The organism is Reinekea sp. (genome assembly GCF_046710285.1).
In the GTDB taxonomy this organism is placed as follows: Bacteria; Pseudomonadota; Gammaproteobacteria; order Pseudomonadales; family Natronospirillaceae; genus Reinekea.
Genome location: NZ_JBKEGY010000007.1, coordinates 57672 through 113714, shown reverse-complemented (window position 1 = coordinate 113714; position 56043 = coordinate 57672). Strand labels below are relative to the sequence as shown.

The following is a 56043-nucleotide window of genomic DNA, read 5'->3' as shown; positions in this document are numbered from 1 at the left end:
ACGATAACTTTAGGTTGCCCTCGCTAATCACGATGGGTTACTTTTATTTTGGCTTTGAATTCGCTATTAAGCCATTCAACAGCCTCTACTTGGTTAGCAAAGGTTTGATTATTTTGCTCTTTGCGGGCTTTGATTAATGTATTTATAAGTTTGAGCTGTAGTTTCGAGCTTATGATTGTTGCTTTTGCAATCAAAGGTTGGGTATTAAGCCATTGATTAAACTGTTCTAATTCTTCATAGGCCTCTGGAGTCCCGCCTTCAACTTCGAGGGTGTCATTTAACATGGTAAAAGGCGCGCCATTAAGTTCTTCAATGACTTTTCGCACGCTGTCTAAACCGATGGTAATCCCTTCGAGATTCATCTGCCCTATAAAAATAGCATAGACGAGATTGCCTTCTGCCCAAGTATCAATCCGACCATGAGGTAAGTGGTTCATTATTCCAACCTAATTAAAGCATTAATTAACATTACAGATGTTTAGAGTATTAACAAAAGTTAAAAGATTGCAATAAGTTACCATCTTTTTCTAGGTTTAAAAGATTGCCGAGCATGGCCTAGAGTGCGCTCGCCTTTAACTTCGATATCAATAATGAAGGTTTTATCAGCTAAGATCGTATTATCATGCTCAAGGACCATACGCCAATGCCCTAATTTTGTTTTAAGCGGTGTCCATAAGGTGTCACCGAGATAGAAATCCCAATCGTTGTTTTTAACATAGACATCACCTACAAACGGCGGCCTAATTTCGCCATTGTCATCAGGAATATCAGGGTGATATATGGTATAGCTGAACTTAATACCTTTGGCCTTTTTGAATTTAACAATAAAGCCAAATTCTATGTTCTCACGCGCTGGGATATCGGTCGTTACCTCAATAAGCTTAGGCAGTTGTTTACTTGATTCATCCCATTGACTGTAAATGCCATGGTGCAACATAGTCACTGTAAAGTTTGATTTCTTCATTTTAGTAGAATTGTCATTTAACTATAGCCTCGTAACAAACTAGGGTACCCCTAATCTTGATGAGCTATGGTACTTTGTCCAATGTCTAAGTCAAATTAGAGACTAGTAGCAATAATCTCGATCGATTAGTTGCTTGGCTGAAATTGAGGACGAGTTACATTAGCTGCTGCGCAATATTTGGGTAATTGCTTTCCTTAAAGTATTGAATGCACTTTTCTGGCTCTAAATAGTCATACAGTACTTGTGGTAGTCGACCGCTTTGTAGTTCATCTTTTTTATATTGTTCGAATTCAGCGAAGGCGGTGCGCAGTTCTGAGTAATCGGTAGAGTAGAACCTACGTTTAAATTCCATTGCTTTCAAAAAAATATCCATCAGGTATTTTGGTTCATCGTTTCCAAGTTCCTTAAGCTGGTTTAAAACGTTTGAAAATGGAAAAGTAATCCATGTTAATGCCGATTTTAAAAGTTCAGTTGCCTCATCTGGCTGGTTAGCAAGCACATCTTGGATCAAAGCCTCATTTTCATGGTCTTTTTTCGCAATAATAAGCTGAACAAACTTTTCTACTTTTTCTCTGTTTTCAACCTCCTTGCGGGCTTCCGGGCTGTAGGCCAGCTGCCATTCCCAACAGGTTGTATTGTCGGGTAACGGGCGTTGATATAGCGAGTCCGGTTCTTGGTACCGTGCCCACTCTTCAGCTGGCGGTTTGCGCCAATTGAGTCGCCACATGGTCAACTGATGGGTTCTGAATAGCTTAATATCTTTGAGCATTTTTTTGCAAAATGCACCTTGGTTATCTAAGTCCATAAAGGCTTCTATAGCGCCGGCTTCACTGGCAATGTCATTACCGCGACCGCCACCGGTACTCAAGCCGATCGATAACGGCAGCCACTTTCCTTTCGGCCGAAGTTTACTCACAAGGGTTAGGCCTTGCGTTAAGTTACCTGTGCCGGTTAGGTGACTAGTAAAACCGGTTTGGTTAAACGGAACAACAATGGGCTTGCGCCACATACCGCGAAAAAACGTCACCGTTTGTGCATCGCGATCAAAGAGCGCGCCTTTACGGTGGGGAAACCAAGCCAAGCCTAAAATAGGAATAATGAGCCAAAGTAAATGAATGTTTTGGCTTGGGTTATCGAATGCGAGGATAACAATCGTCACCAAGGCAATGATATTGAACACGGAATAGAAAAAACGTTCCCAAAGGTTAGCCAACATCCAAAGGTAATGCCCGTCGCAATCGCCATCTATAGTGGCACTGCTAAAGCAGGGTGACGCGACAAGAAAGTTAGCATCGGGGAGTGGTTTTTCTTTAAACGCATCGCGCGGAGTTGGGTTGCGTGTTATGCGTAGGTCGGGGAGGTGAGTGTGGCCAAACATACCAGTAAAGGCGAATATGGGCATTACGATATAAACCCACATATCAAGAGCCGGTCCAGCCAAGATTCCAAAGACAAAAGTAGTAATTCGGTTGTTATGGCCTAGTTCATAGCGACCTGGTCGCAGTGCAATGTCTGTGATGCCAAAAGTTGAAAAAGTGAGTACTAGCCTATCCCAAATGCTGATAACAGGATGCGGAGACTCAAAGTCGGACTTAAATGATTTTAAAGCCAGTCTATCTATTACGCGCCAATACATTGCTTTGTATCCTATATTAGGTCTATTTGTTTTTCGGCTAAGTACCACCAGGTACTATTACTGTGTTGATAAAAATGCTCTTGATCGACTCGTGATACCTCTAAATCAGAGTTTAGGTTTGATAGATTTGCAAATTTCCTAGGCAAGCCGAAAATTGTTTCTATGCCATTTGATACCTTGGGTATACCGCGCACTAAAACACGGAAATAGAAATCATCACATCGGCTTTGCTCACTCATTTGCTTAAACAATGCAATGGGTATGGATAGGGTTTGAACGCCAGATTGGAGATTGACGGATATGTTTCTTGCCAAACTGTTGTAGTCTACGCCATAGGTTTTTGAATTAGAGGATAGCTTGGTCTCAAGGCTATTATCGGGTTGGGTAGCTCGATCTAGAACCGTTTGTGTATACAGCGATTGCCAAGGTATACCGTCATTTGAAAAATAATTTTCGTCACCTCGAATATAGACTTCGGTATTAGTGTTGTGATTCTGTTCTAAGGCGCTATTTTGTATCGCGATTTTAACTAAACCAATATTGTGATCAGCACTTATTTTAATTTGAGGTTGGGAGAAAAAGGACCGTAAACCTGCGTAGCATTTGGTTGGCTCTTGCCAATCTTCTAAACCTTCAGTTTCAGTGCAGCGATTGTGGTCAATGCCAAAAGTACACATTTTCAATATCTTTGATTCTGTTCTGTTTTGAGCGCTCTTTCGGGCTTTTTCAGCCACTTTGTCAAAAAAATTGCCATCTTCATCTTCATAAAAAAGTACAAATGCTAAGCTAACTAAACCTAATGCTAGCGCTCCAAGCCCGAAACAAAAGCCTAGGGTTGCTAAAAATGCGACCTTAGTTAGCCCAGAAATGGTGATTAAACTTATACTTATAATGGACATTACCCCCGAAGCTATTTCAGTAACCCCACCCCATAGACGGGCGTTGTCACTCAGTGCTTTGGCCGCAATAACATTCTGATAGCCTGAATGGATAGCAATGAAACCACCGGCTATACCTAGGCCACGCCCAACCCATCGGAGAGTTCTTCTAAATGACTTTGAATGTTGATGGTAGTTAGTTTTTGATGTTGGCGAGAAAGATCTAAGTCCACTTTCAAAGGTATCAACAAGAGAACCAGCAAGCTCTATACTAGCGAGACTAGCATCCATCCAAGCCTTATTTGAAGGGTTTTTTACAAGGGCACGCCACTTCAATGCCATATTATATACTTCAAAGGCTGCTACACCGCCTTGAAACTTTACTTGAAACGAATGTATGCGCTGGTCTTTCAGCATCAGTTGGTGGTTTTTTTGCTGGTAACTGGATGCTTGATCAATTACCTTGATTCTCTGTGCCGAAATATGCTCCAGCTTTTGTTTTTGTTGCGCCAAAATCTTCTGCTGTTTTTGAAATTCAGTTTTGGTCAGTTCTAACCCTTTATTTAGATTGAGGTAGTCTAGGTATAAAGCATCCGAGGTGCTTTTACGTTGTAAGGTGCTCCAGTTTTTCTCGCTGAGCGTAATGTCAATGTCTGCTTTCAGGCAATACATATCGACAGTATGAGCTGGAACTTTGTTTTTAGTGTCTAACATTGCCGCGGCTAACTGATTTAAAGCGAGATCTATATTGGTGCGATCCCCATTGAGTGCATTGGCCGATACTGGGAAGTTAATACCCAGCGCATTCACATTATTGGTTTTTCCACCTTGAGTATGCAATTGCTGAAAGCCACTTTTTAAGCGTTGTTGCAACGCCTTAATTGCTGGCTTGTTTAGAGGTGATAGGTGGGCTGGAAAGTTTCCGTCAATAATATCTTGTAGGTCTACCTTCACTTTGGCAATCCGCTTGCCCGCGATAAATTGACTGGCTTCTCCCATAAAAAGGTGGTTTTTGGTACTGCTGCCTTCGGTAAGTTGTCCTGACACTCTTTGACTATAAACAGGAGTGTTTTGATTGGCTTGACGCTGGGTTTGGTATTGCTTTTGAGTACGAATGGTTGTGTTTATTTCTGCAATACTTAACTGGTTCTGTGTAAGTAGACGTTGTTGACTTGCTTTCTCTACTTTTAAACCGGCTATTTTCTGTTCATGGATTGCAATTGAAACCTTTTGCTCCTTTAGCTTATTAAGTTCAGCTTCAGTAGGTTTTGACTTTTGGTATTCAGATAACTTGGTTGAAAGAGACTCCATTTCGATATCTAAATCTATTTTTTCGCCATCTATTTTTGCTGAAAGCTCAGTTATTTTTTTATTCAACGGCTCTCTTTGACCCTCAAGCGTCGTCCTTTCTTTCTCCAAGCTTTCAATTTCTTTTTTCCGCTTTTGAATAACGTCATCATAGCCATCTGTATCTACTAATTTAGCCCTAATATCCTTCGAGCTTGTTTTTACAGCCCAAGAATCTAATTTACTTTCATCAACAGCCACAAAGCCGGCCATAAGCTTAAGTAACTGCTTAATAAGCTGATTGGCGATTGCTACCCCATGTAACTCTTCTAGCTGGTCACCTATGCCGCTTATATTTGGGTTGTAACGTTGGGCGTAGGTCATTTCTTCGATGGGGGTGTTTTGATAGGCTGAATTATTTTTTTGGAACTCTTGCCATAACTCAGGGTACAGTTGGGCAAAATTAAAGGTGACTTCAAATAGCGGATGCGGCGTTTCACTTAGGCCTGTTAATTTCTCCAGAAACTCTGGAATGGGGTTTTGACGTAAGTGCCAGTATTCAGATTGTTCGTACTTATAATAATCAACTAAAAAGGGCTCAACTTGCTGCATAGGGTCAATGGTAAAGCCTTCGAATACTTCGCCAAGTGCGAGTAAACCTTGTATTCGGTCGGCACTTTTTTGTTCTGTACCTAAACTGGCATAATCGCTCAGCATGGCAACGAAACGTGACTCACCAAGCAATGAGATTATCTTATGTTTTGCGTTAAGAGCCTCTTCTACGAGTGCCTCAAAGCGTTGAGTTTGTAGTGTTCGTTCTAATGCTGCTAGGTCTAAGCATTCATGGGCTCTTGCTAGTTTTTCAGTGCTATAGGTACCATCATATTGGGTGAAATTGGATTGCTTGATCGCTTGGGCAAGGGTGTTAAAATTTGCCTTTTGATTGCCATATAAATAGTGTTGGTTCAACAACAATGCAATACGAACCCTATCTACGTGGTCTTTAGGGTAATAGCCAGTATCTTCGGTTTGGACGGTTATGAGGCTTTCGATAGCCCCTAGTGCGGCATCATGTTCGGCTTGTATATCCGCAGCCATGTCTAACCAGCTGGGTATAGAGAATTGAATGTCTTGTTTAGTTTCGGTTGGGGTTTGAAACTCATGTAGTTGTTTTGAGCTTAAGCTAAAAGGGTCTTTTGTATTTTCTTTGTCATTAAAATAGTCGAGTTCGGTGCAGCGTTTATCTCGCAGTTCATTCGCGTCGGGTGTATTTAACCGTGTGGCTTTACTATCTAGTCCACCCAGTTGTTCAATATAATGCCAGCTCCATTGAACCTTAGAGTAGGCAACTTGCACGCTGTAAGGCGTTCCTTCAAATGCTACCGGAATAACAATATGATCCCGAGGCGAGCAGGTTGCTAATCGCTCACCTTCTGGCAACCCTTGAAAGTTAAAAAGGTTTACATCAGCGTATTGGCGTTGGTTTTTAATGTTTATTTCTCGCCATAACTTGCCGTTTAAAAATAGGTATAGCCAACCAGAACTTGGCACTTTCGTTTCGTACTCTTGGTTTACTATTAATTGAAAATTAACCGTGGCTAGCTGTAGTTGTGGCGCCGCAGGGGGTTCATCGACCGCGTAGGTATCGGTTGTCGCAATATACAGCTTATAGGGCTTATTTAGTGCTTCTTTCGTATCAACAAATGATAAAAACAAATCCTTTTCAATAGTTTCTTCTTCATTGAATCCACTTACAAGCTCTCTGGTTGTTGCATCTACCATGTGAAGTTCCTTTTTCCACAGTACATTGTTAAATCCGTTTTATTCTGCATTAGCACTGGCAATGTCTATGTGTAGTGCTAGATGTTGGGCGCCATCTTGCTGAACACTCAATGCTGTTTTAGGCTCTTTCGGTTCTAGCTCATTTGGGGGTGTTACCTGTTTTGCTAGCGGCGGTAAGCCTACGCTCTGCATTAAAGGGGCCGGTGGAGTGTTTTTCGCATTCGAGACCATGAGGTCAAGCGCACGTGCAGCAGGTTCACCTTCAATTTGCACATTGTGACTCGCGCTTAGAAAGTTGGCTTCGGCGCCTTTTTTACGTGACTTGATGCCTTTTCTATTTCCCGGTTCATCACCTTTGCTCTTTGCAAAAACAGAAGACTGGGTGCAAGCGGGTTGCCCGTTAATTAACACAGAACTTGCAGTTTTATCAGCGTCTTTGCTGACTGCGACGTTTGGGTAGGGTATGGGTACAGTAGAGCGACCAATTTTCGTTAAGCAAATATCCATTGTCATGAGTGTGCCGCCAGAGTCGGCATGAACGGCACTCCGGCCGTTGATTAATACATTACTCATCATTTCTTCCTTGATTAGTTGATTCTGTATTTTCTGAATAAACTTTGGGCCATAGCAGCCGAGATTGGTTGTTAAACCACAAGACCCCATGGTGATCGTGCTCAGTCCATTGTGAACGAGAAGCAGCCAGCGCAATTGCCAGTCCTAACTCGTTTAAGCCGCTATCACCTAAGCTTTTGCGAATTTGTATTAGATGGTGTGCTGGAATGGCGCGATACACTTCATGGTTCGCGTTTGTGTCAATACCATGATTGCTAATGAGCGAAGGCGATAAATCTTCAGCTTTGCTAAAAAGTTGAGTTAGTGTTTCGGTAACTTCGGTGTCGGCTTTTTGGTAAAAGGGTTCGTCAGCAATTAACACGGGCTCTTTTACTTCTGGTGCGACTGAACAACGAATGGCGGTAAGCCCTTCGCTGGCAATTAACCCATCGGGGTTTAGATCATGGAACAAAGGGCTTTGCTGTTGCGAGAATTCAGCCAAGTCAACTAAGCTATCGACTGTTATCACTAGGCACATTTGATTAGCTTCTGCATGGCGTATCCAATAATCAATGGCTTGCAAATATGCTACTGACTGGTGGCATATATGTATCTCCTTAGCATTGACGAATATTGATTTAACTAAACTCGTATTGCAGTCAATTGGGCACAACACAAATACCATCGCCAACGCTTCATTTTTATATGCACACTCCGAAAGCCAAAGGCTCAGTAGTTGATTACAGCGCATGCTCGGTGTATTTCCCGTTATTTCAGCCATAGGGTTCAGGGTTACAGGCATCGGGCTATCGCAATGGTAATGGGTAACAATTTCTTTATGTTCAAAGTAGTGTGGATAAGCCAATTCAATATCGGTACAGAGTTGTATCGGAATAGAGCCCGCTGCGTTCAACATTTCAACATGTTGAACTTGCAGCCGAGAAAGGTGGTTAAGTGTATGCTCAGGTGAAAAATTAACCATCAGGCTACTTCGCTTTCGTCGCAAGTTACAGCGTTGCTCAACGTCAGTGTTAGAGACGGTAGTTGAGACAAAGTTATTGGTATACTGACTCGCCAAAGTTGGTACAACCTTTGTTTGTCGGCATCAATAATTAGTGTGTCCCATACCAGTGGTAACAGGGCAGTTTTATACTGCGCTTGTGGAGTGTTCTTAGGTAGCGCAATGGTTTGAACTTCATACTTTGGGTGCAGCCCTTGTAACTGTAATAGGCAGTGTTGATTAGGCGGCTCAGTTAAAATTTGATCTTCAGGTGCCGCATTAAATAAATTAGGGTCTACAGGCCAAGAATATGGACAGGCACCTTGCGCTGCGGCTTCTGCATCTAAAGATTGCAATCGTTCTAACCTTGGGCTCCAATGTGGGGCAAGCGCTGCAAACCCAGCAGGCGATCTGCTTTGCTTAGGGTTAAACAACCAGGGTGCTTGCTCAATACGCGGTAGACTTTTTTGCTCACCGCTTATTTTATAGCCGACACCAATAGGGTTTTCACGAAAGGTTTTGTCGGTATTTTTACTGCAGGTACCGCCATAAGCAAACTCATATTGCATGGCTAAGTTTTGGAACAAAGCGGGCTCGCTTGGCTGCCAACCCAATAGACCACGTTGCCAATGGCGCACCCCCGTCACACGGCACTTTTTATGCCATAAAGTTCGAGCAGTTGTATCCTGCAAGGCCATACCCACCATGATCGATTGGGTTGGCGTTAAACTGTGCGCAGTACCCGTCAGAAAAAGTTCAAAACCCTTTTTAAACGGAACCATATCATTGCAAGCAGCAAGGCTCTTGTTTTGGGCATCGTCGTCATAAAAACGATCGACGACTTCAATTTCAATATCAGTTTCTGGTAAGGGGGTTAGTACGCCTTGGTCATCCCATTGGTAGCCTGTTTTAACCACTAGAAGAGGCTTAAGGTTACGGTCTATGGTCCATTGCGGGACTATGCAGTATGCCCATTGGCTTTTATTATCAATGTTCATACGAACTACTCGATGCTAGTTGGTTTTTAACGTGCAATAACATTGTTTGGCGTTCAGCGAATAATAGACTTTGTAGGAGTTGCTGACCTTCGTTGCAGTTAAGCCGCGTTAATAAGGCCAACCAAATGGCATTGTCATGTTGAGATACAGATAAAAATAAAGCATTGAATAGTAAGTTGATTTGGCATTCGCGTTGTAACGGTTGGGTTTGTTTAAACCAGGTTATCGAATCTAAAGCTTCTTTCGCTGTTTTAGCACAAGCATATTCTACATCGCCGACGGTTTGGCCGGTTTTACGATCTTGTAACATGGGCGTTAAAGGTAAAGGTAGTTGTGTTAAGAACAACCAGGCTTTATAAGCTGCCAAGTTTAAACGTGGGTGTTGTAAGGCATACACAATGCGAAGCAGAGCGTCACTACCTCCCCACAGTGCATAAATCTGAAATACGTTCTCGGGCTGGTCTAATTCTAATGCTTGGAGTTCAGCCCAATCTGTGCTGCTTGGCAGTTTACTTGCCCAATTTAAGCTAAAGAGCTGAGTTTCATTTATCCCGTTGGCTAGGGTTTTTTGCTGCAAATTGGAATCTTCGATCTGGCCAGATCTTCGTAGCTGAAGTTGACTCAGTAAATCATTTTTTAGCGGCAACCATTCACGCCTATCGCTTTCATTTACATAAAGCGCAACCTGTTGTTTTAATTCCATCGCCAGGTTTTTATCAATGTTTTGAAAAAATGCATTCCATAAATTTCGATGCTTATAGGCGTTACAAAATACAAATGCATCGACAATAGCTGTATTCATATCGCTATTAGAAAAGTGATTATGCGTTAAGTAAGTATTAACAACATCAATAACCAGCGCTTCCGTTTCGGTTTGCAGAGCAATGCAAAGATAGCTAAAGAGTTGTTCTGGCCTTTTTATGTTGACTGAGCCAGTTAACTTGATTGCCTGTGCAATACTTACTGGAGAAAGAGAAAAACATTGCAAAAGCCAACCCAATTTATGATCAACGCGTTCACATTGCTCAGCACTATAGCCTTGCTCAAAGCAGCGGCGGCGGTTTTTATATTGAGTGATTAAGGCGTGCGTATATCTGCCAAAGGCTGCAGTATCGGCCTGTAAGTTAAAGTGATACATGTCTAGTTAATTTATCGTAATCAACTTACCTTTAACTTCATTAAGCTCACTGGCGACACTCGATATATTCTTAGCATCAATGACAACATCGCCATCTGCATTGACCTCCAAAGAATGATCACTTACGTTCAGAGATAACTTCTGCTCTCCATTTAAACTAAGTTGGCCTTCGCGGTTCTCTAAAAAAGGGCGCTCATGGGGCAAACGTAAACGGTCGAGTACAAAGATTTGCCCGTCAATATTCTGCGCAATAACTTGGTCATCAGAAGCCAACGCAGGCGTATTACTAGCATGACCAGAAACTTCAAGAACTTCATGGTTGGCTAACCTAAGGGAAATGGCTTGACCGTGCTGAACAGCAATGACCGTTGCAATAAAATGTGAGCCAACAAGTGTTGGGAATGGAGCAATCGCGCTCATAGTGAATCAATCCTTGATTAACAATTATTGGAGAATGATAAATTGTATAGGTAACAAACTCACCCTTGTTTTTGTGACTAACCCTGCATTCTGGAACATTGGTTTAACAGAATTATCAAACTTGAGCCGATAATTTGAATAATTGTGAAGCAGTCGAGATTTACCAATATTGGCTGAATTTTAACCATAACAGCTCCAAGAAGAGCGTAACCGCTTGAAAAACATGATTTTTTCACTCAAAATAGTTGCACAAGCGAAATACTTGGGTATTATACGCCCCACTTCAGGACTATAGCTCAGTTGGTTAGAGCGCTGCCTTGACATGGCAGAGGTCTCCAGTTCAAATCTGGATAGTCCTACCAGACAAAAAGAACCCGCCTTATGGCGGGTTTTTGCGTTTTAGGGCTCTAGAATGGGGTTTCTGAACGGTAAGGCTACCCCCGGAAAATCGTTGTTACTTGTCAGCTAATCCATGACAAATTGTTCGAAATTATTTTTGTCCAATTTTTGTCCACAAATTGTCCAGCTTTTAAAACACCAAAATTTTAGGTTAGTTGAAATAGACCTCTACTCTGATATCCATCTAAACCAGAAATTCGCTTTAAATGTCAGTCTTCTAAACCTATTTAGTGTGCCACTACAGTTGGCGATACAAGGCGCTGCACTGGATAGCATTTCCGCTGCGCTCGTGTGCCATGACGAAAGGCGAAAGTCTTTCTTGCTGTATCAAAGATGAGGGGAGGCCCCTCGGTTTCGGTAGCCAGATACTGGGATCAAACTGCCCTATACGGCCCCTGTAAAGAGCACGGGTCGTGAGCGATAGGGAAAAGGCAGAATCGATCTGTCAGGTACGTTCTGAAAAGATGAATGCAAATGAACCATTGATGAGGTGTCGATATGTATAAACACTGTCAAAACCGGGAACCGAGCGTATCTCCGGGGCGAGTTGGCGTCCAGCCTAATACGAAGATTGCGACCCTAATTTTTGGTTTATTCCACGGGTTTGGTTTGTCTTCCAAAATTCTGGATTATGAAATTGCCAGCGATGGTCTGCTGCCAAACTTGCTTGCCTTTAATGTTGGCGTGGAAATCGGGCAGCTCTCCGCGCTTGCCTTAATCATGATCGCTATGGGCTTTTGGCGGCGATCTGCTCGGTTTATGGCGCAGGCTTATACGGTCAATGTCGTCGTGATGAGCGCGGGCTTTATGTTAATTGGTTATCAAGTTACTGGTTATGTGGTACCAGGTTAAGGGGTTAAGTTATGTACAATTCAAATGTTCCAAATAAACACGAGTTGCCTTCGAGTATGCAGTTGGTCAAGTCCACCATTATTGCACTAGTTGTCGCAATGGTAGTGCTAGCCACCATTGTTTTGCCCGCGGAATTCGGCATCGACCCAACTGGCACTGGCCGCCTATTGGGGCTCACACAAATGGGTGAAAATAAGCAGCAGCTAGAAGATGAAGCCGCCGCGGACGAAGCAGATACTCAGCAAAACGCACAAGTGAGTGAAGCGATTGTCTCTGAAGCGTTAACGGAGAAAACCGTTGTTACTGAAGTAGCAGAGTCGGCCGTTCAAGAAGGTGAAGCAGTTGAGGAAGCTATTCCGGTAGAAGAGGTCTGGCGAGATGAAATAGTTTTTACGCTTACGCCAGGCCAGGGCACGGAATACAAACTGACGATGAAGGAAGGGGAGAAAGCCGAATTTTTCTGGGAGTCTGAAGGAGGTCCAATTAATTACGACACTCATGGTAATGGCTCAGGCCAGTCGATCAGTTACGAAAAAGGCCGAGGCGTTCCTTTTCAGGAAGGCGTGTTGGAAGCGGCCTTTACCGGTGACCACGGTTGGTTTTTCCGAAACAGAAATGAAAGCGACATCGTTTTGATTTTAAAAACCCGGGGTGACTACGGTCGATTAAAAAAAGTCATGTAGAGTACTTTGATATGCTGCCAGAAAACCTGGCAGCATTGATCTTTTGACAGGTTGTCGAATTATGAAAACAATTCAAGTAGATGAACATATTACTTTGAAGTTGGTAGACCATGAACGTGATTCGTTGTCTCGGTGGTTTTCATGGCCGGAACGATTGAAAGGTATCGAAAATTATTCAGAGTACATAAAAGTCACTCAGTTCTTATATGAAAGAAAACTCGCGGCTGCCTACGTTATCCACGTTAATAAGAAAGTCGTCGGTTCAATCGGATTTAACCAAATTGACATTGAGGCACAGTCAGCTCAACTGGCATTCTGGTTGTCTGAACGCTTTTATGGGCAAGGAATTATGACTCGTTCTTGCAAAGCACTAATTGAACATGCAGTTTACTATTATTCCATCTACGCTTTTGAAGTGCTTGTAAATTCAGAAAATACGAAAAGATAAAAGTAGATTCTAAAAAATCCATTAGCGGACGTTGGCAGCTCAAATGACGCATATTTTCTAACCTAGGTCCTATTGCACTAGTAGTTAGGTGGCAGATATTCAGTCAAAAAAATGATTTCAATGAAAATGCTAATACTGCTCAAGGAAGTCTGATTTCGTTTGGTATGTTCCGATTTAACTTCTCGCTATGTTTCTTATGATAAAGGTTTACTCTTTCACTGATTCAATTTCCTCTGGTTCTCTATTTGATCTGGGGTCCACCAAGATTTGATGTGCTCTATAATACTCAAGACTTGGTGCTCAGTTAGTAATCCTTCATAAGCTGGCATTGTTAATATTTCTGTTGCGTTGTACGGATCTCTATGACCCATTAACGTCATCTTTACAAGATCATCAGATGAATGCCGCCAAGTATGCCCTTTTTCATTATGTGGTGGTGCAGTCATATCCCCTGTATCGTTTAGTCCTGGCCACCGGTCATCCCCCTGGCCAATCACTCCGTGGCAAACTGAACAATATTGGTTATAGAGCACTTCGCCATTGTTATCAGCCATTGCGCCGTTTGCCAGTGATAACCAGGACAGTGTTAACAGTACGGAGCAAAATTTAAGAAATTTCATCAATAAACCTTTTTCCATTCATTTGAATTTCGATCGAATGACCAAATGGAACCAGACTCAGTTCCTGCAAAAAGATTGTTTAACCCTGCCGCAACCAGCGAGGTTGCATCTGAAAAAGGTACGTTGCTCATCTCTGTCCACGTGCGAGCACCATCTGTTGTTGTGAATAACATTTTTTCTGTAATAGCGTAATACGTACTTGGGCTTTCAGGCTGATAAGCAATTGCCTGGACGTTGTGGCTGAAGTTACGAACATCACGCCAAAAGCAGAAGCAGTCCGCGGTAAATGCAATACCTTTTGTGGAGCTTGCAAAAATCCAACCGGTATCCATGCTGTCCGGCATATTGCTATGCAGGTAATCGGTTATTTCCCCACCTGGCCCGATATCCATATTTACCCAGCCAGAATCATCCGGTGTTAGTTTATAAACTGTATCTTGTGTAGCAGCGTAAAGGACATTTTGAAGCTCAACATTAGTAAATACAAAGCTAATGGCATGTTTCTCCAATCCCTGATTTCTTTCCGCCCAGCTATCCATGGTTAGGTCGTTTACAAATGCACCATTATCCGACCCGACTAATAGTTTAGTATCATTCTCAAACAGAGTTGCATCACGCATAACCTTGTTAGGGCCCGATTTCTCGGAGATAGAGCCATCCTTTAGAATAAGGATTTTTTGCTCTGTTAATGCATATAACGTTTGGCCGGAGTTCGACCAATCGACAGATAAAATTGAATTAGCAGAGGCTATTCCTGAAAGAAATAAGGTGAGAGTGCATAAGAGACATCGGGTCATAAAGTGTGTTCTCGTGTTTATTAATTGATGATTATTCTAAAGCAGGAAGTTAGTACTATAACCAAATTTTACATTCTACTTCAAAACTACGATCAAATACTGCTTTCTTTGGATGAATTTGAGGCTATACTGCTACGTAAGTATGAATAAAACTGAATAAAACTGAATAAAACGAATGCCTTATTGGTCTGCCCTAATGTACGTAGTTCGAACTCTTGTACTGATTCTTGCAGTTTCGCAACCAGTCTTCGCGGGCGCTCATCTATTTCATATATCGACAGTCGACCTGAGTTCTGTTCAGGATCACCACAAAGCCGATGACGTTACCCCACATTCTCACTCACATCAGCAAGTCAGTCACGTTGATTTAACATTGGATATCCCCGAAGTATCGGATGTCAGTGATCAACCAGTAATGACTGAAAAACTTTCTAGCCAGACCGGCAATTTCGATCAACTAGCTTCTTCTCCAGAAAACCCTCCTCCAATAGTTCGTTAGCAAGAGTAAGTCACAAAACATCTATTTTGATTGTCACTATTAATTACTATTAGAGGTAGAACTATGTCTATGAAATATTTCTTTGGATCGCTTGCTGTCGTGTTTTCTTTGTCGTTTTTGTCAACGAATTTATTCGCGCATGGTGGTGCAACCAGTATTGTTAAAGAGAGAATGGATGCCATGTCCGATATGTCAAAAGCAATGAAAACATTAACACCAATAATGCGAGGTAAAACTGAATATGATTCAAGCCTTGTCAGTGAACTGGCATTAAGAATTGCTAATCAATCAGGTCAGCATCTATTAATGATGTTTCCGGAAGGTATGGAGGGTGACCCGAGTGAAGCGAAACCCGCTATTTGGACTCAATGGGACCGTTTTGAAACTTACGCGAATGAGTTGGAAATCATTGCAAAGGCATTATCTCAATCTGCTTTAAAAACATCTCAATTAACTTTAGATAATGCAAACTCAGGTGGCATGGGAATGATGACAGATGATGGAATGTGAATGATGACAGATGATGGAATGTGAATGATGACAGATGATGGAATGTGAATGATGACAGATGATGGAATGGGAATGATGATCGACAGTCAGTCAATTCCTTCTGTTGAAATGCTTTCGGAAATGCCAACTGTTGAGATATTTAAGAAGCTCAGTCAAAACTGTACTGCTTGTCACACTCGTTTTCGAAGTGAGAAAAACTGATGAAGAAATCAGTTTTAGTCAGTTTAGTTTCGGGAATAGTACTTACGTCTGCCATTGTCCTTACTTGGCTTAACAAACCCATGGCTGCTGAATCGAATCTAGAAATACTGGCAGCTAACGTTAAAAATGGCGCCTACCTCGCGCGAATGGCCGGTTGTATAGCGTGTCATACCGACCCAGATTCAGAAGGAGGGCCGCTGGCAGGTGGACCAATTCTTGAATCAGATTTTGGCAGCTTTGCCGCTCCAAATATTACGCAGGATGTGGAACATGGCATAGGGAACTGGACCATCGAACAGTTTGATATTGCCGTGCGGCAGGGAATCTCGCCAAGCGGGGAGCCATACTACCCAGCGTTTCCATACGAGTTTTATAGTGCATTTACAGATCAAGATATAGCTGATTTGTGGGGAGCGTTTAAGACAGTTCCGGCAAGCAACAGACCAGATCCTAAGCAGGAAATACCATTTCCGTTTAATATCCGAAGCGGCATAAAAGCCTGGCGTACTGTTTTCGCTCAACCAGTTAAGTATGAGTATGAAGGCGATAAAATGGAAAGCTACAATCGTGGGAAGTTTATAATGGAGGGCCCTGCGCATTGTGCGGCATGTCATACACCTCGGAATTTTGCAGGCGCATTACAAATTGAACAATCGCTACATGGAAGCGATAATTTACCCGGTGATGAGTTCGCTCCACCCATTGATGCAGTTTCGCTATTAAACATTGGTTGGACACAGGATGATTTAGCCTATGCTTTGCAAACTGGAACGACGCCTGAGGGTGACGCATTGGGAGGAAGTATGGGCGAAGTGATCATGGGTGGAACTCGATACCTGAGTTGGTCGGACTTAATGGCAATATCAGAATATCTGTTAACCGAAAAATAACTTACTGAGGAACCCGCCAGAAATGGCGGGATAAAATGATGAATGAAGAAGCATTCGAACTTAGTTGTCGTATAAAGCTAGAAAAAAAGGTTACCGATTCATCTAGCGAGCAACTCGCAGAGTATCTTTTACTCAGTAACATAACTAAATTCAGTATCAAAAATTCTATATTAACGCTCAAATACAGTGTGACTGATATTCGATGGCCAGAGATTGAGGAAAGTTTAAAAGACTCAGGCATCGACTTAGATAGGTTCTGGCAAAACAGGTTGAGAAGCAAATGGTATTCCTATATCGATGAAAATGCCTACTCAAACGCTACATTAAAAAATCCTCATTGCTGCAACAAGCCTCCTATCATCCCTAAGAAGCGGTAGTACGTTAACTGGACTTTGGTAGCGTCAAACGTACTAGTAGCCCTTCATTATTGCTTAGTTTAATCGTACCTTCGTGAAGATTAATGATCGCTTCGACCAGACTTAATCCCAGGCCAAATCCAGAAGTGTCTCTTGCACTGTCCTCTCTGTAGAAACGCTCAAAAACACGCGTCATTTCTTTTTCTGGAACGCCAGGTCCGGAATCCTGAATAGAAAGTTTGTAGTCTCGGTTATCGATCAACGCACCGGTTATCGAAACTGCGCCTCTTTCAGGTGTGAATTTAAGCGCGTTGTCCATAAGGTTTGCCAGAGCTTGAGACAATAGGTTTTTATTAGCTCTGATTTTTCCTGACTCAGCGTCCAAGTGAAGGGATATCTTCTTATCTTCAAAAGCCGGCCGGTACATTTCTACAACATCATTCGCTATGGTTAACATATCTATTGTTTCGAAGTTTTCTTTTTTCTTGGATTCGATACGCGCTATTCCAAGTAAGCTTTTAATCATAGCAAGTAGCCGATCAACTTCATTAATTCCTTCATCTAAGAAAGGTGAATTCAATTCCGAGCTTGCGAGTTCGAGTTGAGCCCGTAATCGGGCAAGAGGCGATTTTAAATCGTGTGCAATATTGTCAGACACATGCCTGACTTTAGCAATTAGGTCATTTATTTCATCTAGCATAGAGTTAATAACAGATGCCATTTGGTCATAATCATCAAACCGATCAGTTGTATTTTTGTATGGAACACGATGATTCAAATTTCCTTGCATGATCGTTTTGCAGGCAAGATTGATTTCATGAATGCGCCGAAGGCTCCGTTGTGTCAAAAGAAGCGCACCGGCAAACGCAATTAGCAAGGTTATTGATAAACCAAATAGCAGACTCTGCCAAAGACTGGTTTGCAACTGATCTAAATAGTCAATATTTTGTGAAATTGAAATTATCTGTCCGCTGGGAAGTGTTACTTCTCTGGTAAACTGCAAATTTCCCTGATTACTTGTGAGTGCTTGATTGTCATCAATCATGTGATTGGGTGGATTAGCAACACCCATTGCGCTGTGCAACGATTTCATTGCGGGTGAGTTATGCATAGCCATCATATTCATACCGTTCGTTTCAAATGTCATTGAATTTGTACGAGACATGAAGTTAAACGCTTCAACAAGTTCCTCAACACTAACATCAGGTTGCTTTACGGCTTGCGCTAGAATTTGCTCTGTTTGTTCATCTAGGTTCTTATCAATACTTTGCCAGATTGTATTTTCCAACTTAAAGTACACGAGAATAAGCACAACGGAGGTTGCTAACCAAATCGTAAAGCCGGTGAGTAATGCAAACCGAAAGCTTGAACTTCTCAGTAAATTAATTGTGGCTTTCAAAGACATACCCAGAACCTCTCACTGTTCGAATTAAGCTTGGTTTACCACTAGTGTCAAGCTTCTGCCTTAGACGGCTGATATGGACATCGACTACGTTCGTCTGTGGGTCAAAATGGTAGTCCCATACATTTTCTAGCAACATGGTTCTGCTTACCAGTTGGCCTTCATGGCGCATTAAATACTCCAACAGTCGTAACTCCCTTGACTGGAATGCAACCTCGCGTTCATTTACCCAGACTTTCTGCATTCTCAGGTCCAAACGGACGTTGGCAATTTCAATAAGCGCTAATTCCGCGGTTTTTGACGTTTCTCTTCTGAGAAGCACTTCTACTCGGGCGAGCAGTTCTTTGAAAGCAAATGGTTTAGTGAGGTAATCATCTGCGCCTGCGGCAAGGCCCTCAACTCGCTGATCCACTTCATCCAACGCGCTGAGAATGAGTACGGGTACCTTGTTTGAGGACGCACGCAGTGTTCTCAAAATAGTCATGCCATCGATGTTAGGCAGCATTCTATCCAATACTAATAGATCGTAGTGTTCAGATGCCGCTAAAAATAATGCTTCTTTGCCATCATGACAGGTGTCTGTAGTGAAACCGGCTTCTTCCAGACCTTTGGTTATGAAACTGGCTAATGTCAGATCATCTTCTATAACCAAAATTTTCATAGTAAAACCTCATATTCAAGAACCTAAGTATAACCTATCTGTAAGAGCTGAAGATTACCGATTGTTAATGTTTCGGTAATCAAGGGGACATGCGGCTTGGTTAATAATAGGATCCATCAACCAACGAGAGGGCAATCTCATGAACGGTAAACGAGTAATAATAAAAACGCTTCTGTCAGCCAGTGTGGCACTAGCAGGATTTGCAGTAGCACACGGTGGCTCCGTTGAAACATCGGCTTACCAGGGGAATATGGGCCGTATGGGGCATATGGGCAGCATGATGGGAATGAATTTTAATCAGCCTATGTTTGATCTTGAGCAATTAACGGTGGATTTGGAATTAACCAATGAACAAGTTGCGATCCTATCCCAATTGGAAGCATCGCATATTCAGATGCAAGTGGTGATGCAATCCCAGCAATTGGAAGGTAAAAATTCGTTTGGACACATGAGGATGATGTCCATGATGGATGAGAATTATGAACTCATGGGTACTCATCTTAATCTGTATGAGCAGTTTGAAACTACATTAACGGATGAACAGGCAGATTTGTGGAACTCAAAGAATGAGTTTTGTCACTAGTGTGATAACGGTTAGAGGAGTAAAGGCATGAAAACATATTTATTAGTAATGGCAGCTTTTCTCTCGCCAATAGCAAGTGCGGACTGGGGTGGAATGGGCTACGGGCATATGTACTCTGGGGGTATGTTTATGGGTATGGGACTGTTTTGGATTGTATTGGTTGCATTGGGTGTATGGGTATTTAGCATGGTCAACAACAAGCGAACAGGAAAACTGGACGAAGATAGTGCTGTGAGTATTATTAAGCGCCGATATGCCAGTGGTGAAATATCTGAATCTGAAATGAAATCAATGATTGAAAACGTCAAATAAGGAAATTCCGATCCAAATATTATTGGATCGGAAACTTTTAATAGGATTAACAATCTATGCTGTTAACCTCGGTCGATGAAAATACCAGGATATTAAAACGGTACGTAATCTATCCCTCTGTCGCGTATGCAATACTTGTATCAACGACAGTCACCCTAAGCTACTACGGTTTGCTGGTTCTTTTGATGGGAGGTACACGAATGGCGAACGCTCAGTTCGCTACCTATGGACCCTGGATGACAGTACTTCTATTAGGATTTACTACCCAAATGACTCTGTTTCTCTATCAAAGGAGATACTCCCGGTTTTTAAACACCGCGTGCGACGATCAAACCCGTCAAATGGCCGCTTCGGGTGGTGTAACCGGAACTGCGATGCTGGCGTGTTGCGCCCATCACTTATTTGAGATTCTACCATTTTTAGGGCTCGGTGCCTTTGGGCTTTTTTTTGGAAAGTATCAAGTGCAATTTATCGAGTTGGGCATCGCCAGTAATCTCATTGGATCGCTATTCATGCTATCAACAATTCAAAAACACGGTTTATATCTAAACAGTGATAATGTTGACTTTAGCTCGTTGTCATTTCAAAAATTAATGGTTATAGCTATCTACCTTTCCATAGCCTACTTAATCTTTTCTTTACTGCGGAGTATCAACTGATGCGTAACCCTCTATTTCTTATTTTTACTTTAATCCTTTCGGTTAGCGCCTTTAGCATAGAAGGGGCACTAATCAGTACTGGAAACTTAGGGGCCGATAATGCTTTGGTAGAGATTGAGCCAAAGTCGTTTGAGAACGGGAAGTTAGTTTTTACCATGTATGTTAATACGCATACTGTTAGCTTTGAATTCTTTAATCTAAAAGAGTCGACGACACTCTATATAAATGGCAAAGAGATCAAGCCAATAAGTGTTCCAGATCTATACAGTCATCACAATGAAGGCGAATTAGTTTTTAATGTGCCGGGGAAAATAGGATCAAATGTGAAAATAGTAATTGCTGATATGGCTGGGGAATCCAGCCGTGAATTCATTTGGGAAGGGCTCTAATTACCTGGCTAAATCTAACTAGCTTCCTTGAATGATCAGTTTTTATTTACAAAAAAATGACAATAACTCCGGTTAAAAAGTTTGACCTTCTAGTCACTCGAAGCACTAGAATTTGTCAGCAGTAAACGAGAGGTACTTATATGAACGTTGCGACGATAGAAATCGAATGCTGTTGTAACTGCTGGGCATAAAAATTTATTGAAGCTTTCAAAAACTCTGGAACTGATGAACTCAGTGAAGTTGCATTTGATGAGCGCCAAGCCGTTTATAGGACAGTTCTAACGCCGTCAAAAATTGTAGGCGTTGCAAAAGCTGCGGGTTTTTCTGCGCGTGTACTTAGTTATGAAAAGGAGTGTTAATATGAACAGTAAACCCTTAGATCTTGTTATTGAAGGTGCTGGGTGTGCAAGTTGCGTCGGAAAGATTGAATCCGCACTAAATAGTGTTGAAGGCGTTCATAAAGCTGAAATGAATTTTGCTCAGAGAACCGTTCAGGTATCTGGTGATGCGAACGCTGAAGACCTGATAAAAGCCGTCGAAAATGCAGGATATAATGCTAAGCCGATGAAAGCAGAAGATGACGCGGAATTTTTGAACGAGAAAGAAGAGGCCGATCTCGCACATCAGAAGAAGTTATTCCGCCAAATGGCGATAGCCCTCACATTGGGTGTTCCGTTGATGGTTTATTCATTAGTCGTTGGGGAAATGAACGTATCAACGACCAGTGAACAAGTTGTCTGGGGGGTTGTGGGTTTGGCGACCTTGGCCGTTATGTTAACGTCAGGCCGCCATTTTTATGTCGGTGCTTGGCGATCGTTTTTAAATCATTCGGCAAATATGGATACGTTAATCGCATTGGGAACAGGTACCGCTTGGGTGTACTCAATGGTGATCGTTTTTGCGCCATTCCTGGTTCCTGAAATGGCCCGTCATGTATATTTTGAGGCGACGGCCATGATCATTGGATTGATTAATCTGGGTCTGGCACTCGAGGTCAAAGCTCGAGGGAAAACATCTCAGGCTATTAAACGTTTAATCGGTTTACAACCCAAGAAAGCCGTAGTTATTCGGGACGGTAAAGATGTTGATATCAATATAGAGCAAGTTCTTTTAGGTGACATTGTTCGCTTGAAACCAGGTGATAAAGTTGCTGTTGATGGAGAAGTGGTCGATGGAAAAACTACTGTGGATGAGAGCATGCTCACTGGTGAACCCGTACCTGTTAAAAAACAGCCAGGAGATGAGGTAGCCGCCGGATCCATAAATAAATCGGGTTCAATTCTATTCAAAGCAACGCGGGTAGGATCTGAAACAGCACTCGCTCAGATTATTGAGATGGTTAAGCGGGCACAGAATTCAAAACCTCCAATTGGCCGCTTGGCTGACGTCATATCAGCGTATTTCGTGCCAGTTATCATGATTATTTCAGTAGTAAGTGCATTGGTATGGCTGAACTTTGGGCCAGCCCCCGCGATTGCCTATGCGCTAGTGAGTGCGACTACGGTTCTGATAATAGCATGTCCTTGTGCACTTGGTTTGGCTACCCCAATGTCTGTTATGGTTGGCGTCGGTAAAGCAGCAGAATCCGGTGTTTTGATTCGAAATGGTGAAGCCCTGCAAACAGCCTCAAAAATCACAGCAATGATCCTTGATAAGACCGGAACAATTACAGAAGGTCAGCCCGCGTTAACTGATTTACAAATTGTCGAAAACTATAGCAGAGCCGACGTACTTTCTTTATTAGGAAGCATTGAGCAAGCTTCAGAACACCCTTTAGCTGAAGCCATTGTTGAAGCAGCTAAAGCCGAAAATATTGAACTGTCTTCGGTATCGGAGTTCATGGCTCTATCTGGGAAAGGGGTAACCGGAATCGTCGATGGGCAGAAACTTGCTTTTGGCAATCAAAAGCTGATGGACGAATTTAATCTCGATAACACTCTTTTTATGTCTCAATCAGACCGTCTTGCTGAAGATGCAAAAACCCCCATGTTCTTCGCCATTGACCAACGCGTGGTTGCATTGGCTGCAGTTTCAGACCCAATAAAACTTGACTCAAAAGCAGCAATAGAACGCCTCATTCAGCAGGGTACTCGTGTCGTAATGTTAACGGGTGACAATAAGAAGACGGCAGATGCCGTTGCGAAGAAAATCGGGATAAAGGAAGTTTTCTCTGAAGTGATGCCAGAAGAAAAAGCAGATAAAGTGAAACAACTACAAGTTGAAGGTGAAATTGTTGGTATGACAGGCGATGGTATTAATGATGCGCCAGCGTTGGCGCTTGCCGACGTAGGGTTTGCCATAGGCACTGGTACCGACGTTGCAATGGAAAGCGCAGATGTAACGTTAATGCGCGGTTCGCTGCACGGTTTGGCAGATGCTATTGCGGTAAGTAAAGCCACGCTCGCAAATATAAAACAAAACTTATTTGGTGCTTTTATTTATAACGTTGCTGGTGTTCCAATTGCAGCAGGTCTTCTGTATCCGATATTTGGACTGTTACTCAGCCCTGTAATTGCTGGTGCTGCAATGGCATTTTCATCAGTTACGGTCGTAACCAATGCCAATCGACTTCGACTATTTAAACCTGGCCAGCATTAGAGGAGCGTCATTATGTTATTGATAAATATTCTTGGATTCATGCTTATTGGTCTAATTGCATGGTGGTTCTGGTTTTATACCAAAAAAGAAGGCGTTAAAGCAGGGAATCAGACTTTGCCCATTGTAGTAAGAGATGGAATTTACGAGCCTTCCAGAATCGAAGCTAAACCGGGCAGTTCAATTGAGCTGGAATTTTTAAGGAAGGATGCATCGCCATGTGCAGAAACTGTGCAGTTTCCCGGTTTAGAGGTTTCTGAAGTTTTACCGTTGAATAAACGGAAACTGATAAAACTGAGCGACCTCAAGGAAGGTGTATATGAGTTTCATTGCCAAATGCAAATGTACAAGGGTGTCTTAGAGGTGAAATCATAGTCTGGATATCGAATTCAGTACTGAAAAGACAATCGAGCGCGATCATTGTTGAATATGTGAGAGGTGACTATATGAATCTTCGAAATGAAGACACTTCCTTCAGGAGTGAATCTGTAATTAGGCATCTATTTGTTGTCAGAAATTTTTCTATCGATACCGATCATGCTATCAAAGACATTGAAAATCGGCACGGTGTGGACTTTGTGAAATTAGAGTTTTGTAATAAATCTTCAAGACTAACCGTGGGATATGATGCTTTGCATCTTTCTATAGATGACATATTAGATGTTCTTCAAGAGAATCACATATTATTAATTGGAAATCGGTTGAAACGATGGACGATTGGTTGGTACCGATTTGTTGATGATAATATTAAGTGCAATGCCGCGCGAGAACCTTGGAAATGTCATTGATTGATTTGGAGTTAGTAGTGTTGCCGTAAACAATGTATTTCTGAGATTATTAAGGCGCATATTTCCTTACTATATCTTTAACTAATACTGTATGTTTTTGGACAGTTTAGTTTGACCAGAATCAAGATGGGAGTTTTTCTTGACCGGACAATGGTCTCTTAATTTATGAAGGAGACGAAAATGACAGTACCATCTATTCTAAATAATCATTCTTTGGTTGGCATTAAAACTTACAGTATTTCTTATCGGTTCCTGCATTGGACGATGGGGGTTGGATTTACCTTGTTACTTGTTGCTGGCCAGCAATTTAACTTTGACTTAACTGAGAGCTATAAAGCTTCGGGGCTCATGTATCATTCAACAATCGGAACTATTGTTTTGATCTCGGCAGTCTTATTGATACACAAACGGTTCATTCGAAGCGATATACGCCCTGATTCCGGTTTGACAGGTAAAAAGCTGATTATGATAAAAATGGCACAACTCTCTATGTATATGCTTGCTATTGTTATTCCAATAACAGGACTAATAACGGCGTTCTATTCGAGTGATGGAGCTAAGTTATTTGGTTTGTGGAATATTGGACAATATGTCGATGAGCAAACGTTGTTTGATTCAGGCCGTCTTGTTCATGAGATTGGGACCTTTATCGCGATCGCACTAGTGACTTCGCATATAGTGGCAGCGTTTTATCACCATTTTATACTTAGGGACTCAGTGTTAAGTTCAATGATTGGTAAAAAATGGTTACGTAGCAGTAAAACAAGTGTTAAAATTTGACTGAATAATAGTCAAATATAATTTGATCTTCACCTAATAAGATAACTTATGAAAATCAGTGTTCTGCTCATAGTCGCGATGCTTCTATTTTCTAGCCTTCAAGGGCTAGCGAATCCGTCGTATGCGAATGAACATTGTGATTCTATGGAGTCTCCAGATCTGTCAATGAGTCATGGCGAGTTCATGCTTGAATGCGAGGCTAGTAACACTGAATGTCAGATGAACTCATTGAACTGTAACTCACAAAGCCCTTTTGCGACTATTCAAAATATAAATTTCCTAACTGGTCGCGGGAAATCGCTAAATCAATGGAAGTATGTGTTTCGTATCGACAATTCAACTACCCCTCCTGATCTAACTCCTCCGATTATCTAATCCTCTTATATAAGTTTTCTTAAGTTTTTTTAAAGAGGAATACCACGTGTATATACGTAAAATTTTAGCTGCGCTATTAGTAGCAATTAGTCCGTGGCTGTGGGCAGATGACCTGACGCCAGAGCAAAAGCATCTAATCGACCAGCAAGTAGATCAGAGACTTGAACAATTTCTCAAGAGTGATGAATTTCAAAATGCAGTTAACGAAGGCATATTGGATTTCATCGCAGAACAAAACCAACAGCGAGCTCAGGAAGATGCTACTTCTAAAGCTGAACGTTCAAAAGTAATTTTGCCAATAACCGACGAAGACTATATCTATGGTGATAAAAACGCCCGGTTTACCTTAATTGAGTACTCTGATTATGAGTGCCCATATTGCAAAAAATTTCATAAGACAGCTGAAGAATTTGTAGGCCAGAATTCCGATGTGAACTGGGTTTACAGGCACTTCCCTCTGGATTTTCATAATCCCCTGGCTCAAAAAGAAGCCGAGGCTGCTGAGTGTGCTGGTGATATTGCGGGCAATGAAGGCTTCTGGGCCTACTCAGAAGAAATCTTTAAACGCACTCGTTCAAACGGGAATGGCTTTCCAATAAAGAATCTCATTCCGTTAGCGAAAGAGCTGGGCATTAACGAAAAGCAATTTAGTGAGTGCATTAATTCAGAGCGATTTAAGAACAAGGTTCTAGATCAATACAAACAAGGCCAGCAAGCTGGAGTCTCGGGCACTCCTGGAAATTTCTTAGTCGATACCAAGTCAGGAAATATAATTCCTTTAAGTGGTGCGCAGCCCCTTTCAGCCTTAAATAATGCCCTTGAACAGTTACGGGAAAACTAATAGATGAAAAATATTTTAAGCAAAATATCTGGAAAATCGATTATGTGGCTTTGTATTGCCGCATGTGCTTTACCATTCGTATTTATCATGATCATAGGCGGTCAAGCCGGTTTGAGTTGGCTCGGTCTGCTTGCTTGTGTGGGAATGCATTTGGTGATGATGAAAATGATGCCTGGACACAAGTCTTGTCATGGTGCTGAAGCGTCTTCAAACTCAAAGAAACCGGAAGAAAAATTAGCTTTGCCAAGTAAATCTTCCGCAGAAATGGAAGCCTAATTGGTGAGGTCAACCATAATTGGAGTTATCCTTTTTCTGCTATCTGTTAATACTGCACTTGCAGTAGAAGGCGATTGGGTTGAAAACGGACCAGTACAAGCCCGTTTAATCAGCCCGTTGTTGCAGTTGCCTATTGAACCAGAAATACCATTAGCTCTTGAGCTGAAGATTGAAAAAGGCTGGAAAACCTATTGGAAAGTACCGGGCGCTGCAGGTGCAGCTCCCAAGGTTGTTCCAATAAGTGAAGAGCTTAGTCCGGAAGTGAAGTGGTACTGGCCTGCGCCAGAATCATTTACATTATTAGGTTTACAATCTTACGGCTATGAAAACCATGTTATCATACCTTTTGATCTCACTCGAGTAGCATCAACGCGATCAAATTCCATTGACGTTAAAACAACGGTCTATGTCTGTAATGAGATTTGCTTACCACTCACCTTGCCTTTGACTGTAACGTTTAACTCTATTGGTAGCGACTTAATCGATTGGGAAACATCGAGACTCTACAACGAATTTAAAAGTTTGGAACCGAAAGAGAGTTTTTCAGGGACTGTAAGTGCGTTATCAGATGCCAATACTGTATATCTTGATATCTCGTTACCCCAGCCCGGAAAGGAAAATGATGCTTTTATTGAAAACCTGTATGTCTATGAATGGCCTGCACCAACCATAGTTGTTTCTGGCTCTCGAGTTCAGTTCTGGTGGTCACGGCCTTCCGAATTACCAGAGCTGGAAATAAAAACATCACTAAAATTTACTTACAAAGATTCACTTCAGGCATTTAGTATCGAGACTCCCTTCATCGAAGGATTAGTTCCGGAACTTCCAGACTATCTCGTTGAATCAAATGTCAATGTAACATCGTTGTGGGTGATTCTAGCGTTTGCATTAGTGGGTGGATTCATCCTAAACGCAATGCCTTGTGTTCTACCGGTGCTGTCCATAAAATTCATGTCATGGATAGAGTTGCGTCAAACTCGACCTGCTGAAATCAGGAAGCATGGAATCGCGACATCGATGGGCATTATCAGTTTCTTTTGGATAATTGCTGGCGGTCTGACACTGTTAAAACTCAGCGGTGCCTATGTAGGCTGGGGAATCCAGTTTCAGAACCCATGGTTTCTATTATTTCTCGTTGTACTAATGGCTGTATTTTTAGCAAATTTGCTAGGTCGATTTGAGATTCAATTACCGGATATTATTCAGGGTCGACTTACATCTGTTGGTACACAACGCAAAGGATTGTTAAAGAGCTACCTGCAAGGTGGTACGGCCACTTTAATGGCGACGCCTTGTTCAGCACCTTTCCTGGGAACAGCCGTTTCGTTTGCTCTGACTCAGTCTGTTACCGATCTTTGGCTAATATTTACCGTATTGGGCGTAGGTCTTTCGTTGCCTTACTGGACTGTTGTTTTCTGGCCTAGCGCCATATACATGCTACCCAAGCCAGGAAAATGGATGTTAGTTGTTAAAAAGTTTATGGCTGCAGGTCTTGGGCTCACACTTGTTTGGTTAGTGTATTTGTTAAGTGATCATCTCAATAGTGGCGGATTATCACTAATCATATTGACGATCTCTATCTGGATTGCCAGTCTGTTTAAGTTCAAGAAAACACGTACAGTCTGGTTGAGTTTGTTGGTTTTTCTTACCTCACTCATGGGCAGCCTGTTTGCGTTCCAACAAATATCAACTCCTGGCACAAGCTCCGTACGTTGGGAGGCTTATTCGCAAGACCAATTAACACAGCATCTTTCAAAACAGCACACGGTGCTTGTTGATGTGACAGCAGAATGGTGCATAACCTGCAAATTCAATGAAGCTACAGTGCTGGGCACTAAAAAAATACAAAGGTACTTTAAAGAAAAGGATGTCGTCCGCATGAGGGCAGATTGGACACATCCTGACACTCGAATTGAAGCTTTACTTTCGACATATGATCGGTCTGCAATTCCATTCAATTTGGTACTGGGTCCTGGAGAACCAAATGGAATACTTCTGCCAGAATTGCTAACCGTTCGGGATGTTAAAGAAGCGATCGAACACGTTCAACAGGGGAATTAATATGAACATCAAAATATTCTTTTTAACTGGGATCATTTTATTCAGTACGACATCTTACGCAGACCATGATAAAGGCCATGTAGACGTCGTAGTAGATACACTGACGCCAAGAGCTGCTGCAGGCCAAGTTAAATTCAATGAGAACTGCGCGGCCTGCCATGGTTTTAATGGGCAAGGTACGAAAATTGGTCCACCTTTAATTCACGACATCTACAACCCAGGGCACCATGATAATGGCTCATTTACACGTGCAGTTTTGAAAGGTGTACAACAGCATCACTGGCAATATGGGAATATGCCACCCCAGCCACAGGTGGGTTTTAGCGAAATGGCGAACATCATGGCTTTTGTACGTGAAGTTCAAGAACAAAATGGTATTTATCGGAAAGAGCATAAAATGTAATGAGCATTCCAAGACGAGAATTGTTTAAAAGTATAGGATTTTTGGGATTGGCTGCGCAGCTTTCACCCTGGGCCTTTTCAAAGGTAAGCCCAAAAAATTTAGATTTGGTTGCTAAGGCTGAACAAATGACTTGGTTTTCTGATGGAAACGAAACGGAAGTCTGGGGTTACAGCAAATCTGTAATCGAGTTGAATCAGTATGTAAATACAGTTATTACGTTTACGAATAACCTACCAGAACCAACCAGTGTTCATTGGCATGGCATTGCAGTTGAAAATTCAATGGACGGTGTAAGCGGATTGACTCAGGAGCCAGTTGAACCAGGTGAAAAGTTTGAGTACAAGATTACTCCGAAAGATGCTGGTACCTATTGGGCGCATGCGCATCATGATACTTATCGGCAGTTAGCATTGGGCTTGTACACGCCCATTATCGTTCATGAGGCTATCTCTTACCATGTAGAGCATGATTTACTTTTTGTTGCTGACGACTGGCTATTGAATCGTAGTGAACAGATAGATTCTGAATCATTTGAAGATGCCCATGCTTGGTCGCATGGAGGTAGGATGGGTAACATGTTAACTATCAATCGTAGCCGGAATCCGGAGTTGATAGTATCCGCTGGAAGTCGAGTGCGGCTTAGGGTGTTGAATGCTGCCAACAGTCGAATTATGAGTTTTTCATTTCCGGATCTTACTGCGCATATTGTTGCCAAAGATGGGCAACCATTAGAACAACCCATGAAAATGAGCGACATGCTTCTTCTTGCACCCGCAGAGCGATACGACTTAGTAATAGACATACCAAGCGACTGGATTGGAAGTTATCCTATTTATGAGAGCAGCGGTAAAAAACCATTTTTGGCGGCTACTTGGAATGTGTCAGATGAAGAAATATACGAACGTAAGTTAGGTAGCGTCCTGCCATTGCCACGAAACCCGCTCCCACTGTTGCTAGAGGAAAACGATCATAGTGTTACGCTTAAAATGGAGGGTGGCGCGATGGGTAACCTGAAAGCGGCTTATTATCAGGGCGAAAAACTTAGCGTTAACCAACTGACTAAACAGCGCCAATTTTGGACATTTAATGGTATAGCTAACCTACCAGAGCAGCCACTGCTGCAAGTGAAAGTAGGCGATACTGTTGAGATAACCTTAGACAATACGACACCATGGCCGCATGCAATGCATTTACACGGTCATCATTTTTTTGCGAAGAGCTCACAACTGAAATCAGAAATATGGCAGGACACCATCTTAGTAGAACGACAAGAAGCGGAATCAATTCGTTTTGTAGCGACCTCACCTGGTAAGTGGTTGTTGCATTGTCACATGATAGAACATCAGGTATCAGGGATGGTTACGTATGTGGAAGTTCTAGAATGAATTGGTCCAGCTTTCAAGTGATGGGCATGTCACTGTTAATTAGCAGTTGCAGTGCAATATCAACGATTTCCAGCGAAGAGCGTCTGGCGGTGCTTGATAGGGGAAAACAAGTCTTTGATACATACTGCGCATCTTGTCATGGCTTAGCCTTAAGAGGAACAGAAATCGGACCACCACTGATTTGGGACTTGTACGTTTCTGGTCATCACAGCGATCGACAATTTAAGAAAGCAATTGTACAGGGCGTTAAACAGCATCATTGGCGTTTCGGAGATATGCCTTCATTTAAATTGAAAGACGAAGAAGTGGCAGATGTTGTCGTATACGTCAGACAAACCCTTCGTGACTACGGGATCCGATAACGTCATGTCTGAGTCATTTAAACTCCCTTTTAATCTAACTTGGCGAACAGTTCTAATTTTAACGATTGCTTCATTTTTTCTGAATTTCTTTTGGGAAATGTGGCAAATGCCATTCTTCACATTTAACGGTGAGGATGACTACTGGAGAATGAATTGGGTGTGTACAAAAGCAAGTATTGGCGATGCAGTCATTTCATTGATTTCATTTTTAGTGACAGCGTGGGTCTCTAAAGATGTAAGTTGGTATCGGCCCCCCAATATGAATTTCATAACTATCTATTTATTGGTGGGAATTGGAATAACAGTTGTCTTAGAGTGGATAAATACTGCCGTACTTTTTAACTGGGAATATAAAGATACTATGCCTGTTGTCCCGGTTCTGGGAACGGGACTAACCCCAATATTACAATGGATTATTATTCCTTTGTTAATACTGTTTATTTTAAATCGATTAACGATTCATGAATTTGATAAGGATGAAATATGAGGGTTATATTGCTGCTATTAGCATTGATTACGGTTGCTTGTTCTGACAATGGAAAGTCTATTGAAAATGGACCAAGCGACGAAAGTAAGCTCACTGTCGCTAATGTAGATTTGACACCAAAAAAAGGTACCGGCCGTTGGTACACTAGTTTGCAGTTAGAAGAAGGAAATAAAATTTATAGTGAGAATTGTGCTTCTTGTCATGGCAAAGCCGCTGCTTCAGTCGAAGAGTGGCGCAAGCCAGACAGTAACGGTAATTATCCACCGCCTCCTTTAAATGGTAGAGCTCACGCTTGGCACCACCCTTTGAGTATTATGGACAAAGTAATAAGTGAGGGAGGAGAACCACTTGGCGGAGTAATGCCTGCTTGGGGATCTGTTTTGTCAGAAGGCCAGAGGCTAAAAGCAGTAGCCAGCTTTCAACAGTATTGGGATGATGAAACATACGGTCGCTGGATGGAAAGAGAAGAGTCGAGTAGAGAATAGTTGGTGAATTTTTAATGATAGGAAGGTGCGGGTCGCACGAGTGGGCGGCTTGTGGCTTAGGCTTGGCCGCAATCCTATTTAAAGCAGTCGGTCCAATATTATTGAAGAAAAGAATTATTGTGGATCCAAAAAGGCGAGAACGTTGGGAGCAAGTATGAATCCAAAACGTAAACAAAGGCTGATTCTTATTTTATTAGGTGACCTAGCTGTGTCACATTTCAGTCTTAGCTTTGTGAGGTCTTCTTGAAGTGTTTGTAAATCTTTAATGCGAGACTCCACGTCCAATAGGTGATTGTCAATTATCTCATTTACCTCTTCACAAGGAGCACATGATAAGTGCTGCAATGAAATTAGGTGCTTAGTTTCGCTAAGTGTCAGGTCTATCGCTCGGCAATTCTTTATAAATGCCAGTTTATCTAGAACCTCGAAATCATATATCCGGAAGTTTCCTTCAGTACGCTCAGGTTGGGATATTAGGCCCTCCTTCTCATAGTAACGAATGGCCTGGACTGTACAGCCACTGAGTTTTGCTAACTTGCCTATTTTCATTAAACTCACCTTGACTCTATAGTTAGAATAGAGTTTACACTCTCCTTCTAACATGTAAACCAGAGGTACTAAAATATGGCTAACGACTCTAATAGTTGCGGTTGCAACGGCAGGCAAGACGCGTCAAATGGGCGGCCATCGCAAACTGAACGTGACACTCAAGCTGCGATGAACCATCTGAGCGTGTTTAATGTCCCTCAGATGGATTGCCCATCCGAAGAGAATTTGATTCGCACCGCATTTGCTGGCTACGATGAATCTTTTATTTTCGACTTCGACCTGATTGCTCGTAAAGTGAGCATCTATCATTCTGATATGGCGGATAAAGTGGAAAAAACCATGAAGTCTGTTGGGCTTGGAGCAACGCTGGTCTCCTTTGAGGAAGTAGATCAAAATGCCATTCAGTCAGCTGTAGCAGCCTCGTCAGGTAATGAAGCACGAGAAGCACAGGTATTACGATGGCTTCTAGCCATTAATGGCATCATGTTTCTACTTGAGCTGGGCGTCGGTATTGTTGCGCAATCTACCGGGCTTATCGCGGATTCACTTGATATGTTCGCCGATGCGATGGTTTACGGAGTGTCATTATACGCGGTGGGCAAGGCCGCAAGGTTCAAACTGAATGCAGCTCACTTTTCTGGTTGGTTACAGTTCGTACTTGCATTGGGTGTTCTATTAGAAGTTATCAGGCGCTTTTTTTATGGGAGCGAACCAGTGTCAGCGCTCATGATGGGCTTTGGCACAGTGGCCCTGATAGCGAACGTCCTTTGTCTTTTATTGATCTTCAAGTCACGAAACCAGGGCTCCCACATGAAAGCGAGCTGGATATTCTCAGCTAATGACGTAATTGCCAATGTAGGCGTCATTACTGCGGGACTATTGGTGTCAGTGACAGGTTCTCAATACCCTGATTTAGTGATCGGGCTGCTGATTGCGGGTCTCGTCATGTGGGGAGCGGTTCGCATTTTGCGGCTGAAATAAACACGATATGATCAATTCGACAATTTATGACCCATAATAAACTAATATTCTTGTTTATTAGTGGCTTACTCAGCGCATGTGCAAGCAATAATCGGTCAAACTATGTTACTTCTATCGGCACCGAGGATCTCACCCCAAAAAAACCAGTCAACGTAATTATTTATCAAGAAAGAAATTTGGAAGCGCGAGAAAACAAAGAAGTTTTTAATCAAGCAGCCAATGAAATATTAAGCGCTCATGTGTGTTGCCAGAAGCCCAAGCCATATACGAGGAAATGGAAGACTTCAGCATAGGGTTCATAAAAAACCTTGAGTCTGTGGTCTGTAAGAATTAACAAGACAAGGTTGCATCGCCACTTCGTGGCTGGACTGCTTCGCAGCCGAAACTTTTTGGGTTATTCACTAGGGAGATAGGTAAATGGACTGCTTGAAAACATAGAAGGCTACTTTGTATTGGGCGACAACCCAAGCAACAGCACCGATAGCCGAGAATTTGGTGTGGTGCCTCATGACCAGATAGTCGGCTTAGTTGTACAAGTCTTTTCCTTTTAAGTGGCTTAAAAGGATACCCACTTTAGATCGCTGTTCGAGGTGACAACCATAGCTACATTTGAACGTCGGTCTAACATGTGTGTCCAGATAAGTTAGTTGCTACTTGTTCCGGCACACGATGGCCACCTTAATGCAGGAGAACGGCGCGGACATCCGCTTTGTCCAAGTCATGTTGGGCTATGTAAAACTGGACACGACGCAGATCTACACGCAAGTGAGCATCAAGAAGCTGAAAGAGGTGTATAACCTGAAGCATCCGGCGAAGGCGAGGCGGACAAAGACCGTTGATTGGGAAGAGAACAAATTGGGGCCAGACGCCACCGAGGTCAGCTGGTTCTCTGCTTTAGCCGGTGCGGAAAACATGGAAGATGATTAAATGGAATGTTATCGTTGTTAAACATTGTTGAACAGGTAAGGAGCCGACCTATGTTAGGTGTCCGATTGGATGAGCAGCTTGAAAGCCGTTTAGCGGCTTTGGCCGAGAAAACACATCGCTCCAAGAGCTACTTGGCCAAAGAAGCGTTAACCCGCTATATCGAAGAAGAAGAGCGCAAACAGCGCGAAAACGAACTGACGATGGCGCGTTGGGAGGAGTACCAAGAAACCGGCGAGACCGTGAGAAATGACGACATGATAGAATGGCTCGACTCTTGGGGTACGGATCAGGAGAAACCATGCCCAGTGAAATAACCTGGTTGCCTGGAGCGACCAACGACGTAAAGCGCCTAAGAGACTTCATTAAATCTGCCAACCCCCGTGCGGCACACCGTGCCGCCAAACGTATCTTAGAAGGTCTGCACATCCTGCAAGATAACCCGGAAGCAGGCGTCCCTGTAGAAAACCTTACCGACTATCGAGAACTGATGCTCAGCTTTGGCGCGGGTGATTATATCATCCGATATCGACGAGAAAACCCGAACCGAGTGGTGATCGTCCGAATTCGTCACAGCCGAGAAGACGGCTTTAAAGATTGAGAACACAAGCCCAATTTCTTTGCCTTACCGGCAGAAGATTGGGAAGGCGACGAGCCTCCGCCAGCGGTAGACGCGTTTGATGGGGTATCTGAAGAAGATGATGTCGCGATGTTAAGTTGGCCGATGCAGCAACTAACAACGGTTCATGCTGGCAAGAAGAGTCGGGCACTGAAAATCAGTAAAGTTAAAATCAAAAAAATGATTAAAAGCATTGCTCGGGATTTAGACGCAGAAGGTATCGGTGAAATACCAACAGCGATTAAATCGTTTAATAAAGCCTTACGAGACAAAGGCGTGACGGCAGAAGTGCGTCGATTAGCTAGTAACCCGAAAGTACTTGTGAGCACCGCTGTACTGTCGTTAAAAGGAGGGTCTCGCGCTATTAAGTCGGTCATGACCGGTAAATCTAATATGCGTTTTGCACCAGCCACGATGATGGGTATGATCGCCTATGTGGAATGGGAACTTAAATGCGGCAAAGCCTTGGATGGCCGAGGGGGTGATGCCACTGAGTTGGAATGCGGTGGCAAAGGTATTCGGACGGAACACAACCGTGATGCTGTTAATACATTGTATAAACGAGGCTTCAGTGGTGTTGTGGGTGGAAAGTTTAAAGAAGAAGAACATAACGACCCTCCAAACTATACCGTGTTTCATGGAGGTGGCCACGGGGCATTATTTCACTTAAGTCAGGTGGCTTATTATCAGTTGCAATACCGGGCAGGGGTTGGCAACCCGATTAAACAGATAGAGGGCAGTCGATGGGTTTATTTTTATGAAAATGAGGATGGCAAAGATGAGCAAAGCGATAAAGATGATTCTTCAAAGACAGTAATGAATGACCTTACAGCCTTTGGCTACAATCGTTGGATCGATATTGTTTTAGAAGTTGAAACGGCTTTAGGTAAAAAAGAACAATGGATTGAACTAAAATCTTATGCGGGTAAAAACGAAGATTCGAAGCGTCATTTGCCTAAGTCCAACTTAAAGGAGTGGGAGATAGCTAAGCCCAAAGTTAAAGCAGGCAGTGCAGGCATGCACAAACAGTTTTCGATAGACCGCGCAGCCGCCACCGTTGGGCATGCTTGGAGACCAATAGAAGGGAGACCGGCAGATTTTACGCGCGTTGATGTGATTAATGATCCACGTTGGCGTTTTCAAAAGTTTGCGCCACGCAAAAAAGCGCCAAGCAATAAGGGCATGGGATACAGTCTGGACATTACCAGTACCAAAAAGGGCTCAGTCCGTAGTATCTTTAAGAATAAACTCGGCAATGTCACGAGCTTCCCAGAAATGGTGAAAACCAACTGGGGTAATACCGCACCCGTGGCAGGGTCGTATCTTGAAGAAGCCAGCATGGCAACGTTATTAAAAGACTTAATTAAATATGGGTTTGGAGAAGCCGCGGATGCGGCAGCAGAGGAATATTTATGACACAACCATTGGCGGAGTTATTTCCGGAAATACAAACCGAGGCTTGGCAGAAAGAACGTGAAGAATGTTGGTTGCTTGCTTTGGAAAAAGGGGAATGGAAAAGTGAGTACCGGAAAAAAGACCTCGAAAGAATTAGGCATTATTTTTTTACTGGGGAGGTATTGGACGATCTACCAATAACAAAGTACACAGGCTATATGATTGATTTATTCCCAATCCAAACCAAAGCCGGTTACGACTATTACTACCAAACACATGAGTTCACACAAGACCAGGTTGAAGGCAATATCCGGAGTGCATTTCTTAATCAAGAATCAAAAGGTATGCGTTGGCAAGAACAAAAGGCATATTTTGACTACCATGTTGGGCAGGAATACAAACCAGAAATTACCCTTGTGACGGCTGGGAAAGAAGTTGTCATTTCACTTGACGCGATTGGCGATTTTGAATCGATGATAGCAAAATTTTCTATTTTTTTAAGAAAAGGAGTGGGGGCCGGCGCAGAAAAAATACTTTATTTTGTTCATTATTTTGAAAGCTTGGTTAATTATATTGAAAATAATAATATCGACGCGTCAAAAATTGACAGTGAAATGATGCTAAAGCTAGTTGAACGAGTAAAAAGCGGTGAAACTGGAAGCAAAAAAGAGTCGGTAATTCCCTATCAGAAAAAACTGATTGAGGCGTTGTTACCCATTATGGAACGACTTGAGCGCAGTTTAAAATGATTGAATCCTACGCTACATTTGAAATTATGTTCGACAAAGCCAGCCAACTTAAGTGGTTGGCATTAGTTGAAGGCCTAGCCCAAAACCAGCATGGCGCCTACTTGGAGGAGTTCGCAGAAGTCTTTGGTGAGGCTGCTAAAAATATCCTCGAACCCTTATTGGATATCTGGGATGAAGCCCGTGACGAAATTGATACGCGCGGCTCAACCATCTCAGAAGGCAAAGCCACTATTGAAATGAGCGGTTACCACATTTTGGAACCCAGCATAGAACCGATGACACAGTTCCTTAAAGCCTGTGGCGCGTCAGACGTTGAAGTAAACACAACGTTAGATTCCGATTACTGTTAATGCCCAAGTTAGCGAAACGATTTCTCATTATGTTTTTTTCGCTCGTTCTAGTGACGATGGTTTTGTTCGCAAGCTGGCAAAACCGCCAAGCTTGGTTCGGTTACGACCTATACCGGGTTGAATCCTATTCAATGCTGCCCACCTTAAAACCTAACGATGTCGTATTGGTTAAATTATTCCAAGAACCGGGTAAGGGTGAACTGAATCCTCAAGATATAGTGGTACTTCGCTCACCGCATGACCCAACATCAAAACTAATAAAACGCCTGGTACACATTCCAGGAGACACCGTCACCTACAGCCAAACCACAACCGAGCTAGACCCAAAATCTCGCTTACCACAAGTTATCCGTAAAACACGCACGCTTGAAAACATAGAAGGCTACTTTGTATTGGGCGACAACCCAAGCAACAGCACCGATAGCCGAGAATTTGGTGTGGTGCCTCATGACCAGATAGTCGGCTTAGTTGTACAAGTCTTTTCCTTTTAAGTGGCTTAAAAGGATACCCACTTTAGATTCTACACTAGAAAACTCCGCAAATAAGTTCTACAAAGTGGAGTTTTCGGATTTTTCCAACAGTCCAACCAAACTATCTCATCACGAGTGGAACAGCAAAGCTTGAAAGCGACCATACAAGCTAAGTTACATTTCACCTAGAAGTGTGTGTAGTTTCTCCCGCCATGTTCCCTCCATAACAGTATATTCAACGTTCCGGTATTCCAGCTCTTTCAAATACCATTCATGCTGAAACTGACGAAAAGACTCATCACTTCTTGTACCGTCTTGGACCATTGGAAAGTCAGGTGCGCATAGGTATATCTTGTTATAGCGTCTGTCGGCGGCATGGTCCAAAATTTGCGGCCGGTAGCCAAACATATACTCGAAATAGAGTAGGGTTGTAAGCGGGGAGGTATCACAAATCAGGTGTTTATTGGCACTCATTCTAAGGTGGTCTTCACGTTGGCATTGCACTTTTGCTATTTCAAGTAGGTCTTGCTCAGTAAGAGTTCCGTTATTGCTTTCCCATAGCTCACGACCGTATTCTTGGCACAATGGCTCGTTTATATTCTTCGCCAGCGCATTTGATAGTGTACTTTTCCCTGTAGATTCGGCACCAATTAAACATAGGCTGCTTACAAAGTAATCGTTTGCTACAACAGTGCTTATGTAGTCTTCTGAATTTTTAGATTTCTCTCGAATCTTAGTCGCACTTATTGGAACATGAGCCCGATCAATGTCTAACAAATGGTGTGAGATATTGATATAAGTAGGGTTATGCTTGCGATAGCAATCTGTGAGGTGTTCTGCGAAGCCATTGCCATAGCTTTCACTCGAAAAAACATCCGTAATGTAATGTTGATACTTGTTTAAAATTTGAAAGCAAAATTGTCGATGGATATCGGCATGAGCAATATTGCTTGCGTAAGGCAGCTTGAATTCAGTGCACAATCGTTGCACATCCCATTCGGATAACACAATTACCTGAGCGGTAGGGAAGCTATTTTTAAGCCAGCGCTGGCGCAATTTAGCGTGAGTGTTGGTAAACTCTGGTACTGAATAACTAATAATGATGAGTTCATCAACACACTTTAAAGACTGATTGATAAGGAATTCATGCCCCCTATGTAAAGGGGCGAACTTACCCACCACTAAGCCTACCCGCTTCATGATAGTTTCACTTTAACAGTGGGGGTTACTTTGGTTTTTTGGGTATCTTTGGACCACATATATAAACCGTACCAGGCATTAAACCAAAACCCTATATACAAAATACCTGTAAGGTAAAGCTCTCTGCTTATGTAGAGTGGAACGGCCAATGTGTCGACTACGATCCAAAAGATCCACGTCTCTAACCGTCTTTTCATTAACAGCAATTGTGCGAGCACGCTGAACATGAGTACAGCCGAATCAACAAAGGGCGCGTATGCATTCGTTAGCCAGTAGAGTATTGCACCGTAAATAATTGTGGTGACGAGGGCCGATAAAGTAAAAAGTACAATATACTTATAGGCTGTCGCTCGGATAGGAGAAAGGGCGTTACCTTTTTTCCAGTACATCCAGCCGTAGATAGACGTTCCTAAGTAAAATACCATTAGTGTTACATCTGCATAGAGCTGTACCTTAAAAAACAAAGCCGAAAAGAGCACAGTTCCTATAATACCCGTCCACCAGGTATGGATGTTATTCCTGGCGGCTAAGGCAATAGAGACCAGATAAAACGCATTTGCAGACCATTCAAGTAATGTCAGAGTATTCAAGTTTAAGTCCTTTTTTGTTAAACCGTTAATCACATAATTAAACTCATGGATATAGTGTCTTAAAGACTCTATTGGATCAATGGATTTGTGTGGGGGAAGAGGTTTTAATTTAGCGAGCAATTATTGAGTAAACCGAGCTGAAGGGTGGGCCGGCATTTACGTTCTTTCCAAAATAGCTTAGTATGAGTCCAAATGACACGAAATAGGCTGGTTATGTTCAACTCTGAGAAGAGCTTTTTATCAAAATATGATGCAAAAGAGTTTCCAGTGATGTTGGTGACGGTTGACACCGTGCTGCTTACCTATCATGAGGACCAACTAAAAGTCTTATTGGTTAAGCGCGCAAACTACCCAGAGAAGGGCAAGTGGGGCTTACCTGGAGGCTTTTTAAACCAGCAAAGTGATGACAGTTTAGAAGCCGCTGCGATTCGCAGTATTCAGCTTAAAACCAGCGTAAAACCTGGGTATATGGAGCAAGTAGCTACGGTGGGTTCAGAACAAAGGGACCCTAGAGGTTGGTCTGTATCCGTTGTGTATACCGCGTTAATGCCCCATGAACAAAGTGCTTTTCATATAGAGTCGGTTGAAGATGTTCGGTGGGTAAGTGTCGAAACGTTAAGCACTCTAGAGATTGCATTCGATCACCAAGAGCTGATCAGCCTAGCCGTTTTACGACATAAACAAAAAGCACTGTATTCTTTTGTACCTGTGTTTGCGTTAACGCAGCCTTTTACATTGACTGAGTTGCGCCGTGTACATGAATTGCTCATTGGCAAATCGATTCAACGAAAGAGTTTCATACGCCGTGCGGAAGCATCAGAGATGTTGGTCGATACGGGAAAGTTGCGTCAAGAAAGAGGCCGGCCAGCAACGCTGTATCGAGCCAAGCCAAAAATAGCCGATTATCGCTTCGTGAGAAATATTGAAGCCGATTAAATGTTAGGCATAGGGGAGTAAATGGAAGATAAAATAGTGGGGGCGTTAATTGGTTTGGCTTGTGGAGATGCCGTTGGTACAACCTTAGAATTTAAGCCTAGAGGTACCTTTGAACCCCTTGCCGATATGATCGGGGGAGGCCCGTTTAGGCTTCAGCCAGGGCAATGGACTGACGATATGTCTATGGCTTTATGTCTTGCTCATAGCCTTATACATAAGCAAGGCTTTGATCCTGTAGATCAGATGAACCGATATTGTAACTGGTATCAGCACGGTTATATGAGCAGTACCGGCCATTGCTTCGATATTGGCATGACTGTTTCTGCGGCGCTTAATAAATACCTGCGAACTCATGATCCATTTGCCGGGTCGGTTGAAGAGCACTCATCTGGCAACGGCTCACTTATGCGCTTGGCGCCTATCCCCATGGTTTATAATTCAGATATCGAAGCCTGTATTCATTTTGCGGGTGAAAGCTCTCGCACTACTCATGGTTCTGCAGAATGTGTTGATAGCAGTCGTTTATTTGCAAGCCTTATTTTCCAGGCTTTCCGCACCGAAGATAAATCCGCTATTTTTGAACGTAATACCTATAATCCATCCAGCGAAAAAGTGGTTAACCTTGCTAATCGAGATTTTCTCAATAAAGGTTATCAAGACCTAACCGGCAGTGGTTATGTTATCGAAAGCTTAGAGTCCGCACTTTGGTGCTTTATGAACGGCACTTCGTTTGAAGAGTGCATTCTTCTGGCGGCTAATATTGGCAATGACGCAGATACAACCGCAGCGATTTGTGGTCAGATAGCGGGTGCTTACTATGGTGTTAGCAATATTCCAGAGCGATGGGTGTCTAAACTCACCCTGTCGGGAGATATCAAGGACGTTGGCAGGGCGTTGATGCGAGTGTCTAATTCAGCTGAGGATTTTTACCAATGCAAAACATAACAGCAACCCAGTTAGCAACTTGGCTTGAGGATAAGGCAGTTGAGAAGCCAATTTTACTAGATGTACGTGAGCCTTGGGAATTTCAAACTTGCCACATAGACGGCTCGATATCGATGCCTATGGGCAGTATTTCAGATAAACTATCTCAGTTGAACGCCAAGTTGCCGGTGGTTTGTATCTGTCATCACGGCATACGGAGTAGGCAAGTCGGGTTGTTTCTAGAACAGAATAATTTTAACCAAATCATTAATTTAACTGGGGGCGTACAGGCTTGGGCAGAGCAGGTTGACGAGTCGATGCCAACCTATTGAAGCGGTTTAGAACGCCGCCCTCTACACAGTTAATTTTAGTGAAAAAGGAGCTCAGCTTTGCAGACGACTGATCCGAAAAAAAATTCAAATATCGCAGCAGATTCATCACTTGATTCGGCTAATTATGCCAAACAAAATACCTCAATACCGAGTGTTGTCGAAAAGATAAGCAATCTTAAACAACTGGCATTGCTGGCGAATTACTCGCTTATGGACACGCTTAACTGTGATCCAGATGCAAAGTCTGATGGTGTTGATCATTCTCCGCGTCAGGTGTTTACCGGTCACTATGTACCGGTTAGTACTACGCCTATCCCAAACCCAGAGTACGTCACGCACAGTAAAGCTTTTTTTAACGAATTGGGCTTTGCCGACAGTTTGGCCGAGTCTGCCGATTTTGTGAGCATGTTTTCTGGAGACCTATCACAAGTGCCAGAACCAATGCGTAGGCTCGGCTGGTCGTGTGGTTATGCATTATCTATTTATGGTACAGAATACATTCAACAGTGCCCATTCCAAACGGGTAATGGCTATGGCGATGGTCGTGCCATGTCTGTACTAGAGGCCGTTATAAACGGTCAACGTTGGGAAATGCAGTTAAAAGGCGGCGGTCGAACCCCCTATTGCCGAGGTGCCGACGGCCGTGCTGTGTTGCGATCAAGTATTCGAGAGTTTCTCGCGCAAGAGCACATGAATGCACTGGGAGTCGCCACGTCCCGATCATTAAGTTTGTATGTGTCAAAAACTGAAAAAGTCCGGCGGCCTTGGTATTCAAAAGGTTCACGATCTTGGGATCCAGACCAACTCGTATTGGAACCTGTTGCCATCTCTACACGCGTTGCTCCTTCCTTCATTCGGGTGGGCCAGCTCGAGCTTTTTGGTCGTCGTGCTCGCAATAACGAACATCCAAATGCAAAGCTTGAGCTTGGAAAAATCGTTTTACACTTGATCGAACGTGAATACAGTGACGTTATCGACTCAACACTGGCCAGCCATGAAAAAATACTCTTGCTCGCGCATGAGTTCCGAAACCGGCTGGCATCACTCGTTGCGAATTGGATTCGGGTAGGTTATTGCCAAGGCAATTTCAACAGTGATAACTGTGCAGCTGGTGGTTTTACACTTGATTACGGCCCATTTGGATTTTGTGAAGTTTTTGATCCTAGGCTTCAGCCTTGGACGGGTGGCGGTGAGCACTTCTCTTTTTTGAATCAACCGGCAGCCGCTGAACGCAACTTTCAGATGTTTTGCTCAGTGTTACGACCATTGTTAATCGATAATGAGGAATCACTTAAACAGCTCAACAACCTCCAAGAAGGCTTTTCTTCAGTCATGGAAACGCAGTTAACAAGTATGTGGGCTGCTAAGCTGGGACTAGATGCTTTTGATGAATCTTTGTTTAGTGAACTTACGACTCTAATGGTACAAACTCCGGTCGATTACACTTTATTCTTCCGAGAATTATCGGCAATACCTGATGATTTAGAGCCGCTTAAAAAGAGCTTTTATAGAGTACGAGATTCGTCAGCCGATAGCCCCCAATCGTCAAATCAAAAGGATTATCAAAGTTTAGAGGACCGCTGGTTACTCTGGTTTAGGCGCTGGCAGTCAGTTATCGACACTTCACCAATTTCACGCGAGGTCCTGTCTAAACAAATGAAACGTGTTAATCCAAAATACAGTTTACGTGAATGGATCGTCGCCCCAGCTTATGAACAAGCAGCGACTGGGGACTACTCGCTATTACGTGAGTTACAAGAAATTATGACTCACCCATATGATGAGCAATCGAAAGTCATTGAAGAAAAGTATTATAAGTTAAAGCCAGCTGAATTCTTTGAAACCGGTGGGTTGTCACATTTGAGCTGCTCATCTTAGTAGATTGTCCCATCGTTCAAAACTCATAAGGCCACCTTTAACTCAGGGTGGCCTTTTGTTTGGGCGGCGGACTCAGATCAAGAACTTATTTCAGGCCCTCCGTTTAAAGAAAGTTAAGCGTAGCTCACTTGGTATTCTATGTGCCGTTCTGCCCTTTTTAGCACTATTTCATGCAAATACCATGTGTAAAAACGAACTAAACTAGACAGGCACTTGGAGAATCATAAATCGAATTTGACCTGCATCCGGTTCCCATAACTTACCAGTACAAACATCTTCGCTAGAAAAGCACTGCAACTATTAGAGTTTATGAACATTTAAGTATTGGTTTCTCAAGTATTGAACGAAATCAATACTTTGACATCAAGTTTAAATAAAGTAATTACAAAAAATTAGTTGCTAAGATAAACGCTAGATAACTTGAGTTATACCACTCAAATACGTTTGCAGATCGAATTGTACCAGTACTTACTACGCAAGTACTGCTGTTTTTTTCCGCTGTCATTGCTATAGCTTCATTTCTATTTTAGACAAATATTTTGATTAGGGGGGATTGTATTGCAAGTCGACAACGATAGTGATTTGCTCGCCTAAATCTTGATCGATATCAATAATTCAGTACCAATTTCAATTAGAGTAATTACTCAAATAAGTGGTTCCGCTAGCTTCGATTCAATTGATGCAAAAGCGGATAATTGATCGTTAGGAGGCAGTATGGGTATTCCAGTTTGGCAATATGCTTTAACCATGGGTGGCTACATCGGTATCTTATTGGTGTTAGTCGAGGTGATGCGCAAAAACCCAAAATTTGCTTTGGTTTTTTGGTTGGCATCGTTATTAACATTCCCGCTTTGGTTTGACTATTTAGATGGTTGGTTTCGATGGGCCAAAACATTAAGCGTGCTTCTGCCCACTGCACTCGTGGTTGGGTTTGCTAGAATCGCTTGGCTAAATAAAGACAATTCCCATCGGTTTTTAGCTTTTTTCCGAGGTGACTGGGTATTAAAGTTCCTTTACGGTATTTTGTTCCTCAATATTGCCGAGGCGACCTTGAAAGATTTCGCTACCGCTAATTACTTCAATGCCATTTGTGGTGTTATTCTTTGTATTACTATTCCGTTTCCGCGCTACAAAAATGGTGAGCGAGTTTATTGGGTTATCGGAAAAGATAAGCCGAATGATTTGTTGTTTTATTCAACAGCGGCTTGGAACTTCTTATACACAACTTGGAACCTGGCGTTTGTGTATGGAGAAGCAGGTCCGTTCTTCGCGTCATCGATGTGTATCTTGATTGCCGCTGAACTGTATCCTTTGTTGAAAGGTCGTCCGGAGTTATATATTACAGCACGTGTTTATACACTGGCGCTTCATATTCTAATTCGATCATGCAGTGAGATATTCGTCCCTTTGATGGATTCAAGCACTTGGATGAATGAGCAGGTTTTATGGACTTGGGGTGTTATCAACTTGGTTATGCATGTGCCGTTCTTAGTGTGGTTTTTCTGGAAGAAAAAATCCAGCGCAACAAAAGAACCGCCTTATGGTAAGCATTTGCCGCCGTTGGTAAAGGATTACCCGAAACAGAGTGCTTTTGTATAGCGAGCATATTTCCTCGCGATTACTTAAATATCAATATCGGAACTGGAGGCGCTTTAAATTGCGCCTCTTTTTATGCGCGGTAATATGATAATATTCACCATCAATTGTTAACGATGCCGATATGAAAACCAAAGACAAAATAATTCAGGCGAGTTTAAAGCTGTTTAATCAACAAGGCGAACGAGTGGTGACGACTAACCACATTGCTGAGCATTTGAATATTAGCCCTGGTTTATTGTATTACCATTTCAAAAATAAAGAGTCGATCATTCAGGCGATTTTTTTGGAATATACCTTACATATTAAAAATGCCATTACGGTACCGAATGACACAAGTGATCCGTCTGAATTTCTCGCGACCTATTGCGACGATATTTTTGAAGGCATTTGGCATTATCGGTTCCTTCATCTCAGTATGCCGACCTTATTAATACAGCATAACGAACTGCATAATCATTATTTGGAAGCTCACCAGCTTTTAATAGCTCGGGCAAGCAGCGCTGTACAATGGTTACGTGATTTTGAGTTGATAGAGATTGAAGAAAACCAAATAGCGACACTGGTTGACCTGATGCGTCTCGTGACGGGTTTTTGGGTAGGCTTTAGTATCGCCAACCACCTCGGAACAGAGCTCACCAAAAAGCAAGTGCACGCTGGCCGAGAGCATCTTATCGCTCTATTAGCGCCTTATGCCACGCCAAGCGGAAAAGTTATTTTTAATAATCTTAGCACTACTGTCCCATAGTTTAGAAGCGGTGAGTCGCTGAACCCCGCGTAAAGCCTGAGATATCTATGAAACAGCATGTAATCTTAGTGAACAGCTTTACTCGTTAATGTACTTTTTATGTACGCGGCGGGTAATGCCGGTAAACAAGGTATAAGGAATAGTATCGCAATAGGAGGCAACCTCTGCGGCGGCTAATTCGTTGCCCCATAGCTCTACTTTTGAACCAACGGCTACGCCCTCTATTTGGGTTAAATCTACTGTCAGCATGTCCATAGAAACACGACCAATAATTGCTGTACGTTGGCCATTGACGATGATGGGTGTGCCATCTACGGCGTGGCGCGGATAGCCATCGGCATAACCCATTGCCACCGTTCCCACAAGAGTAGGTTGGTTGCAAATATGACGGTGGCTGTAACCAACGCCTTCGCCTGCGGGCACTTCGCGTATTGCAATAATTTCAGAGGTCAGCGTCATAACTGGCTTGAGTTTATCGGCTAGTGGGTGCGGGTTTGAAAACGGAGTCGCGCCATAAAGCATAATACCCGGGCGTTGGAAGTTGCGTCGGGTGTTGTCATGGCCAAGTAAGGCGGCGCTGTTAGCGATGCTAACGGGTGCTTTTAAGGTTTGGCTGAATTCATCAAAGCAGTTGATTTGTTTTTTTGTAATAGGGCAGTTTAGGCTGTCTGCGTTGGCGAAATGGCTCATCAAAACAATGTCGGCCACTTGCTCTAGGTTGTTAAGGCGTTCATAGGCTTCATGATAGTCGTTGGGCATTATGCCTAGACGATGCATGCCGCTGTCCATTTTTAGCCAGACAGTCATTGGTTTAGATAAATGAGCTTGCGCGATGGAATCAATTTGTTCAACGCTGTGTACGGCACACCAAAAGTTATTCTCACTGATAATCGGCAGTTCGTCTTTTGTAAAAAAACCCTCTAACAATAAAATAGGCTTGTTGATGCCTGCTTCACGCAATTCTAGAGCTTCTTCAATGCAAGCCACACCGAAAGCATCGGCATCAGGTTCGAGTGCAAAAGCCATTTTCACGGCACCGTGACCGTAGGCATCGGCTTTTATAATGGCGACAGCCTGTTGTGTGGGTGCGAGTGATTTGGCCAAACGGTAATTTTCACGGAAAGCGGCTAAATCTATAGTCGCGGTGGCAGCTCTAGCCATGCTATCTCTCTCATCAATCTTGTTATAGTCGATCTATTCGAAACTACGACGCCGTAACTTAGGCGTCATCGTTTGATAAAAACTTAAAGCGCCATAATAGCTTCAATTTCAATGTCGGCATCTTTGGGCAGCGCTTTTACTGCATAGGCTGCACGGGCAGGGTACGGCTCAGAAAAGTACTGGCTCATGAGTTCATTCACTTGGTTAAAGTACTTTAAATCAGATAATAAAATTGTCATCTTTGCAAAGTTCGAAAGATCACCGCCGGCGGCTTCGGCCACTGCTTTTAGGTTTTCAAAAACTTGTACAGCTTGTGCTTCAAATGATTCGGTGACCATTTCCATTGTTTTAGGGTTTAATGGAATCTGACCCGAAAGGTAAACCGTGTCGCCAACTTTGACCGCTTGTGAATAAGGGCCAATTGCTGCGGGTGCATTTTCGGTACTGATAATCGTTTTAGTAGACATACTCGTTCCTTTGATAAAATTAAATCACAATCATTTTATAGTTACGTGCTGTTTATGCATAGCGCGCGATAGATAATCCTTCAGGATCAATGTCGGATGTTTTGTTGTCAATGATGTCACTGAGCAGCTTTGCTGAGCCTAATGACATGGTCCAACCAAGAGTACCGTGGCCAGTATTTAGATACAAATTTGAATAGGATGTACCGCCAATAACTGGCACGCTGTCCGGTGTCATTGGGCGTAAGCCTGTCCAAAACTCGGCCTTGCTTACTTTGGTTGCGCCAGGGAACATATCTTGAATAACAAAGTCGACAGCCGCTCTACGTTTTTCTGGGCATTCTAAGTTAAATGAGGCAATTTCTGCGGTGCCGCCGACACGAATGCGATCTTCAAACCTTGTGACGGCTATTTTATAAGTCTCATCCATTATAGTCGATAAAGGTGCTCGGCTTTCGTCTTCTATTGGCAAGGTTAGCGAATAGCCTTTGATAGGATAAATAGGGACCTTAATACCAACAGTTTTTAGAATTTTAGGTGAGTAGCTACCCAACGCGCAAACAAAAGCATCGGCAGCGATGGTGCCGTTCGATGTAGTGGCGCTGGTAATTTTGCCGTTGGCTTCGTTTAAACGCTCGATATCGGTATTCAATAAAAAATTCACGCCGAGCTTTTCGCATTCTTTTGCAAGTTCTGTGGTGAACATGAAGCAATCACCGGTTTCATCTCCGGGCAAACGCAGACCGCCAACAAACTTGTCTTTAACGTGTGCCAGTGCAGGTTCGTGTTCGATACAGCCGTCCATATCTAGCGCTTGATGTTGAATCCCCAGCTCTTTTAATACTTTGATATCTTTTTGCAGGGCGTCTATTTGCTTTTGCTTGCGGAATAGCTGCAGAGTACCTTGCTGGCGAGCGTCATAAACAATGTCGAGCTCTTTACGCAAATCCACGAAGCAATCTCGGCTGTATTCGGCAATGCGTAACATCCGTTCCTTATTCACTTGGTATGCACGAGTGTTGCAGTTGGCCAGCATTTTCATCATCCAAGAAAGGGTGTAACCGTCGAGCTCTTTGACGTTAATCATGAAAGGGGCAAGGTCTTGCATCATCCAACCGATAGCTTTTAATGGCACTCCGGGTCCGGCCCAAGGCATGCTATAACCAGGAGAGATCATCCCTGCGTTGGCATGACTGGTTTCTTGCGCCACACTATCTTGACGGTCAATCACGGTGACTTGATGCCCAGACTTTGCTAAATACCACGCGCTGGCTACTCCTAGAACGCCGCCACCCAATATCGTTATGTGCATGATTAACCTCAAAAAATATAGTTATTATGGATATGAAGATCGCCTAGTTTAGGTGAAAATAATAAGGTTATTACTTTGATTTTTCGGTATAAAAAGGATAAAACACTTAAATTATATAAAATAACAGGTGAAAGTGTCGTATGGCTGAGTTTAAGAAGCGCGAGTTAGATCGGCTCGATAGAAATATTTTGCATGCGTTGCAGCAAGATGCACGTATCAGCTATGTAGATTTAGCTGAAAAAGTAGGTTTAAGCTCAACGCCTTGCATTGAGCGGGTGAAGCGCTTAGAAAAAGACGGCTATATAGAAGGCTACTACACTCGCCTTAACCCTAAAGCGCTGGGCTATGGCATGTTGGTGTTTGTTGAAATTTCGTTGTCTTATCAATCACCCGATGCATTTCAAACCTTTAATCAGGCCGTATCTCGCTTGCCTTATATTCTTGAATGTCACCTAGTTTCAGGCGATGCAGATTATCTACTCAAAGCTCGTATAGAAGATATGTCCGAGTACCGAGCTTTACTAGGTGATATGTTGTTAACGTTGCCAGGCGTGAAGCACTCAAAAAGCTACATCGTTATGGAAGAGGTCAAGGAAACTCAAGAGTTACCCTTAACATCCGCCTCAAGATAAGAACGAAGTAGTAAAAACTCCAGTCACATCCCCACCAAAAATCATCGCTAATTATTTACAGTTATAATAATTAGCGAATCATCGCTAAATCGAATAAAAAAACTAGCTAGTCTATTTGCAATGTTAATCAACAGTTGGCAAGGTAGGTAATCTTTGACCATCAGGCGATTTTTCATTTTCTGGGCTCCCAGAAAGAGGGTGCGTAAAAAAGTTATAACAAATAATCTGGTAAGGATGTCTTATGAAAGTTAATAGTACACTAAAGAATATAGCTGCAATATCAACACTGGCCATGCTGGGCTCCGTTTCTGGTATGGCACAAGCCGATACTTGGCGTTACGCGCATGAAGAGTACGACGGTGACGTACAAGATGTTTATGCTCAAAAATTCAAAGAGTATGTTGAAAAAAATTCAGAGCACAATGTTCAGGTTTATCGTTTTGGTGAATTAGGTGAGTCTGACGATATTATGGAGCAAACTCAGGCGGGAATTTTGCAATTCGTCAACCAATCTCCTGGCTTTACCGGCGCGCTTATCCCTGAGGCTCAAATTTTCTTTATCCCATATTTAATGCCGACAGACTTCAATACGGTAGTTAAGTTTTTCGAAAACTCAAAAGCCATTAACGAAGATTTCGTCGATTTGTATGCTGACCAAGGTCTAGAGCTATTAAAAATGTACCCAGAAGGTGAAATGGTTGTTACAGCCGATGAGCCAGTCACATCGCCATCTGAATTCAATGGTAAGAAAATTCGTACAATGACTAACCCGCTATTGTCTTCAACTTATGAAGCCTTTGGTGCAACACCGACTCCATTACCGTGGGGCGAGGTCTATGGTGCCTTGCAGACAAATATGATTCAGGGGCAAGAAAACCCGATCTTCTGGATTGAATCTGGTGGCCTATATGAGGTGTCGCCTCACTTGATTTTCACAAAGCATGGCTGGTTCACAACGGCGATGATGGCAAACCAAGATTTCTTTAACGGCTTGTCTGCTGCCGAACAAAAAATGGTTCGAGAAGCTTCTGACTGGGCTTTCGATGAAACAATCGAACACATTGATGGTTTAGCTGATCGTTCTTTAGAGAAAATTCTTGCGTCAAGTGATGAAGTCACTGTGACACGTTTGACTGAAGCGCAAATGAACGAGTTTCGTAAGCGCGCACCACAGGTAGAGAAAACCTTTATTGATATGACCGGGAATGGCGGCCAAAAATTGCTAAATCAGTTCAAAGCCGATTTAAAAGCGATTAAGTAAGTTGAATCTGAGAGCGCATTGCGGGTAAATCTGTAGTGCGTTCTTCGTTATTGTAGTACTTATCCTTTATAGGAGCGCGTGTCTTGTCTGAAGATGATACCCAACATTTTACCTCCCACCTTCCAGGTTTGCTTGGCACTATTGATGAGCGGATCGCAAAGCTTGAAGCATTCATTCTAGCTCTCGGTGTGTTATTGATGGCACTCAATACGTGTGTCAATGTTATTGCTCGTTTTGGTTTTGGCAAAGGCTTGTTTTTTTCCGGCGAAATTAATCGTATTTTAATCATCATGATTACCTTTGCCGGTATTGGTTATGCTGCTCGGCACGGTAGGCATATTCGAATGTCAGCGATCTATGATGCTATCCCATTTAAGGGACGCAAAGTCCTAATGATAATTATGGCTCTGTTTACCTCTGCTGTGATGTTTTTTTTGTGTTATTTCTCGGTTCGATATATCGATACAGTCTACGATCGTGGTCGTATTCTTCCTGCGTTACAAATACCAATATGGACTATCTATGTATGGGTGCCAATAGGCTTTTTCGTAACGGGCGTGCAGTATTTATTAACTGCAGTTAAGAATGCTACATCCCCAGATGTGTACCTATCAACTCAAGTACTCGATGGGTACAGTGATAACGAAACCGAAGTTTAGTTAGCCAGATTTACAAGGAGATTGATGTATGGCAACCACCCTTATGACCATCATGATCGTTTTGCTCTTGCTGGGCTTTCCGATGATGATTCCTCTAATTACCGCAGCGGTTGCTGGTTTTGTCATGATGTTTGGCGGTTTCGGACAAATGGAAACCTTTATTCAGCAAATATTAGGGGGTATTCGGCCAGCCTCTTTGATTGCAGTACCGATGTTTATTTTAGCTGCCGACATTATGACCCGAGGCACCTCAGCGAACCGACTCATTGATATGGTCATGGCATTTATTGGTCATGTAAAAGGTGGTTTAGCTATTAGTACGGCTGCTTCCTGTACTCTTTTTGGCGCAGTATCTGGTTCAACTCAAGCAACGGTCGTTGCAGTTGGTTCACCTTTGCGGCCCAAAATGCTCAAAGCGGGTTATTCCGATTCGTTCACGTTGGCGTTAATTATTAACGCATCGGATATCGCATTTTTGATACCGCCCAGTATCGGTATGATTATTTATGGCGTGATATCAGAAACATCCATTGCGGAGTTGTTCATTGCTGGTGTCGGTCCTGGGTTGCTTATTCTCTTCCTTTTTTCTATATATTGCCTTATATACGCCACAGTTAATGATTTGCCAACAGAAGAGAAGGCATCTTGGACACAGCGCTTTAAGTCAATACAAAAAGCGCTTTGGCCATTAATGTTCCCCGTTATTATTGTAGGTGGCATTTATGGCGGAATATTTAGCCCCACAGAAGCCGCGGCAGTTTGCGTACTCTATGCCGTGTTCTTAGAATTTGTGGTGTTTAAATCCTTAAAGCTACCAGACATATATGCCATTGCAAAATCTACTGGCCTTATTACCGCTGTGGTGTTTATTCTTGTTGGTGTCGGTAATGGTTTTTCTTGGATTATATCTTTTGCGCAAATCCCGCAAGCTATTTTGGAAACCGTTGGCGTTAATGAAATGGGCCCCGTCGGTGTGCTGATCTCTATTTGTGTTGCCTTTTTTATTGCCTGTATGTTTGTTGACCCTATCGTTGTTATTTTAGTGTTAACGCCTATATTTGCGCCCGCAATAGCGGCAACCGGGTTAGACCCAGTTCACGTTGGTGTTTTAATTACTCTTCAAGTTGCGATTGGTTCAGCAACCCCGCCCTTTGGTTGTGATATTTTTACGGCAATTGCCATATTCAAACGACCCTATTGGGAAGTTATTAGAGGCACGCCTCCTTTTATATTTATTCTCTTATTCGCAGCAGGACTATTGATTGCTTTCCCGCAGATTGCATTGTTTTTGCGTGATGTTGCATTCCGTTAAACGTACAGGAGCTCTCTAATGTTTAAGAAAATACTGGTTGCCGTTGATGGTTCCAAAAACTCATTGTTGGCACTAGAAAAGGCCATAGAGCTACAAAAGCTTGATGAAGACTGCGAGATGCTATTACTGTGCGTATACAAACACCATAGCTTGTTCGAAGTATCGTTATCGATGGTCAGGCCCTCGGATATACAGATCCCTGATCAAGCGTTGGCCGAATTTGCTACCAGTGTTGTTGAGCACGCTAAAGAACATGCGAAACAGTGTGGTGGTCAAAGAATTAAAGGTTTTGTTAAAAATGGTCGGCCCTCTAAGGCCATCGTCAAGTTCGCTCAAACCAAAGAAGTTGATTTGATCGTGATGGGGGCCCATGGTACCCATTCCGATATTAATAGCTTCTTGCTGGGCAGTGTTTCTCAACGAGTCAGTGGACAGGCGCCTTGCCCCACACTAATCGTTTAATGCATCGTACTGATTAACTAGGTAAACAAGGTAATAAGAAAAAGTAAATTAAGCTGTTGGTTGATTTAAAATATGGGCTATCATACAGCCAGATTTATCTGGCTTGGCTCTAAACTTAAATTTAGAGTTTAGGCCATTGCTGTCCCATAGTTTAGAAGCGGCCCATTGATTGGAATTCGGGTGTTTGAAACATGGATGTTTCAATCAAGCCCCCATGGATGGGTTAATGGCGGCCGAAATTTCAAGCAATGGGCCGCTGAGCGCGGCTTAAACTGTGAAATATTTATAGCGCTGCTGTGGGTTTGGGCATGGCAAGCAAACGTGCGATAACAGTATTAATTTTACATGAGGTTTTACTTTGATTTACCTATTTGGCACAACTCTATTGTGGGCGTTCTCTTTTAGTTTAATTGGTGTTTACCTTGCAGGGCAGGTCGATGCTTGGTTTTCGGTCTTAATGCGTGTCGCATTAGCGATGGTTGTGTTTTTACCGTTTTTAAAACTAGGCGCGATTAAAAAGTCATTGGCGTTTAAATTAATGGCAGTAGGTGCGATTCAATTAGGTGTAATGTATGGCTTTTATTATCAATCGTTCCTATTTTTAACTGTACCGGAAGTCCTATTGTTTACAGTAATGACACCGCTGTTTGTCACTCTACTAAATGATGCCCTTGAGAAACGTTTTAACGGCTGGTTTTTTGTTGCTGCGTTGATTGCAATTTTAGGTGCAGTGGCCATTCGTTACGATGGCATTAGCAGTGATTTTGTCATCGGCTTCCTTATTGTTCAGGCGGCCAACCTTTGCTTTGCGAGCGGACAAGTCTTTTATAAGCGAGTAATGGCTAACGAACCTAATCTATCGCAACATACGGTATTTGGCTTTTTCTTTATCGGTGCATTTATTGTAGCGGTAGTATCGTTCTTCATATTTGGTGATATGTCTAAGCTGCCGAAAACAAACCTGCAATGGGCTATTCTCACCTACCTTGGAATCGTTGCTTCGGGTCTAGGCTATTTCGCATGGAATAAAGGCGCTACCTTGGTTAACGTTGGTGCATTGGCCGTGATGAACAACTTGCTAATCCCGGCGGGAATTTTAGTAAACGTTGTTATTTGGAATCGTGAAGCAGACATTGTTCGGCTAATCATTGGCGCAGCCATTATTCTCCTAGCCTTAATGATCAATCAGAAAATGTTTGCTAAAAAAGCCATAACTGCCACGACATAAGGTATTAAAGGCCCGCCTCGGGCCTTCTTTGTTTCTTAATAACTAAATTAAGCTAGGCTTATATTTTTAAGTTTAAGAGACAAGAGTATGTCGAGTTCTCAAGCGAGTGGCCTTACCTTAGATTCAATATTTATTCGTATAAAATTAGCGGCGCTTTGGACATCATTGATGTTGCTTTATATCTATGCCGACATATTTTCACTATATCGCCCAGGCATGATTGATAAAATTCGCGACGGCTTCATGGGGCCATTTGAAGCCTCTCAGACTACTATTGCCGTTGCGGCTGCCATGTTGGCTATACCCGCACTGATGGTGGCGGGTTCCTTTTTATTCTCAATGAAGATTACTAAAATTTCGACTATTTCGTTGGGGGCGCTTTTTACGTTAGTAAATATTAGTAATTTAGTCGGGGAGGTGTGGATCTATTATCTAGCCTACGGGGCTATTGAAATAATAATTACCATTTCAATTGTTGTACTTGCATGGCGCTGGCAACCGTAACGTCAGATTTTTATGTTAGCTGCCACTAAACTTTTATTACCTTTCTATAGAATGTTCAATCGAACATTTTGCTATTTTAGTGTTGGCGAAAAATGATCAAAAGATCAGGAAATATGATCTATTCATCGAAATTGAATATTAAGTGAACAAAATATGACAAATATCTTCAAAAAATAACGGCTAATTATAAAATTCGGCTGTTTTTTAATATTCACTTGATGATAGGATGTATTTTCGATAGAACATCGAAGACAACAAAAACAATAATCTGCGCTGTTCATTAGCACTGTGACCATTAATTTTAATGGCTTTGCTATTCAGCGCGTGCTGGAGAGAAATAATGCAAAAACTTTCATTTTCGATTCCGTCTCTGCGCAATTCCTTTGCTAAGCCTGCGATCCTCATGTCTGCCCTTTTAGGGTTAGGCAGTGTTGCATTTGCAGACTGTGAACGTGGCGTATTAGATAAGCAATATTGCGATGCAAATGGTGACTTAGTAGCCGATCTTCCAACCGCTCAGTCTGAATGGCAAGACCCTAAGACGTTGATTTTTGCTTACACGCCTGTAGAAGATCCTGCTATTTATGCTGATATTTGGCAGCCGTTCATTGACCACCTACAAGATGTAACTGGCAAAAAAGTTCGTTTCTTCGCGGTTCAGTCTAACGCAGCGCAGGTAGAAGCTATGCGCAGTGGTCGTTTGCATATTGCTGGATTCTCAACCGGTCCAACGCCGTTTGCTGTAAACCTTGCGGGTGCAGTTCCTTTCGCGTTGATGGGTTCTTCAAAAGGTCAGTTCGGTTACACGCTTCAAGTGTTTACGCATAAAGACAGTGACATCTATGAGATGACCGATCTTAAAGGTAAGCGAATTGCTCATACATCACCTACTTCTAACTCGGGTAACTTAGCGCCCATCGCCTTGTTCCCTGAAATGGGTGTAACGCCTGGCGAAGATTATGAGATTGTCTACTCAGGCAGCCATGATCAGTCAATGCTAGGCGTTGTTGCAAAAGATTATGATGCGGCACCAGTTGCATCTGAAGTTGTTGA

General features: G+C 42.7%; 65 protein-coding genes and 1 tRNA gene (1 of these 66 cut by a window edge). 47 read left to right on the top strand and 19 right to left on the bottom strand.

Features of this window, described 5'->3' with window-relative positions; genetic code table 11:
* Window positions 1-23: 23 nt before the first annotated feature.
* From ACI882_RS07225 to ACI882_RS07185, 9 genes are all read right to left on the bottom strand, one after another.
* Window positions 24-437: a hypothetical protein gene (locus ACI882_RS07225; protein ID WP_411743672.1), complete on the bottom strand. Its 414-nt coding sequence runs from the start codon at window positions 435-437 to the stop codon at window positions 24-26.
* A gap of 77 nt (window positions 438-514) precedes the next feature.
* The gene (locus ACI882_RS07220) at window positions 515-964 is read right to left on the bottom strand and encodes a DUF3859 domain-containing protein (protein ID WP_411743673.1); all 450 of its coding nucleotides are present in this window, start codon (window positions 962-964) and stop codon (window positions 515-517) included.
* Window positions 965-1118: 154 nt separating this feature from the next.
* On the bottom strand, window positions 1119-2600 hold the full coding sequence (locus ACI882_RS07215) for a hypothetical protein (protein ID WP_411743674.1): 1482 nt from the start codon (window positions 2598-2600) through the stop codon (window positions 1119-1121).
* Between the two features lie 11 nt (window positions 2601-2611).
* Entirely contained in the window at window positions 2612-6547 is a 3936-nt protein-coding gene (locus tag ACI882_RS07210; RefSeq protein WP_411743675.1) for a hypothetical protein, read from the bottom strand.
* Between the two features lie 39 nt (window positions 6548-6586).
* Window positions 6587-7123 (bottom strand): DUF4150 domain-containing protein, encoded by a 537-nt coding sequence (locus ACI882_RS07205; protein ID WP_411746539.1) that lies wholly within the window; start codon window positions 7121-7123, stop codon window positions 6587-6589.
* Complete coding sequence (locus ACI882_RS07200) at window positions 7113-8081, bottom strand: hypothetical protein (protein WP_411743677.1); 969 nt, start codon at window positions 8079-8081, stop codon at window positions 7113-7115. The genes ACI882_RS07205 and ACI882_RS07200 overlap by 11 nt, the downstream gene beginning before the upstream one ends.
* The gene (locus ACI882_RS07195; protein WP_411743678.1) at window positions 8081-9097 is read right to left on the bottom strand and encodes a DUF2169 domain-containing protein; all 1017 of its coding nucleotides are present in this window, start codon (window positions 9095-9097) and stop codon (window positions 8081-8083) included. Before ACI882_RS07195 ends, ACI882_RS07200 begins: the two co-directional genes overlap by 1 nt.
* The gene (locus ACI882_RS07190) at window positions 9087-10235 is read right to left on the bottom strand and encodes a hypothetical protein (protein WP_411743679.1); all 1149 of its coding nucleotides are present in this window, start codon (window positions 10233-10235) and stop codon (window positions 9087-9089) included. The genes ACI882_RS07195 and ACI882_RS07190 overlap by 11 nt, the downstream gene beginning before the upstream one ends.
* 6 nt (window positions 10236-10241) lie before the next feature.
* Window positions 10242-10655 carry a hypothetical protein gene (locus ACI882_RS07185; RefSeq protein WP_411743680.1) on the bottom strand — a complete coding sequence of 138 codons (414 nt, stop codon included), beginning with the start codon at window positions 10653-10655 and terminating at the stop codon, window positions 10242-10244.
* A gap of 285 nt (window positions 10656-10940) precedes the next feature.
* Between ACI882_RS07185 and ACI882_RS07180 the strand changes: the two genes are divergently transcribed.
* The 4 genes from ACI882_RS07180 (at window position 10941) to ACI882_RS07165 (ending at window position 13037) form a co-directional block, all read left to right on the top strand.
* A tRNA-Val gene (locus tag ACI882_RS07180) sits at window positions 10941-11017 on the top strand.
* A gap of 535 nt (window positions 11018-11552) precedes the next feature.
* On the top strand, window positions 11553-11906 hold the full coding sequence (locus ACI882_RS07175; protein ID WP_411743681.1) for a HupE/UreJ family protein: 354 nt from the start codon (window positions 11553-11555) through the stop codon (window positions 11904-11906).
* Window positions 11907-11917: 11 nt separating this feature from the next.
* Window positions 11918-12589: a hypothetical protein gene (locus ACI882_RS07170; RefSeq protein WP_411743682.1), complete on the top strand. Its 672-nt coding sequence runs from the start codon at window positions 11918-11920 to the stop codon at window positions 12587-12589.
* 61 nt (window positions 12590-12650) lie between these two features.
* Entirely contained in the window at window positions 12651-13037 is a 387-nt protein-coding gene (locus ACI882_RS07165; RefSeq protein WP_411743683.1) for a GNAT family N-acetyltransferase, read from the top strand.
* Window positions 13038-13252: 215 nt separating this feature from the next.
* Here ACI882_RS07165 and ACI882_RS07160 read toward each other — a convergent pair whose 3' ends face one another.
* A complete protein-coding gene (locus tag ACI882_RS07160) occupies window positions 13253-13657 on the bottom strand; it encodes a c-type cytochrome (RefSeq protein WP_411746540.1) in 405 nt (134 codons plus the stop codon).
* Window positions 13657-14454 (bottom strand): hypothetical protein, encoded by a 798-nt coding sequence (locus ACI882_RS07155; protein ID WP_411743685.1) that lies wholly within the window; start codon window positions 14452-14454, stop codon window positions 13657-13659. Before ACI882_RS07155 ends, ACI882_RS07160 begins: the two co-directional genes overlap by 1 nt.
* Window positions 14455-14650: 196 nt before the next feature.
* Here ACI882_RS07155 and ACI882_RS07150 point away from each other — a divergent pair, with 196 nt between their 5' ends.
* The 5 genes from ACI882_RS07150 to ACI882_RS07130 all read left to right on the top strand — a co-directional run bounded on the left by ACI882_RS07150 (window position 14651) and on the right by ACI882_RS07130 (window position 16931).
* Window positions 14651-14953: a hypothetical protein gene (locus tag ACI882_RS07150; protein ID WP_411743686.1), complete on the top strand. Its 303-nt coding sequence runs from the start codon at window positions 14651-14653 to the stop codon at window positions 14951-14953.
* A gap of 63 nt (window positions 14954-15016) precedes the next feature.
* A complete protein-coding gene (locus tag ACI882_RS07145) occupies window positions 15017-15463 on the top strand; it encodes a c-type cytochrome (RefSeq protein WP_411743687.1) in 447 nt (148 codons plus the stop codon).
* A 48-nt stretch (window positions 15464-15511) separates the two neighbouring features.
* The gene (locus ACI882_RS07140; protein ID WP_411743688.1) at window positions 15512-15664 is read left to right on the top strand and encodes a hypothetical protein; all 153 of its coding nucleotides are present in this window, start codon (window positions 15512-15514) and stop codon (window positions 15662-15664) included.
* The gene (locus ACI882_RS07135) at window positions 15664-16554 is read left to right on the top strand and encodes a cytochrome C (protein WP_411743689.1); all 891 of its coding nucleotides are present in this window, start codon (window positions 15664-15666) and stop codon (window positions 16552-16554) included. Before ACI882_RS07140 ends, ACI882_RS07135 begins: the two co-directional genes overlap by 1 nt.
* A 35-nt stretch (window positions 16555-16589) precedes the next feature.
* Window positions 16590-16931 carry a hypothetical protein gene (locus ACI882_RS07130; RefSeq protein WP_411743690.1) on the top strand — a complete coding sequence of 114 codons (342 nt, stop codon included), beginning with the start codon at window positions 16590-16592 and terminating at the stop codon, window positions 16929-16931.
* Between the two features lie 4 nt (window positions 16932-16935).
* Here the strand turns inward: ACI882_RS07130 and ACI882_RS07125 are convergent, their stop codons facing one another.
* Together ACI882_RS07125 and ACI882_RS07120 are read right to left on the bottom strand one after the other, a co-directional pair.
* Window positions 16936-18315: a sensor histidine kinase gene (locus ACI882_RS07125; RefSeq protein ID WP_411743691.1), complete on the bottom strand. Its 1380-nt coding sequence runs from the start codon at window positions 18313-18315 to the stop codon at window positions 16936-16938.
* Window positions 18293-18973, bottom strand: coding sequence for a response regulator transcription factor (locus tag ACI882_RS07120; protein WP_411743692.1), 681 nt, complete (start codon window positions 18971-18973; stop codon window positions 18293-18295). The genes ACI882_RS07125 and ACI882_RS07120 overlap by 23 nt, the downstream gene beginning before the upstream one ends.
* Before the next feature lie 139 nt (window positions 18974-19112).
* Between ACI882_RS07120 and ACI882_RS07115 the strand changes: the two genes are divergently transcribed.
* The 15 genes from ACI882_RS07115 (at window position 19113) to ACI882_RS07045 (ending at window position 31754) form a co-directional block, all read left to right on the top strand.
* On the top strand, window positions 19113-19556 hold the full coding sequence (locus ACI882_RS07115; protein WP_411743693.1) for a hypothetical protein: 444 nt from the start codon (window positions 19113-19115) through the stop codon (window positions 19554-19556).
* Window positions 19557-19583: 27 nt separating this feature from the next.
* Window positions 19584-19868 carry an SHOCT domain-containing protein gene (locus ACI882_RS07110; RefSeq protein WP_411743694.1) on the top strand — a complete coding sequence of 95 codons (285 nt, stop codon included), beginning with the start codon at window positions 19584-19586 and terminating at the stop codon, window positions 19866-19868.
* 236 nt (window positions 19869-20104) lie between these two features.
* Entirely contained in the window at window positions 20105-20527 is a 423-nt protein-coding gene (locus tag ACI882_RS07105) for a hypothetical protein (protein ID WP_411746541.1), read from the top strand.
* On the top strand, window positions 20527-20916 hold the full coding sequence (locus ACI882_RS07100) for a hypothetical protein (protein WP_411743696.1): 390 nt from the start codon (window positions 20527-20529) through the stop codon (window positions 20914-20916). The genes ACI882_RS07105 and ACI882_RS07100 overlap by 1 nt, the downstream gene beginning before the upstream one ends.
* Window positions 20917-21258: 342 nt before the next feature.
* Window positions 21259-23514: a heavy metal translocating P-type ATPase gene (locus ACI882_RS07095; protein ID WP_411743697.1), complete on the top strand. Its 2256-nt coding sequence runs from the start codon at window positions 21259-21261 to the stop codon at window positions 23512-23514.
* 12 nt (window positions 23515-23526) lie between these two features.
* Window positions 23527-23886, top strand: a complete 360-nt coding sequence (locus tag ACI882_RS07090) for a cupredoxin domain-containing protein (RefSeq protein ID WP_411743698.1) — start codon at window positions 23527-23529, stop codon at window positions 23884-23886.
* Between the two features lie 593 nt (window positions 23887-24479).
* A complete protein-coding gene (locus ACI882_RS07085; protein WP_411746542.1) occupies window positions 24480-25079 on the top strand; it encodes a cytochrome b in 600 nt (199 codons plus the stop codon).
* A gap of 421 nt (window positions 25080-25500) precedes the next feature.
* Entirely contained in the window at window positions 25501-26295 is a 795-nt protein-coding gene (locus ACI882_RS07080) for a DsbA family protein (RefSeq protein WP_411745300.1), read from the top strand.
* Window positions 26296-26298: 3 nt separating this feature from the next.
* Window positions 26299-26571 (top strand): DUF2933 domain-containing protein, encoded by a 273-nt coding sequence (locus tag ACI882_RS07075; protein ID WP_411745299.1) that lies wholly within the window; start codon window positions 26299-26301, stop codon window positions 26569-26571.
* 3 nt (window positions 26572-26574) lie between these two features.
* Window positions 26575-28632 carry a protein-disulfide reductase DsbD family protein gene (locus ACI882_RS07070; RefSeq protein WP_411745301.1) on the top strand — a complete coding sequence of 686 codons (2058 nt, stop codon included), beginning with the start codon at window positions 26575-26577 and terminating at the stop codon, window positions 28630-28632.
* Between the two features lies 1 nt (window position 28633).
* On the top strand, window positions 28634-29035 hold the full coding sequence (locus ACI882_RS07065) for a c-type cytochrome (RefSeq protein ID WP_411745298.1): 402 nt from the start codon (window positions 28634-28636) through the stop codon (window positions 29033-29035).
* 125 nt (window positions 29036-29160) lie between these two features.
* Window positions 29161-30420 (top strand): multicopper oxidase family protein, encoded by a 1260-nt coding sequence (locus ACI882_RS07060; RefSeq protein WP_411745297.1) that lies wholly within the window; start codon window positions 29161-29163, stop codon window positions 30418-30420.
* Window positions 30417-30782, top strand: coding sequence for a c-type cytochrome (locus ACI882_RS07055; RefSeq protein WP_411745296.1), 366 nt, complete (start codon window positions 30417-30419; stop codon window positions 30780-30782). The genes ACI882_RS07060 and ACI882_RS07055 overlap by 4 nt, the downstream gene beginning before the upstream one ends.
* A 4-nt stretch (window positions 30783-30786) precedes the next feature.
* A complete protein-coding gene (locus ACI882_RS07050) occupies window positions 30787-31269 on the top strand; it encodes a hypothetical protein (RefSeq protein WP_411745295.1) in 483 nt (160 codons plus the stop codon).
* On the top strand, window positions 31266-31754 hold the full coding sequence (locus tag ACI882_RS07045) for a c-type cytochrome (protein ID WP_411745294.1): 489 nt from the start codon (window positions 31266-31268) through the stop codon (window positions 31752-31754). Before ACI882_RS07050 ends, ACI882_RS07045 begins: the two co-directional genes overlap by 4 nt.
* A 114-nt stretch (window positions 31755-31868) precedes the next feature.
* Here ACI882_RS07045 and ACI882_RS07040 read toward each other — a convergent pair whose 3' ends face one another.
* On the bottom strand, window positions 31869-32303 hold the full coding sequence (locus tag ACI882_RS07040; RefSeq protein WP_411745293.1) for a MerR family DNA-binding transcriptional regulator: 435 nt from the start codon (window positions 32301-32303) through the stop codon (window positions 31869-31871).
* Between the two features lie 75 nt (window positions 32304-32378).
* Here ACI882_RS07040 and ACI882_RS07035 point away from each other — a divergent pair, with 75 nt between their 5' ends.
* The 9 genes from ACI882_RS07035 (at window position 32379) to lepB (ending at window position 37812) form a co-directional block, all read left to right on the top strand.
* A complete protein-coding gene (locus ACI882_RS07035; protein WP_411745292.1) occupies window positions 32379-33284 on the top strand; it encodes a cation transporter in 906 nt (301 codons plus the stop codon).
* A 452-nt stretch (window positions 33285-33736) separates the two neighbouring features.
* Window positions 33737-33835 carry a S26 family signal peptidase gene (locus tag ACI882_RS07030; RefSeq protein ID WP_411745291.1) on the top strand — a complete coding sequence of 33 codons (99 nt, stop codon included), beginning with the start codon at window positions 33737-33739 and terminating at the stop codon, window positions 33833-33835.
* Between the two features lie 118 nt (window positions 33836-33953).
* Window positions 33954-34211: a tyrosine-type recombinase/integrase gene (locus ACI882_RS07025; protein ID WP_411745290.1), complete on the top strand. Its 258-nt coding sequence runs from the start codon at window positions 33954-33956 to the stop codon at window positions 34209-34211.
* 50 nt (window positions 34212-34261) lie between these two features.
* On the top strand, window positions 34262-34525 hold the full coding sequence (locus ACI882_RS07020; RefSeq protein ID WP_411745289.1) for a CopG family ribbon-helix-helix protein: 264 nt from the start codon (window positions 34262-34264) through the stop codon (window positions 34523-34525).
* Window positions 34510-34809 carry a type II toxin-antitoxin system RelE/ParE family toxin gene (locus ACI882_RS07015; protein ID WP_411746795.1) on the top strand — a complete coding sequence of 100 codons (300 nt, stop codon included), beginning with the start codon at window positions 34510-34512 and terminating at the stop codon, window positions 34807-34809. The genes ACI882_RS07020 and ACI882_RS07015 overlap by 16 nt, the downstream gene beginning before the upstream one ends.
* Before the next feature lie 123 nt (window positions 34810-34932).
* Entirely contained in the window at window positions 34933-36243 is a 1311-nt protein-coding gene (locus ACI882_RS07010) for a hypothetical protein (RefSeq protein ID WP_411745925.1), read from the top strand.
* A complete protein-coding gene (locus ACI882_RS07005) occupies window positions 36240-36971 on the top strand; it encodes a hypothetical protein (RefSeq protein ID WP_411745926.1) in 732 nt (243 codons plus the stop codon). The genes ACI882_RS07010 and ACI882_RS07005 overlap by 4 nt, the downstream gene beginning before the upstream one ends.
* Window positions 36968-37321: a hypothetical protein gene (locus tag ACI882_RS07000; RefSeq protein ID WP_411745927.1), complete on the top strand. Its 354-nt coding sequence runs from the start codon at window positions 36968-36970 to the stop codon at window positions 37319-37321. The genes ACI882_RS07005 and ACI882_RS07000 overlap by 4 nt, the downstream gene beginning before the upstream one ends.
* A 29-nt stretch (window positions 37322-37350) precedes the next feature.
* Entirely contained in the window at window positions 37351-37812 is a 462-nt protein-coding gene (gene lepB, locus ACI882_RS06995) for a signal peptidase I (protein WP_411745928.1), read from the top strand.
* Between the two features lie 153 nt (window positions 37813-37965).
* Here the strand turns inward: lepB and ACI882_RS06990 are convergent, their stop codons facing one another.
* A complete protein-coding gene (locus tag ACI882_RS06990; RefSeq protein ID WP_411745929.1) occupies window positions 37966-38991 on the bottom strand; it encodes an AAA family ATPase in 1026 nt (341 codons plus the stop codon).
* Complete coding sequence (pnuC, locus tag ACI882_RS06985; protein WP_411746794.1) at window positions 38988-39581, bottom strand: nicotinamide riboside transporter PnuC; 594 nt, start codon at window positions 39579-39581, stop codon at window positions 38988-38990. Before pnuC ends, ACI882_RS06990 begins: the two co-directional genes overlap by 4 nt.
* A 192-nt stretch (window positions 39582-39773) precedes the next feature.
* Here pnuC and ACI882_RS06980 point away from each other — a divergent pair, with 192 nt between their 5' ends.
* From ACI882_RS06980 to ACI882_RS06955, 6 genes are all read left to right on the top strand, one after another.
* Window positions 39774-40517 carry an NUDIX hydrolase gene (locus ACI882_RS06980; protein ID WP_411745931.1) on the top strand — a complete coding sequence of 248 codons (744 nt, stop codon included), beginning with the start codon at window positions 39774-39776 and terminating at the stop codon, window positions 40515-40517.
* 21 nt (window positions 40518-40538) lie between these two features.
* Window positions 40539-41462 carry an ADP-ribosylglycohydrolase family protein gene (locus tag ACI882_RS06975; RefSeq protein ID WP_411745932.1) on the top strand — a complete coding sequence of 308 codons (924 nt, stop codon included), beginning with the start codon at window positions 40539-40541 and terminating at the stop codon, window positions 41460-41462.
* The gene (locus ACI882_RS06970) at window positions 41450-41773 is read left to right on the top strand and encodes a rhodanese-like domain-containing protein (RefSeq protein ID WP_411745933.1); all 324 of its coding nucleotides are present in this window, start codon (window positions 41450-41452) and stop codon (window positions 41771-41773) included. Before ACI882_RS06975 ends, ACI882_RS06970 begins: the two co-directional genes overlap by 13 nt.
* 57 nt (window positions 41774-41830) lie before the next feature.
* Window positions 41831-43651 (top strand): protein adenylyltransferase SelO, encoded by a 1821-nt coding sequence (locus tag ACI882_RS06965; RefSeq protein WP_411745934.1) that lies wholly within the window; start codon window positions 41831-41833, stop codon window positions 43649-43651.
* Window positions 43652-44365: 714 nt separating this feature from the next.
* Window positions 44366-45250 carry a hypothetical protein gene (locus ACI882_RS06960; RefSeq protein ID WP_411746793.1) on the top strand — a complete coding sequence of 295 codons (885 nt, stop codon included), beginning with the start codon at window positions 44366-44368 and terminating at the stop codon, window positions 45248-45250.
* A 121-nt stretch (window positions 45251-45371) separates the two neighbouring features.
* Window positions 45372-45995, top strand: coding sequence for a TetR/AcrR family transcriptional regulator (locus ACI882_RS06955; RefSeq protein WP_411744805.1), 624 nt, complete (start codon window positions 45372-45374; stop codon window positions 45993-45995).
* Between the two features lie 78 nt (window positions 45996-46073).
* Here ACI882_RS06955 and alr read toward each other — a convergent pair whose 3' ends face one another.
* From alr to ACI882_RS06940, 3 genes are all read right to left on the bottom strand, one after another.
* Window positions 46074-47156, bottom strand: coding sequence for an alanine racemase (gene alr / locus ACI882_RS06950; RefSeq protein WP_411744806.1), 1083 nt, complete (start codon window positions 47154-47156; stop codon window positions 46074-46076).
* 83 nt (window positions 47157-47239) lie between these two features.
* Complete coding sequence (locus tag ACI882_RS06945) at window positions 47240-47623, bottom strand: RidA family protein (protein WP_411744807.1); 384 nt, start codon at window positions 47621-47623, stop codon at window positions 47240-47242.
* 52 nt (window positions 47624-47675) lie between these two features.
* A complete protein-coding gene (locus ACI882_RS06940) occupies window positions 47676-48932 on the bottom strand; it encodes a D-amino acid dehydrogenase (protein ID WP_411744808.1) in 1257 nt (418 codons plus the stop codon).
* 140 nt (window positions 48933-49072) lie between these two features.
* Between ACI882_RS06940 and ACI882_RS06935 the strand changes: the two genes are divergently transcribed.
* The 8 genes from ACI882_RS06935 to phnD form a co-directional block, all read left to right on the top strand.
* Window positions 49073-49564 carry an Lrp/AsnC ligand binding domain-containing protein gene (locus ACI882_RS06935; protein WP_411744809.1) on the top strand — a complete coding sequence of 164 codons (492 nt, stop codon included), beginning with the start codon at window positions 49073-49075 and terminating at the stop codon, window positions 49562-49564.
* Window positions 49565-49856: 292 nt separating this feature from the next.
* Window positions 49857-50825 (top strand): TRAP transporter substrate-binding protein DctP, encoded by a 969-nt coding sequence (gene dctP, locus ACI882_RS06930; RefSeq protein WP_411744817.1) that lies wholly within the window; start codon window positions 49857-49859, stop codon window positions 50823-50825.
* 83 nt (window positions 50826-50908) lie between these two features.
* Window positions 50909-51484 carry a TRAP transporter small permease gene (locus tag ACI882_RS06925; protein WP_411744810.1) on the top strand — a complete coding sequence of 192 codons (576 nt, stop codon included), beginning with the start codon at window positions 50909-50911 and terminating at the stop codon, window positions 51482-51484.
* Between the two features lie 28 nt (window positions 51485-51512).
* Window positions 51513-52796, top strand: coding sequence for a TRAP transporter large permease (locus ACI882_RS06920; RefSeq protein WP_411744811.1), 1284 nt, complete (start codon window positions 51513-51515; stop codon window positions 52794-52796).
* 18 nt (window positions 52797-52814) lie between these two features.
* The gene (locus ACI882_RS06915) at window positions 52815-53258 is read left to right on the top strand and encodes a universal stress protein (protein WP_411744812.1); all 444 of its coding nucleotides are present in this window, start codon (window positions 52815-52817) and stop codon (window positions 53256-53258) included.
* A 358-nt stretch (window positions 53259-53616) separates the two neighbouring features.
* On the top strand, window positions 53617-54486 hold the full coding sequence (locus tag ACI882_RS06910) for a carboxylate/amino acid/amine transporter (protein WP_411744813.1): 870 nt from the start codon (window positions 53617-53619) through the stop codon (window positions 54484-54486).
* Between the two features lie 87 nt (window positions 54487-54573).
* Entirely contained in the window at window positions 54574-54990 is a 417-nt protein-coding gene (locus ACI882_RS06905) for a DUF6326 family protein (RefSeq protein ID WP_411744814.1), read from the top strand.
* A gap of 403 nt (window positions 54991-55393) precedes the next feature.
* Window positions 55394-56043, top strand: partial view of a phosphate/phosphite/phosphonate ABC transporter substrate-binding protein gene (gene phnD, locus ACI882_RS06900; protein WP_411744818.1) — the 5' portion only. The gene runs 283 nt beyond the window's last position; the window shows 650 of its 933 coding nt (coding positions 1-650); its start codon is at window positions 55394-55396; the stop codon falls past the right edge of the window.

Excerpts from the sequence above, each read along its gene's own strand:
- ACI882_RS07185 (WP_411743680.1), bottom strand. The coding sequence starts at position 10,655 with ATGAGCGCGATTGCTCCATTCCCAACACTTGTTGGCTCACATTTTATT.
- ACI882_RS06905 (WP_411744814.1), top strand. The coding sequence starts at position 54,574 with ATGTCGAGTTCTCAAGCGAGTGGCCTTACCTTAGATTCAATATTTATT.
- ACI882_RS07165 (WP_411743683.1), top strand. The coding sequence starts at position 12,651 with ATGAAAACAATTCAAGTAGATGAACATATTACTTTGAAGTTGGTAGAC.
- ACI882_RS07145 (WP_411743687.1), top strand. The coding sequence starts at position 15,017 with ATGTCTATGAAATATTTCTTTGGATCGCTTGCTGTCGTGTTTTCTTTG.
- ACI882_RS06935 (WP_411744809.1), top strand. The coding sequence starts at position 49,073 with ATGGCTGAGTTTAAGAAGCGCGAGTTAGATCGGCTCGATAGAAATATT.
- ACI882_RS07065 (WP_411745298.1), top strand. The coding sequence starts at position 28,634 with ATGAACATCAAAATATTCTTTTTAACTGGGATCATTTTATTCAGTACG.
- ACI882_RS07225 (WP_411743672.1), bottom strand. The coding sequence starts at position 437 with ATGAACCACTTACCTCATGGTCGGATTGATACTTGGGCAGAAGGCAAT.
- dctP (WP_411744817.1), top strand. The coding sequence starts at position 49,857 with ATGCTGGGCTCCGTTTCTGGTATGGCACAAGCCGATACTTGGCGTTAC.
- ACI882_RS07045 (WP_411745294.1), top strand. The coding sequence starts at position 31,266 with ATGAGGGTTATATTGCTGCTATTAGCATTGATTACGGTTGCTTGTTCT.
- ACI882_RS07195 (WP_411743678.1), bottom strand. The coding sequence starts at position 9,097 with ATGAACATTGATAATAAAAGCCAATGGGCATACTGCATAGTCCCGCAA.
- ACI882_RS07205 (WP_411746539.1), bottom strand. The coding sequence starts at position 7,123 with ATGATGAGTAATGTATTAATCAACGGCCGGAGTGCCGTTCATGCCGAC.
- ACI882_RS06990 (WP_411745929.1), bottom strand. The coding sequence starts at position 38,991 with ATGAAGCGGGTAGGCTTAGTGGTGGGTAAGTTCGCCCCTTTACATAGG.
- ACI882_RS07120 (WP_411743692.1), bottom strand. The coding sequence starts at position 18,973 with ATGAAAATTTTGGTTATAGAAGATGATCTGACATTAGCCAGTTTCATA.
- ACI882_RS07025 (WP_411745290.1), top strand. The coding sequence starts at position 33,954 with ATGGCCACCTTAATGCAGGAGAACGGCGCGGACATCCGCTTTGTCCAA.
- ACI882_RS07160 (WP_411746540.1), bottom strand. The coding sequence starts at position 13,657 with ATGAAATTTCTTAAATTTTGCTCCGTACTGTTAACACTGTCCTGGTTA.
- ACI882_RS06960 (WP_411746793.1), top strand. The coding sequence starts at position 44,366 with ATGGGTATTCCAGTTTGGCAATATGCTTTAACCATGGGTGGCTACATC.
- ACI882_RS07095 (WP_411743697.1), top strand. The coding sequence starts at position 21,259 with ATGAAAAGGAGTGTTAATATGAACAGTAAACCCTTAGATCTTGTTATT.
- ACI882_RS07135 (WP_411743689.1), top strand. The coding sequence starts at position 15,664 with ATGAAGAAATCAGTTTTAGTCAGTTTAGTTTCGGGAATAGTACTTACG.
- ACI882_RS07130 (WP_411743690.1), top strand. The coding sequence starts at position 16,590 with ATGATGAATGAAGAAGCATTCGAACTTAGTTGTCGTATAAAGCTAGAA.
- alr (WP_411744806.1), bottom strand. The coding sequence starts at position 47,156 with ATGGCTAGAGCTGCCACCGCGACTATAGATTTAGCCGCTTTCCGTGAA.
- ACI882_RS07060 (WP_411745297.1), top strand. The coding sequence starts at position 29,161 with ATGACTTGGTTTTCTGATGGAAACGAAACGGAAGTCTGGGGTTACAGC.
- ACI882_RS07115 (WP_411743693.1), top strand. The coding sequence starts at position 19,113 with ATGAACGGTAAACGAGTAATAATAAAAACGCTTCTGTCAGCCAGTGTG.
- ACI882_RS07005 (WP_411745926.1), top strand. The coding sequence starts at position 36,240 with ATGACACAACCATTGGCGGAGTTATTTCCGGAAATACAAACCGAGGCT.
- ACI882_RS07015 (WP_411746795.1), top strand. The coding sequence starts at position 34,510 with ATGCCCAGTGAAATAACCTGGTTGCCTGGAGCGACCAACGACGTAAAG.
- ACI882_RS06945 (WP_411744807.1), bottom strand. The coding sequence starts at position 47,623 with ATGTCTACTAAAACGATTATCAGTACCGAAAATGCACCCGCAGCAATT.
- ACI882_RS07105 (WP_411746541.1), top strand. The coding sequence starts at position 20,105 with ATGACAGTACTTCTATTAGGATTTACTACCCAAATGACTCTGTTTCTC.
- ACI882_RS07050 (WP_411745295.1), top strand. The coding sequence starts at position 30,787 with ATGTCTGAGTCATTTAAACTCCCTTTTAATCTAACTTGGCGAACAGTT.
- lepB (WP_411745928.1), top strand. The coding sequence starts at position 37,351 with ATGTTTTTTTCGCTCGTTCTAGTGACGATGGTTTTGTTCGCAAGCTGG.
- ACI882_RS06975 (WP_411745932.1), top strand. The coding sequence starts at position 40,539 with ATGGAAGATAAAATAGTGGGGGCGTTAATTGGTTTGGCTTGTGGAGAT.
- ACI882_RS07170 (WP_411743682.1), top strand. The coding sequence starts at position 11,918 with ATGTACAATTCAAATGTTCCAAATAAACACGAGTTGCCTTCGAGTATG.
- ACI882_RS06920 (WP_411744811.1), top strand. The coding sequence starts at position 51,513 with ATGGCAACCACCCTTATGACCATCATGATCGTTTTGCTCTTGCTGGGC.
- ACI882_RS07190 (WP_411743679.1), bottom strand. The coding sequence starts at position 10,235 with ATGTATCACTTTAACTTACAGGCCGATACTGCAGCCTTTGGCAGATAT.
- ACI882_RS06980 (WP_411745931.1), top strand. The coding sequence starts at position 39,774 with ATGACACGAAATAGGCTGGTTATGTTCAACTCTGAGAAGAGCTTTTTA.
- ACI882_RS07150 (WP_411743686.1), top strand. The coding sequence starts at position 14,651 with ATGTACGTAGTTCGAACTCTTGTACTGATTCTTGCAGTTTCGCAACCA.
- ACI882_RS07010 (WP_411745925.1), top strand. The coding sequence starts at position 34,933 with ATGCAGCAACTAACAACGGTTCATGCTGGCAAGAAGAGTCGGGCACTG.
- ACI882_RS07090 (WP_411743698.1), top strand. The coding sequence starts at position 23,527 with ATGTTATTGATAAATATTCTTGGATTCATGCTTATTGGTCTAATTGCA.
- ACI882_RS07175 (WP_411743681.1), top strand. The coding sequence starts at position 11,553 with ATGTATAAACACTGTCAAAACCGGGAACCGAGCGTATCTCCGGGGCGA.
- ACI882_RS07155 (WP_411743685.1), bottom strand. The coding sequence starts at position 14,454 with ATGACCCGATGTCTCTTATGCACTCTCACCTTATTTCTTTCAGGAATA.
- ACI882_RS07035 (WP_411745292.1), top strand. The coding sequence starts at position 32,379 with ATGGCTAACGACTCTAATAGTTGCGGTTGCAACGGCAGGCAAGACGCG.
- ACI882_RS07020 (WP_411745289.1), top strand. The coding sequence starts at position 34,262 with ATGTTAGGTGTCCGATTGGATGAGCAGCTTGAAAGCCGTTTAGCGGCT.
- ACI882_RS07125 (WP_411743691.1), bottom strand. The coding sequence starts at position 18,315 with ATGTCTTTGAAAGCCACAATTAATTTACTGAGAAGTTCAAGCTTTCGG.
- ACI882_RS07110 (WP_411743694.1), top strand. The coding sequence starts at position 19,584 with ATGAAAACATATTTATTAGTAATGGCAGCTTTTCTCTCGCCAATAGCA.
- ACI882_RS07075 (WP_411745299.1), top strand. The coding sequence starts at position 26,299 with ATGAAAAATATTTTAAGCAAAATATCTGGAAAATCGATTATGTGGCTT.
- ACI882_RS07220 (WP_411743673.1), bottom strand. The coding sequence starts at position 964 with ATGAAGAAATCAAACTTTACAGTGACTATGTTGCACCATGGCATTTAC.
- ACI882_RS07200 (WP_411743677.1), bottom strand. The coding sequence starts at position 8,081 with ATGGTTAATTTTTCACCTGAGCATACACTTAACCACCTTTCTCGGCTG.
- ACI882_RS06915 (WP_411744812.1), top strand. The coding sequence starts at position 52,815 with ATGTTTAAGAAAATACTGGTTGCCGTTGATGGTTCCAAAAACTCATTG.
- ACI882_RS06940 (WP_411744808.1), bottom strand. The coding sequence starts at position 48,932 with ATGCACATAACGATATTGGGTGGCGGCGTTCTAGGAGTAGCCAGCGCG.
- ACI882_RS07100 (WP_411743696.1), top strand. The coding sequence starts at position 20,527 with ATGCGTAACCCTCTATTTCTTATTTTTACTTTAATCCTTTCGGTTAGC.
- ACI882_RS06970 (WP_411745933.1), top strand. The coding sequence starts at position 41,450 with ATGCAAAACATAACAGCAACCCAGTTAGCAACTTGGCTTGAGGATAAG.
- ACI882_RS07085 (WP_411746542.1), top strand. The coding sequence starts at position 24,480 with ATGACAGTACCATCTATTCTAAATAATCATTCTTTGGTTGGCATTAAA.
- ACI882_RS07215 (WP_411743674.1), bottom strand. The coding sequence starts at position 2,600 with ATGTATTGGCGCGTAATAGATAGACTGGCTTTAAAATCATTTAAGTCC.
- ACI882_RS07140 (WP_411743688.1), top strand. The coding sequence starts at position 15,512 with ATGATGACAGATGATGGAATGGGAATGATGATCGACAGTCAGTCAATT.
- ACI882_RS06955 (WP_411744805.1), top strand. The coding sequence starts at position 45,372 with ATGAAAACCAAAGACAAAATAATTCAGGCGAGTTTAAAGCTGTTTAAT.
- ACI882_RS07210 (WP_411743675.1), bottom strand. The coding sequence starts at position 6,547 with ATGGTAGATGCAACAACCAGAGAGCTTGTAAGTGGATTCAATGAAGAA.
- ACI882_RS07055 (WP_411745296.1), top strand. The coding sequence starts at position 30,417 with ATGAATTGGTCCAGCTTTCAAGTGATGGGCATGTCACTGTTAATTAGC.
- ACI882_RS07000 (WP_411745927.1), top strand. The coding sequence starts at position 36,968 with ATGATTGAATCCTACGCTACATTTGAAATTATGTTCGACAAAGCCAGC.
- ACI882_RS07040 (WP_411745293.1), bottom strand. The coding sequence starts at position 32,303 with ATGAAAATAGGCAAGTTAGCAAAACTCAGTGGCTGTACAGTCCAGGCC.